Origin of the sequence: Marmoricola sp. RAF53 (assembly GCF_052114005.1) — a bacterium.
Lineage (GTDB): Bacteria > Actinomycetota > Actinomycetes > Propionibacteriales > Nocardioidaceae > Marmoricola.
In genome coordinates this window covers 1-54723 of sequence record NZ_JBFRDX010000022.1, presented here as the reverse complement: position 1 = coordinate 54723, position 54723 = coordinate 1, and the positions used below count along the sequence as shown (strand labels likewise).

The following is a 54723-nucleotide window of genomic DNA, read 5'->3' as shown; positions in this document are numbered from 1 at the left end:
CCGACGAGGTCGAGCCCGCCGTCTCGCTCGCCGCGCTGATGGCCCAGGGCGGCCCCCAGCTCGGGGCGCTGCGGGACCGGCTCGACCAGACGCTGGCCTCGTTGCTGCCGGCCGGGTCGCTCGGCGAGCTCTTCGACGCGCTGGAGCCGTCGCTGCGCCGTCCGGTCGAGATCTTCGGGCTCCTCCACCTCGCCGCCGGGCACGCCTGGGAGGCCGAGGAGACGGTCGAACCGTTCGCCGCCGTACGCCCCGACGGGAGCCGGCGCACCTTCGCCGTGGCCCGGACCCTGCTGCCCGACCCCGACCTGCGAGAGAGCGAGACCGGTTCATGAGCGTCGACATCCACCCTGAGGAAGACCTCGACGTGGAGATCGTGGACGACGGCTCGGTCTCGCTGTTCGAGGGCGACGAGGGCGGCCTGGAGTACGCCCAGCGGCACGCCCTGGTCACGCTCCTCAAGCAGCGTTTCATCAGTGCCCGCACGCACCCGCGCGACTGGCAGGTCCTGGTCGACCACGAGCGGCTGCTGCGCTCCCGCCTCAACGACCTCTTCCTCGACCTGGCCGTGGACCGTGACCGGGAGGTCGCCTGGAAGCGGCAGGCCACCTCGGAGACCGGGAGCCGGTTCCCGACGCTGCTGCACGACACCGCCTGGTCCCGCGAGGAGACGCTGGTGCTGGTGCACCTGCGCGACCGGCTCCGGGCCGGGCTCGCCGGCGGGGAGGCGCGGGTGTTCGTCGACCGCGAGGACGTCGTCGAGTACGTCGCCAGCTTCCGCCCGGCGCACGCCACCGACGAGGCCGGCGACGAGAAGCGCGCCCGCAACGCGGTGGTGAGCATCGTGAAGTCCGGGCTGCTCATCGGCGCGGTGGGCGACGACCGCTACGAGATCAGCGAGGCCGTCGAGCCGCTGATCCCGCTGGAGCTGCTCCGCGAGCTGCTCGAGGCGCTGCAGCGGGCCAACGAGTCCGGCGCCCCGGCCGAACCCGACGAGACCGATCTCTTCGACGACGCCGGCACCGACGCCGGGAAGGAATGACCATGTCCATCGACGAGATCGAGCAGATCAGCGGCGAGACCGGCGACGGCCTCTTCGAGCAGCAGGTGGTCGCGACCCCCGCCGACGACACCGTGCAGTGGCGCGCGGCGCTGCTGCAGCTGGTCAACTGGGGCGGGTTCGGCGGCCTGACCACGGTCGGCCTGCGCGGCGACTCGACGCTGATCTCCGGTGCGTCCGGTGTCGGCAAGAGCACCGTCCTGGACGCCTACACCGCGCTGATGATGCCCTCGGACACGAAGTTCAACGGGGCCTCGAACGACGCCGTCGCCGGCCGGGCCCGCGGGGTCGGCCAGCGCAACCTGCTCTCCTACCTGCGCGGTGCCGTCGACGTGGTCGACGACCCGCGCACCGGCCGGCCGGTGGAGAAGCTGCTGCGCGGCAAGGGCGCGGACACCTGGGGCGCCGTCGCGATGACCTTCGTCAACGACCGCGGCGACCGGTTCACCGCGCTGCGCACCTACTACGTCCCGCGGCGCGCGACCCGGTCCGGCGAGGTGCAGATGCAGCTCGTCACGCACGAGGGCGCGCTCCCGCTCGACACCCTCGAGGTCGCGGTCCCCGAGCGCTTCCACGCCAACACCCTCAAGAAGCTCTTCCCCGGCGTCCGGGTGCACCGCACGTACGCCGAGTTCTCGGCCGTGCTGCACGCCCGCCTCGGGATCGGCGCCAACGGCGACGGCGCCAAGGCGCTGCGGCTGCTGTCCCGGATCCAGGCCGGCAACCAGGTGCGCAGCGTCGACGAGCTCTACAAGGACATGGTGCTCGAGCGGCCGGCGACGTACGCCGCCGCGGACCGGGCGATCGAGCACTTCGACGACCTCGACACCGCGCACTCGGCGATGCGGACCGAGGAGCAGAAGCTCGAGCTCCTCGAGCCGATCACCGGCACCCACGAGCGGCGCGTCGCCGCGACCCGGCGGCTCGCCGAGCTCGACTCGTACGGCGTGACGCTGGGCGGGGAGACGCCGCTCCAGCTGTGGCTGCTGCGGACGCACCTCCGGCTGCTCTCCGAGGCGGTCGCCGGCAACCGGGACGCCCGGCAGGCGAACGCCGACGCGCTGGCCGTCTCGACGTCGGCCGAGGCGTCGCTGCTGGCCGACCTGGAGGCCGCGAAGGAGGCGCACCGCGCCGCCGGCGGCTCCACCCTGCAGTCGCTGGCGCTCTCCCTGGAGCAGGAGGCCGTCGTCCGCGAGGACCGGCTCGGCCGACGCACGCAGCTGCAGGAGCGGCTGCTCCCGCTGATCGACGCGACCACGTCCGGCACGGTCGACGTCGAGGGGGCGCTCGGCTCCGACACCGGCTTCGCGGTGCTGCAGCAGGAGGCGCGGCACTGGATGGACCGCTGGCCGGCCGAGCTCGCCCGGCTCACCGCCGAGCGCGACGCGGTCCGCGACTCCCGCTACCCGATCAACCAGCGGCAGAGCGAGCTGCGCCGCGAGCGGGCCTCGCTGGAGAGCCGGGCCGGCCGGATGCCGGCCCGGATGCACGAGCTGCGCGCCGAGGTGGCGCACGCCAGCGGGCTCGGCGTCGAGGAGCTGCCGTTCGTGGCCGAGCTGATCGACGTCGCCCCGGAGGAGGCGCGCTGGCGCACCGCGGTCGAGACCGTGCTCGGTGGATCGGCCCGGGTGATGCTGGTCCCAGCCGACCGGCTGGACCAGTTCTCGGCCGCCATCGACGGCCTGCAGCTGCGCGGCCGGCTGACCTTCGAGGGCGTCGAGCTGCACCTGCCCGACCGCGGTCCGGCGGACCCGGAGCGGATCGCCGGCAAGCTGCTCTTCCAGGAGTCGCCGTTCTCCGGCTGGGTGCAGGCCCACGTCGAGGAGCCCGCCCGCAACGCGCTCTGCGTCGAGACCACCGACGGCCTGGCGGGAGGTGGCTTCCGCGTCACCGTGGCCGGCCAGACCCGCAACGGTCGCCGCGGCACGCACGGGCGCAACGACACCCGGAACATCATCGGCTTCTCCAACGCCGACGCGCTCGCCGAGATCGACGGCGAGCTGGCCGCCCTCGACGCCGAGCTCGACGGGTTCGACGCCCGGATCGCCGAGCTCGACCGCGAGGTCCGGGTGCTCGAGCAGCTCCGGGTCGCCTACGACGCCGTCGCCGCGGCCCGCTTCGACGACCTGGACGTCGCCGCGAGCGACCGCAGGATCGGTGAGCTGGAGCAGCGCCGGGCCGACATCCTGGCGGCGGACAACGAGCTCCAGGTGCTGCAGACCCAGATCGACACGCTCGCCGAGCAGCTCGAGCAGGCGCGCCGGAAGCGGTTCGGCCTGGACCAGCAGCAGAAGGAGCTCAGCAGCCGGCACCTGGAGCTGATCGACTCCGAGGACCTGGTCAACGACCGGGTGGAGGCGATGCTCGCCTCCGGCAAGGTCGTCCTGAGCGAGGAGCAGGCGGCCGCGCTCACGGCCGAGCTCGCCGCGGCGGTCGCGCCCGCGGACCCGGACGACCTCGACCGGTTCCCCGAGCACTCCCAGCGCCTGGCCGAGCGGCTGCACGCCGCGGTGGCCGAGGCCGACGCGGAGATCAAGCGGGCCGACGACGAGCTCGCCGGCATCTTCCGGATGTACAAGGTCCACTGGGACTCGCCGAACCTGGGCGCGACCGCGGACTCCTACCCGGACTACGCACGCATCCTGGAGGACATCCGCGGCAAGGGCCTGGCCGAGCGCCGGGCGGAGTGGCGCCGCCGGCTCACCGAGTGGAGCGGCCAGGACCTGGTGCCGCTGGTCGGCGCGATGGCGGCCTCGGTCGAGGAGATCGAGGACCGGCTGGAGCCGATCAACGCGATCCTGCGGCGCCTGGAGTTCGGCGGCGCGGGCGACCGCCTCCGGATCCGGCTGCGACGGCTCGCGCCCGCCCACGTGCAGGTCTTCATGAAGGACCTCCGCAGGCTGGCCGCCGGGTCGACCACCGAGCTGGCGGAGGCCGACCTCGACAAGCGGTTCACCGAGCTCAGCAGGTTCATGCAGCAGCTCCGCAAGCCGTCCCAGGTGGGGGACCCCTCGGTCACCACGGACCGGGACCGGCTGCTCGACGTACGCCGTCACGTCGAGATCAGCGCCGAGCGCTACGACTCGCTGACCCACGAGCTCCGGGCGACGTACCGGACGCTGGGGGAGAAGAGCGGTGGCGAGAGCCAGGAGCTGGTCGCGTTCATCGTCGGCTCCGCGCTGCGCTTCCGCCTCGGCGACGAGATGCGGTCGCGGCCGAGGTTCGCGCCGGTCTTCCTCGACGAGGGCTTCGTCAAGGCGGACTCGGAGTTCGCCGGCCGGGCCGTGGAGGCCTGGAAGGGCCTCGGGTTCCAGCTGATCGTCGGTGTCCCGCTGGACAAGGTGACCGGTCTCGAGCCGCACATGGACGAGCTGCTGGCGATCACCAAGAACCCGGTGACCCACCAGTCCTGGATCGTCCCGATCACCGACGCGGTGCCGGTGCCGGAGCCGGAGCCGGCCTCGGCCTAGCGGCTCAGTACGTGCCCTTGATGACGAAGAACGAGCCGCGGATCGTCCCGGCCAGCTTCGACTTCTGACGCGCGAACTTGAACCGGTCGGCGAGCTCCTCGGGGACCTCCATGCCGTCGGAGAGCTTGAACCCGACGGCGCGCTTGCCGCCGTCGGCGACCGTGTACAGCACGTTGATCGCCAGGCCCGACTCGTAGAAGACGTAGGCCCACCGGATGCCGTCGACCTCGAACGCGGTCGCCTCCAGCGGGCGCGACGCGATCACCAGGTCGCGCTCCTCGGCGAGGATGCGGTGCACGTGGTCGACGACCTCGGCCGCCTCGTCCGCGGGCTCGACGGTGAAGACGAGACCGTACTTGTTCTTGAAGTAACGGGCTTCGTTGGCGCGCAGCCCGGCGAGCGTGTCCGGCACGGGCGACGTCTCCAGACCGACGGTGGAGACCTCTGCGAAGTCGACGACGTAGGACATGGGGCCACCGTAGCGGCACCGCTACCCCGGTCGCGGCAGGGTCAGCCGGACGTGGGTCCCGCTCGCGGCCGGGACCAGGACGATGTCGCCGCCCGCGCGACGGGCGAGCCCGCGGGCGATCGGCAGCCCGAGACCGGTGCCGGTTCCGGTGCCTGTCCCGCGCCGGCGGGCGGGGTCGGCCCGGTAGAAGCGCTCGAAGACCAGGCCGGCCTCCTCGTCGGGGATCCCGGGGCCGTCGTCGATGACGTCGACCCAGGACCACGCCTGGTCCTGGTCCACCCGCAGGACGACCCGGCCGCGCGCGTGCCGGACCGCGTTGTCGAGCAGGTTGCGCACGATCCGGCGTACGTCGCCCGGGTTGGCGAAGGCCGCGGCGGGGGACAGGTTCGCGGTGTCGAGGACCACACTGGTCGCGGCCCGGGACCGGGCCGCCTCCTCGTGGACGACGTGGTCGAGGTCGAGGGGTTCGGCGGCGGCCTCGACCCCCGCGTCGACCGCGGCCAGCTCCAGCAGGTCGGCGACCATGCTCTCCATCTCGGAGGTCGCCCCGAGGACCTCGTGGCGGAGGACGTCCGTGTCGACCCGGTCGGCGTGCTCGAGCGCGACCTCGACCGCCACCCGCTGGGCGGCCAGCGGGCTCTGCAGGTCGTGGGACACGTCGGCGACGAACGCGCGCTGGCGCTGGGCCGCGTCGTCGAGCCGCGCCAGCATCGCGTTCATCGTCGCCGCGAGCCGGCCGACCTCGTCGGCCACGCCGTCGTCGCGGACGCGGACGTGCAGGTTGGTGTCGGAGATCAGGTCGACCTCGGCCCGGATCCGGTCCAGCCTCCCGAGCGCGCGGCCGAGGAGGATCCAGATCAGCAGGCCCATCGCCGCTACGGCCAGCGGCACGGCCACCCAGAGCGCCCGCCTCAGCGTGGCGGACGCCTCGTGCGCGGACTCCAGCGAGTTGCCGACGTACGCCGTCACGGGACCGCGCGGGGTGCTCGCGGTGCGGTACCAGACCCGGTAGCGCTCCCGCTCCCGGTCGTCCGGCCCGGTCAGCGTCCGCATCGCCGGCGACGCGGAGGTACGCCGCGAGACCGCGGGTCGGCCGGTCACATTCGCGGAGGCGCCGAGGACCGCGCCGCGCGCGTCGACCACCTGGGCCATCCCGTTGTCGTCGATGTTGACCAGCACCGCCGGCACGTCGCCGCCGCCGGCCAGGTCGAGCAGGTCCTGCACCCGGCTGCGCGAGAGCTGGTCGGTGGAGGAGACCAGGTGGTTCTCCAGGGTCGTCACCAGCAGGAAGGCGCCGGCGACGAGCACCGCGGCGGAGACGGCGGTGCCGATCAGCGTCGCCTTCTGCCGCAGCGTGAGCGCGGCCCTCATCGGCTCGTGCCGTCCCGGTCGTCGACGATCCGGTACCCGACCAACCGGACCGTCTGGAGCGAGCAGCGGCCGAAGGGCTCGTCGATCTGCTGGCGCAGCTGCCGCACGTAGACCTCGACGATGTTGGGGCTGCCCTCGTAGGCGAAGTCCCAGACGTGCGCGAGGATCTTCGCCTTGGGGACCACCTCGTCGACGTGGCGCATCAGGAACTCCAGGATCGCGAACTGCCGCGGTGTCAGCGCGACCGGCTTCTCGCCGCGCCAGACCTGGTGCCGGGCCGGGTCGAGGCGCAGGTCGCCGACCTCGACCACGGTCGGACGCTCCCCGGGGGCCCGGCGCAGGAGCGCGCGGATCCGGGCGGTCAGGACCACGAAGGAGAACGGCTTGGCGAGGAAGTCGTCGGCGCCGGCGTCGAGGGCACGGGACTCCTGCTCCGGCCCGCTGCGCGCGGTCAGCATCAGGATCGGGGTCCAGTCGCCGGCCTCCCGGCGGTCGGCGCAGAGCTCGTCGCCGGCCAGGCCGGGGAGCATGACGTCGAGGAGGAGCAGGTCGTAGGCGTTCTCCTCGGCGAACCAGGCGCCGTCGGGCCCGGTCAGGGCGACGTCGACCGCGTACCCCTCGCCCTCGAGCCCGCGTCGCAGGGCCGATGCGAGGTGCTTGTCGTCCTCGACCACCAGGATCCGCACCCTCCGAGCGTCCCACCGCACGGCTGAAGCCGCACTGAACGCCGGCTGCACGACGTCGCGCGGAGCCGTGGTCCTTCAGGGTGTCCTTCAGGGAGTCCTTCAGGGCGTCCTTCAGGGTGGCTTCAGGCGTGGACGGGAAGGCTGGGGGCGAGCGGGAGGAGGTGATCAATGATGAAGAAGCGAGCCATGATCGCGATCGCAGGAGCGGTCGCCGTCGTCGGGATCGCCGCGGGCGGTGCCGCGGTCGCCACCAGCGGGAACGACGACGGCCCGGCCAGCCACGACTACACGCCGGCCCAGCAGCGGGCCGCCGAGGCGGCCGCGCTGAAGGCCACCGGTGGTGGTTCGGTCAACAGCATGGAGACCGACCACGAGAACGGCGCGACCTACGAGGTCGAGGTGAAGAAGCCGGACGGGTCCACCGTCGACGTCCGTCTCGACGCCAGCTACGGCGTGGTCGTCATCGAGTCCGACAGCGGCGGCTGACCTCCGCCCTCCTCGCGGTCGGCACCCCGCCCGTGGTCACCGGTGTTTCACCGAGACCAGCGTGAACGACTCGGTGCCGCCCGCGAGGTCGCGTTCGGTGACGATGCCGAGCCCGGGCGCGTAGACCTTCTCGGAGACGACGTCCGGCTCGAGCCGGCTCCACTCCAGCGTGCGCAGCGCCTGCCGCGCGGTGCGGCCGATGACGTGGACGCGGAAGCCGCGCTGGACGATCCAGGCCTGGTCCTCGGCGCTGCCGCGCTGGAACTCCTGCCGGTAGGCCTTCGTGGGGACGGGACTGCTCGGCATGATCAGGCCCGCGGTCGCGCCGTGGACGCCTGCCTGCCAGGAGCCCTCGCGGCTCTCCACGTGGCCGTCCTCGTCGTACGTCGCGGTGCGCTCGCCGAAGTACCAGACGTTCCCGCGGTCGTCGGCGGCGTACCAGTCCGAGGTGCTCTCGGCGAGGCTGCCGTCGGCACGGCGGAGCACGTCCCGCACGACCGTCGTCCGGACGCCCTGGACGACCTTCGTCCGGGACGTCACGACGACCTGCTCGTGGAAGTGGTCGCCGTCGTCGGTGCCGCGGTACCGGGAGACGGTGCCGGGCCGGAGCGGGAAGTAGGCGTTCTGCCGCGGGTGCAGGAAGTCTCCCGGCGGCGGTGCCGCCTGGCGGGACCTGGCTCCGGGCGCGCTGTCGTGGGTGTCGGCCGCGACGGAGCCGACGGCGCCCCCGGCGGCGAGGACGGCTGCGACAGCGACGGCGATCGTGTTCCTCATCGGGATCCCCTCCTCGGGTGACAGCGGTGCGCTGTCCTCCCGAGACTGGACCCCGTTCGCTGAAGTCACGCTGAAGGGACGGCGAATCAGGCCGCGCGCGCAGCCTCCGGTACCGGGGCGGGCCGCCCGTTCGCCTCGGCGGGCAGGTGCCGCTCGAGCACCTTCGCCACCACCGCGATCAGTCCGCAGCCGAGGACCATCATCACGATCAGCACGAGACCGGCGCCCTGCTCGAGCAGGACCCCGGAGACCACCGGGCCGGCCACGGTGGCGGCCTGGACGGCCCCGGCGTTGAGGGCGTTGTAGCGGCCGCGCAGGTAGTCCGCGGCCAGGTCGTTGTTGATCGCCGGCAGTGTCGGCTGCAGCAGGGTCTCGCCGAGCCCGAAGACGAGGCCGAACGCCATCATCCCGGCGATCGCGACGGTGCTGCTCGGCGCCAGCGCGCCGGCGCCGAGTGCCAGCCACGCGACCGCCCAGACGCCGGCCATCACCATCAGCACCCGGGTACGCCGCCGGCCCCGGATCCGGCCCATCACCGAGAACTGGAGGGCCACGATCACGAACGTGTTGAGGGCGAAGGCGACGCCGATCACCTCGGTGCTCAGCCCGGCGGACTGGCGTGCGAAGCCGGGCAGCCCGGCCTCGTACTGGCCGTAGCCGATGAAGGTCGCGACGAAGGTCAGCAGCGTGAGCCACCGGACCGGCCGACTGCGCACGATGGTGCGGTACCCGGGTGCCAGGCCGGCGTCGAGGTCGCGCGGCGGGTGCAGGACCCGGCCGTGGAGGTGGCGCAGCGGACCGAGGAGGAGGGCGAGCGGGATGAGCCCGCAGGCGGCGTCGACGAGGTAGATCCCGGTGAACGTCCCGGGCCGGTCGACGTCGGCGAACAAGCCGCCGACCACACCTCCGACGCCGAGGCCGAGGTTGGTCAGCGCGAAGTTCACACCGAAGTACTGCTGCCGGACCTCACCCTCGGTCACGGTCGCGATCAGCGAGCTGAACGCCGGCCAGGACGCGCCGAAGTTGATGCCGAGGAGGAGCAGCGCGACCGCGGCCGCGGCCGGCGTGGTCGCGAAGGCCAGCAGAACGGTGCCGAGCAGCATCGCGCACTGCCCGCCGAGCATCACGACGCGTGCGCCGTACCGGTCGGTGAGGGCGCCGCTCGGCCCGGTGACGACGAAGGCGGACGCGGCGATCAGCGCCATCAGGCCGCCGGAGAGGGCGAGCCCGAACCCGCGCACCTCGTGCAGGTAGATCAGGGTGAACGGCAGCACCAGCCCGCGGCCCAGGGTGGAGACGGCGACGGTGGACAGCAGCCACCGGCCCTCGGAGGGGAGTGCGGCCCAGAAGGACTTCAACGAGCTCATGGACGGACCGCGGGTTTCACGGTCGGAAACCCTACGGACGGGTCCCGGGCGCGGGGAAATCCTTTTGGGCGATATGCGATGAAATGTGGCCAACGCCACCCCGGGGCGGTCCGAGGTGCCTCCAGGGCCCCTACTTGCCGCCGTGGACCAGGGCGACGATCTTCGCCAGCCGGTCCTCGACCTGGGGCGTGCGGCCGAAGGACATCAGCGGGAGCGGCGGCCGGAACCGCTGCCGGACCACGGTGTGGGCGTAGCAGAACTCGCGGAGCCCGTCCTCGCCGTGGATCCGCCCGAAGCCGGAGTCGCCGACGCCGCCGAACGGGACCGACGGCACGACCGCGAAGCTGAACACCGAGTTCACCGCCACCATCCCGGACCGGATCCGGTCGGCGATCGCGGTGCCGTTGCTCCGGCTGAAGACCGAGGCGCCGAGGTGGTAGCGGGAGGCGTTGGTCAGGGCCACGGCCTCGTCCATGTCCTGCACCGCTCGCAGCACCAGCGTCGGCCCGAAGGTCTCCTCGGTCACCGCGCTGCAGTCGTCCGGTACGCCGACCAGCACGGCCGGCTGGACGGTCTGCCCGGTGATCTCGCCGGTCCCGGCCAGCAGCTGGGCGCCGCCGGCGATCGCGTCGTCGAGGTGGCGGCGGATGATCTCGACCTGGCCGGGCATCGTGATCGGGCCGACCGGGGCGCCGGCGTCCGACCCGGCGTCCGACCCGGCACGCAGGCCGCCGACGACCTCGCCGAGGATCCGGGCGAACTCGTCGTGGACCTTCGCGTGCACGTAGATCCGCTCGACGCCGATGCAGGACTGGCCGGCGTTCGCGATGCCACCCCAGGCCGCCGCCTCGGCGGCGGCGCGCAGGTCGGCGTCCTCGTCGACCAGGAGCGCGTCCTTGCCGCCGCACTCGGCGACGACGGGGGTCAGCGTTTCGGCACAGGTCGCCATCACCCGCTTGGCCGTGGCCGTGGAGCCGGTGAAGGCGATCTTGTCGACGCCCGCCCGGCAGAGCGCGGCGCCGGTGCTGCCGTCCCCGGTGACCAGTTGGAGCACCGGCTGCTCGGGGACGACCTGGGCGAACGCGTCGACCAGCCAGGCGCCGACCCCGGGCGTGAACTCGCTCGGCTTGAACACGATGGTGTTGCCGGCCGCGAGGGCGTAGACGATCGAGCCCATCGGCGTGAAGACGGGGTAGTTCCACGGGCCGATGACGCCGACGACGCCGAGCGCCTGGTACTCGACGGTGGCGCCGAGGTGGGCGTTCAGCAGGCCCGCGGGTGCACGCCGCTTGCCGAGCACCTTCTCGGCGTTCCGGCCGGCCCAGGCGAGGTGGTCGAGCACCAGGGCGACCTCGAGGTAGGCGTCGCCGTGCGGCTTGCCCATCTCCTCGCTGATCACCCCGGCGAGCTGGTTGATGCGGCGGGCGAGGACGCCGCGGAACCGGTCCAGGCGGCGGCGTCGTTCGTCGTACCCGAGGCCCTGCCACCAGTCGGCGGCGAGCCGGGCACGCTCGACGGCGGCGGCGACGTCCTCGGCGGTGTGCACCGAGTAGGTGCCGACGACGTCGCCGGTTCCGGGGTTGCGCACCTCGAAGGTGCCGGCCGGGGCCAGGGTGTCCTGCAGGGTCATCGGACCGTCTCCTTCGTGCGGGTGGGGGCGGCGAGCCCGGCGCGGGCCGGGGGCAGTGCGCGGCCGCGGAGCAGGTCCGCGGCCTTCTCGCCGATCATGATCGAGGGGGCGTTGGTGTTGCCGCGGGTGATCTTCGGCATCACCGAGGCGTCCGCGACGCGCAGGCCGTCGACACCGCGGACCCGGAGCTCGGGATCGACCACGGCTTCCTCGTGCGTGCCCATCGCGCAGGTGCCGACCGGGTGGTAGAGCGTCTGCGTCCACCGGGAGATGACGTCGTCGAGCGCGGCGTCGTCGTCGCCCGCCCGGAGGAACGGCTCGCCCAGGACCCGCGCCAGCGGCGCCTTCGCGGCGATGTCCATCGCCTGCCGGCACCCGGCCCGGACGGCGTCCAGGTCGGCCTGCTCGGCGAAGTAGGCGGGGTCGAGCTCGGGCTTCCAGCGCGGGTCGGCGCCGCGCAGCCGGAGCCGGCCGCGGCTGGCCACGTCGACCAGGACCACGCCGGTGGTGAACATCGCGCCGTCGGGCTCGCGCAGCCCGTTGTCGTAGAAGCCGGTCGGCGCGGCGATGTACTGGATGTCGGGACCCTCGAGGCCACCGCGGGTGGTGACGAAGCCGCCGGTCTCGCCGACGTTGGAGGAGAGCGGGCCGCGGCCGGTCGCCTGCCACTGCAGCAGCCGGGCCGGAGTCACGTGGTCGACGGCGACGTCCTTCTCGGTGGTCCGCCACATCATCGGCGTGACCGGGTGGTCGTGCAGGTTCGCGCCGACGCCGGGCAGGTCGACGGCGACCTCGATCCCGTGCTCGGCCAGGTGCTCGGCGGGGCCGATCCCGGACAGCATCAGCAGCTGCGGGGAGTTGATCGCGCCGCCGCTGAGCACCACCTCGGCCTCGGCCCAGGCGCACGAGGTCTGGCCGTCGGCCAGGTAGGCGACGCCGATCGCGCGGCCCGACTCGACCAGCACCCGGGTGGTCAGGGCGCCGGTCCGGACGGTCAGGTTCGGCCGCCGGGTCGCGTCGGCCCCGAGGAACGCGTCGGCGGTCGACCAGCGACGGCCGCGGTGGCAGGTGACCTGGTAGTGCCCCGCCCCGAGCTGGGTCGCGCCGTTGAAGTCGTCGTTCGCGGCCAGGCCGGCCTCGCGGGCCGCCTCGACCCAGGCCCGGGTGGTCGCGTKCGTGTAGCGGCGGTCCTCCACGTGCAGCGGCCCGCCGGCGCCGTGGAAGGCGCCGGTCCCGCGGGTGTTGTCCTCCGAGCGCAGGAAGTAGGGGAGCACGTCGTCGTAGGCCCAGCCCACGGCTCCGAAGTCGCGCTGCCAGCCGTCGAAGTCGGCGCGCGCGCCGCGCACGTACATCATCGCGTTCATCGAAGAGCAGCCGCCGAGCGCCTTCATCCGCGGCCAGAACGCCCGCTGGCCGCCGAGGCCCGGCTGCGGGGCCGTGGTGTAGTTCCAGTCCCGCCGGGTCCGGAAGAGGTTCGGGAAGGCCGCGGGCATCGAGATCTCGAGCGCGTCGCCGGCCGGGCCGGCCTCGAGGAGCAGCACCGAGACGGCGGGATCCTCGCTGAGCCGGCTGGCGACGACGGCGCCGGCGCTGCCGGCTCCGACGACGACGTAGTCGAAGGTGTCAGGACGGGTCACGGGGGACCTCCCAGGTGAGTCGGGTGGTGTGACCGCAGGCACATTCACCGCGGCGGTTCAGATCTCAGCACAAGAGGCCTTCCCCTCTCTTGGCTGGCTCTGTCAGACTCGCGCCCCAGAACTGGACTTTTGTCCAGTCCGGCGAAAGCAGGTGGAGCGTGGACCCGAGTGATCGGACGGCCCTCGTCGCGTGGGTGCAGGCGTACGTCGCCGAGGCCGGGCGGGACGAGAACGTGGACGCGTTCGTCGCCCAGGTGGACGCGGCGATCCTGGAGGTCCTGCCCGAGCTCGCCGGTGACCCGGTCCTCGTCGCGGACCTGCACGCCAGCACCCGGGCCCAGTTCCAGGTGTTCCTGAGCCTGCTCGAGCGCGAGAAGCAGGAGCTGCTGCTGCCTCCTCAGGCGGTGGACCTGGCGCTGTCGATCGCGCGCCGGCAGCTCGAGCTCGGGGTGCTGCTCAAGGTCTACCGGGTCGCCGGCGCAGCGGTGTGGGAGTACTTCACGGCGACGGTGGCCCAGGTGCCCGAGGACGGTCCCGACCGGACCGCGGTGCTGGTCTACCTGTGGGACCACGGCGGCACCTGGATCAACGAGGCGGTCGAGGCGCTGATCGGCGTGTTCTACGCCGAGCGCGAGGCGACCATGCACGGCGCGCTGGCGCGTCGGACCGAGACCGTGCACGCGCTGCTGCGCGGGGAGCCGCTGTCGGCCGACGAGGCGTCCGCCCTGCTGGACCACCCGGTGCGGATGTCGCAGACCTGTGTCGTGATCTGGTCCGAGCAGGAGACCGCCGCGGACGTGCAGGTGCGGCTCAACCAGACGGCCACGACGCTCGCGGCCGCACTGAACGCGCAGGTGCTGACGATCCCGGCCGGCCGCGGCGAGGTCTGGTGCTGGTGCGCCACCAGGACCAGCCCGGACCTGGCGTCCCTCGACGCGGCGCTCGACGCGGCGGCCACCGAGGGGCTCGGCACCGGCGACGTCCGGGTCGCCGTCGGCACGCCCGGGGCGGGCGTCGACGGGTTCCGCGCCGGCCACCGGGAGGCCGTCGACGCCCAGCGCTACCTCGTCGCGGTGCCGGCCCGCGGCCCGGTGGTGCGGTACGCCGACGTGGAGCTGGCGTGCCTGGTCTCCGCCAACGAGCCCGGCGCCCGGGCGCTGGTCGCCCGCGAGCTCGGCCGCCTGGCCGGTGCCGAGGACGGCCTGGCCCGGGTCCGCGAGACGGTGGCGACCTACCTCGACCTCGGCGCCAGCGTCGAGCAGACCGCGCAGGCGCTCTTCGTGCACAAGAACACGATCCGGTACCGGCTGGCCCAGGCCGAGGAGCTCATCGGGCACCCGCTGTCCGAGCGGCGTACCGAGATCGGGCTGGCGCTGCGCTGCGTGGAGCGGTTCGGCGTCGCCGGCTGATTTGGACGCCGGTCACAACCGCGCTGCCCAGGTTCGTGCAGATGTCCGTGGGCAGCCGGCTCCTGGCTTGGCAGTCTCCGGGTTCAGCACAGCGAGGTGACCCGGACCACACCTCGCCGAACCAGGAGGTGTGCCGTGGAGCTGCTCGACGTCGGGTTGCCGTTGCTCGCATTCATGCTCATCCCGGTGTGGATCCCGCTGATCGCGATCGCGGTCGGCGCGATCGGCGACCGGATCAGCCCGCCGCGGTCGTCGCCGGCGCAGGTCGCCGTCCGCGACGCCAAGGCGCAGAGCCTCGCGCTGCGCACCCGGGCGCACGCCCCGGCGCCGGCGTACGCCGAATCCCTGGCCGCCTGATCAGCGCCACCGGCCGGCGAGCGGGCAGTCGAAGGGATCGCGGGCGCGCAGCCCGACGTTGTTGAGGTAGCCGACCACCAGGGCGTAGGAGTGCACGAGCCCGACCTCGGTGTACGGGATCCCGGCTCGTTCGCAGTGCGCCCGCACCAGGGGCCGGGCCCGTTTCAGGTTCGGGCGCGGCATGTTCGGGAACAGGTGGTGCTCGATCTGGTAGTTCAGGCCGCCGAGGGCGAAGTCGACCAGCGGACTGCCGTGGACGTTGCGCGAGACCATCACCTGGCGGCGGAAGAAGTCCAGCTTCATCGTGGCGGGCACGATCGGCATCCCCTTGTGGGCCGGGGCGAAGGCCGCGCCGAGGCAGAACCCGAAGACGGCCATCTGGGTGGCGAGGAACGCCGCCGCGAGACCGAGCGGGAGGAACCACACCAGGACGGCGACGTACGCCGTCAGGCGGGTGACGACAAGGAACGCCTCCAGCCGCCGCCAGGGCTCGGTCGAGGACCGGTCGAGCGTCGCCCGCACGCTGGAGACGTGCAGGTTGGCGCCCTCGAGCGCCAGCAGCGGGAAGAAGAACCAGCCCTGCCGGTGGGCGAGCCACCCCGACAGCCCGGTCCGGGCCGCGATGACGTCCGGGGTGAAGCTGATGGCACCGGGCGCGATGTCGGGGTCGTACCCGGCCCGGTTCGGGCCCTGGTGGTGGCGGGAGTGCTTGGCCCGCCACCAGCTGAAGCTCAGGCCGGCGAAGACGCCCGCCAGGATCCGGGCGGTCCAGGCGTTCCAGGCTGCGGAGTCGAACATCTGGCGGTGAGCAGCGTCGTGTCCGAGGAAGCCGAACTGGGTCACGACGACCCCGAGCGCACCGGCCAGGAGCAGCTGGAACCAGGAGTCACCCAGGACGGCGAAGACCACCCAGATCCCGGCGAACGAGAGCACCGCGACGGTGATCTCGGTCCAGTAGTAGAGGTGTCGACGCCCGAGCAGTCCCGCCTCGCGGACGTCCTTCGCGAGGTCGGTGTACGCGCTGACGAACCCCTCGTGGGACGGTCTCTGACGGACTGGCACGGCAACGCTCCTGATCAGGAAGAGGCGTCACCCGGGAGTCCGGAGGTGATGGTGCGACGTGGTGGAGAACCACTTCTCCGAGTGAAGCACCGGACGCGCGCGCTGTCCATGCTCACCGCAGTGCGACCGCTGGGTGGGTGCTGGTCGGCAGCTCGACGAGCGCCTCGAGCTCGGTGACCACCTCGGCGGGGGTCTTGCCGCGAGGCCGGTGCAGGACGTCGAGCAGCGCGCTCGCCGACTCCGCGACGGTGAACCGGGTCGCCGCGACCCGGCGCTCGTGCTCGGTGACGCGGCCGCTGCCGATCGCCCGCTGCAGACCGGTCGCGAGCGCCTCCGCGTCGTCCGGTACGACGAGGGTGACAGCGCCGCAGTCGGTCTCCGGGAGGCCACCGTCGTCGGAGGCGACGACCCGGCACCCCGCGTGCTGCGCCTCGATCGAGACGATGCCGAAGGTCTCGTGCCAGTACTGGCTGTTGGACGGGATCAGCACGATGTCGTGGGCCGCCATCAGCGCCGCCATCGCGTCGGGGGTCTTGCGGGAGGAGACCACGTGGACGCCCGGGTGGGCGTCGAGGAGGAGCCGGATGATGGCGCCCTGGGGCTTGTCCTCCCCGGCCGTGGTGGCGGTGATGCTGATCCGCCGGTCCGCGGTGATCTGCTCGCTGTGCAGCATCGCGAGCAGGGTGTAGATCCCCTTCTCGGGGCTCAGCCGGCCGGCGTACAGGACCCGGACCTGCCCGGGATCGGCCGGCAGCCGCTGCTCGTCGCCGAAGCACGGTTCGGCGAACGGGTACACGACGTCGATCGTGGCGAGGTCGACGTCGAGGAAGTCCGACCAGAGCCGCGCCGCGAACCTGCTGGTCGCGATCAGCGCCCGGTTGCTCGTCTGGGCCCTGGCCTCGTGGTGCCGGCCGGCGTGCAGCGGCGGCGGCACGTGCAGGATCTGGTACGCCGGCTCGCGGGTCGCGACGTCGGGGAACTGGGTGACGAAGACGACCGTGCCGTCGAGCTCGCTCACCTCCGCGACGGACCCGAGCGCGTGGAACGGGACTCCCGCGAACTCGTCGCGCCCGTCGGCGGTGCCCAGGCCGATCGTGACCACCCGGGCCGGGACGCCGCGCCGGTTCAGCTCCCGGACGTGGCCGATCGTGTAGTTCTCCGAACCTCCGGTGCCCGCGGGCAGCGGAAGGCCGGCCTCCCACACGAACGAGATCACCCGGTGATATCAGGCTGCGACATCGACTCGCCTCCACCTTGGGTCGCTGCCCCGCCCGCGCTCGGCCGGCGGCGGCAGTCCTGACCCGACCGTAACGGGTGCGGGCAAGGCCGGTCAGGTGCCGACCAGGTACACCCGGGCCTCCCAGGGGGCCAGGCGGTCGGTCTCCCGCTCCCGGGCCGGCCGGTTCCCGAGCAGGACCTGGTCGAGCTCGAGGCCGTCGCGGCCGAAGGTGCCGTCGGCGGCGCTGAGGTTCGCGACGACCCGGATCTCCCGGCTGCCGAGCCGGCGCCGGAAGGCGTACACGTGCTCGTTGCCGACGTCGAGCAGGGCGAAGTCTCCGCGGGCGACCGCCGGCTCGGAGTGGCGGAGCCCGATCAGCTGCCGGTACAGGTGGTAGACCGAGCCGGGGTCGGACCGCTGGTCGGCCGCGTTGAGCCAGACGTGGTTGGGGTTCACCCGGATCCACGGTGTGCCCGCGGTGAAGCCTGCGCCCGGGCCGCTCGTCCACTGCATCGGGGTGCGCGCGTTGTCGCGGCTCTTCCGCCGCAGGACGGCGAGGGCCGCCGCCGGGTCGCCCTGGTTCCGGACGACGGTCTGCTCGTAGTAGTCGAGGGACTCGATGTCGCGGAAGTCGGTGACGTCGTCGAAGACGGCGTTGGTCATGCCGAGCTCCTCGCCCTGGTAGACGTACGGCGTCCCCCGGTGCAGGTGCAGCACGATGGCCAGCGCCGTCGCGGACCCGAACCAGCAGCCCTCGTCGTCGCCGAACCGCGACACCACCCGGGGCTGGTCGTGGTTGTTCCAGTAGAGGCTGTTCCAGCCCTCCTCGGCCAGCGCCTCCTGCCACCGGCCCAAGGTGTCGCGGAGGTCGTTGACGCTGACCGTCCGCTGGGTCCACTTGTCGCCGTCGTGGTCGAGGCTCACGTGCTCGAACTGGAACACCATGTCCAGCTGACCGCGCTTGGAGTCGGTGAACTCGCGGGCCTGCTGCGGGGTCACCCCGGGCATCTCGCCGACCGTCAGGTAGGTGCCCGGCCGCGGCTCGAACACCCGGCGCCGCATCTCGGCCAGGTAGGCGTGCACCCGCGGGCCGTAGGAGAAGTACGGCATCCCGTCGCCGTACCCGGTCGCGGTGACCTCGCCGTCCGGGAGCGCGGGGTCCTTGGAGATGAAGTTGATGACGTCCATCCGGAACCCGTCCACCCCGCGGTCGAGCCACCAGTTCATCATCGCGAACACGGCTTCGCGGACCTCGGCGTTCTCCCAGTTCAGGTCCGGCTGCTTCGCCGAGAACAGGTGCAGGTAGTACTGGTTCCGGTCCGGGCACCACTCCCAGGCGGAGCCGGCGAACGCGGCCCCCCAATTGTTCGGCTCCGCACCGGGCTCGCCGGGCACCGAGCCCGGACGGGCGTCGCGCCAGAAGTACCAGTCCGACTTCCCGCCGAGGTGACCGCGGCGCGACTCGACGAACCAGGGGTGCTCGTCGGAGGTGTGGTTCACCACCAGGTCCATGATCAGCCGCATCCCGCGCTCGTGGACGGCCTCGATCAGGGCGTCGAGATCCGCCAGGGTCCCGAAGAGCGGGTCGATGTCCTGGTAGTCGCTGATGTCGTAGCCGTTGTCGGCCTGCGGGGAGCGGCAGACCGGGGAGAGCCAGACGACGTCGATCCCCAGGCCGGCGATGTGGTCCAGGTGGGCGAGCACGCCGCGCAGGTCGCCGATCCCGTCGCCGTCGGAGTCGGCGAAGCTGCGCGGGTAGACCTGGTAGACCACTGCCGACTGCCACCAGAGCGCGTCCCGGCTCGCGGGTCGCGGCGAGGTGCCGTCGAGTACCACGCGGGCCTCCGTCCCGGGCCCGTACGACGAGCCCGCCCCCGCACGAGGCGGCTCCCGCGAGAGGGGTGCCCCGAACGCTACTCCTCGGGCCCGAGGACTCCCGGCGTACAGTGGGGGCAACTGACCGCATCGGTTCCTCCATCTTGGCGAACACCACCGGTCGAGAGGCGGACGTCATGTCTGCATCCACGGAAATCCCTCCTTTGCCCGAACCGCGCGGTGACCTGCGGCTCCGGATGGCCGACCACCCCGGCAAGAACAGTCTCGACGGCGGTTGGTGGCCCTACAGCCGCGACCTGGTCCTCGAGATGACGGACCTGGCGCGGAACTTCCCGGTCCTGCACGGGCGGATCACGCGCGCGCTCTACTCGCGCCCGGACTGGGACACCGCCCCGCACCGGGTCGATCTCGGCACCAGCCGGCTCAAGCTCGGGTCGTTCCCCGAGGACGACACCCACGTCCTGGTGGTGCAGACCGCGAACCGGGAGCGGCTCACCCTGCTGGTCGTCCCGCCGCGTTTCACCCAGGCCCAGGGGGAGGAAGCACTGCTGGCCGCGGCGACCCCGGGCAACGCGCACTCCGGCGGCGAGGTGCTCCACGAGGTCACCGACCATCCCGACGCCGATCCGGCCGATCGCTGGGGCCGCGCCGAGGACGGGACCCCGTACGCCGGCAGCCAGGCCTGACGGGCCTGCCGTGATCGGCAACGTGGAGACGGCCTTCGACGGAGTCCGCTGGTACAACCGGATCGTCGGCAGCAGCGTGGCCGCGAACTACCGTGACACCGCGCTGGAGGCCGAGCTCAAGGGACGCGAGATGGCGCGCGCCCGGCGCGTCGACCACATCGTGCTGGACGAGGACGGCGGCGTGGTCAGCCACACGCGGTACTGACCGAACGACGAACGGCCCCGCCGGGAGGGGCGGGGCCGTCAGTCGCTGGAGTCAGAGGGCCTTGTCGACCTTCTCCTGGACCTTGTCCTTGACGTCCTCGATCTTGTCCTTGATGCCGGCCTTCTTCTGGTCGGCCTCACCTTCGGCCTTGAGCGAGTCGTCACCAGTGATGGCGCCAGCGGCTTCCTTGCCGCGCCCGGCCAGATCCTCGGCCTTGTTGTGGAGCTTGTCGTCGGTTCCCATGGGAGTCCTTCCTCGGTTGCGGACCTGGTCCCTGTACCCGTCGCGGCCGGATGCACACGTGCGGGTGCCTCCGGGTGCCCCGTCCCGGGTGCCGCCGCGGCGCGATGCATGGCGCCGACCGGAGCGGGTACGCCCTCACCCATGACGACCGGGGCACGCTCGTACTGGGACCGCGCGGTGCCGGTGGCCGCCGAGGACCGTCGGAGCGAGGACTCCGACGTCGTCGTCGTCGGTGCCGGTCTGACCGGCCTGTGCACCGCTCTGCTCCTCGCCAGGGCCGGACTGGAGGTCGTCGTCGTGGAGGCGACGCGCGTGGGCGCGCTGGCGTCGGGGAAGAACACCGGCAAGGTCTCCGTGCTCCAGGGCACGAAGGTCTCCCAGATCTCCTCCACCCACTCCGCCGCCGTCGCGCGCGCCTACGCGGACGCGAACAGCGAAGGGGCCGCCTGGCTGCGCCGGTTCTGCGACGACCACGGCGTCGGGTACCAGCTGCGTGACGCCATCACCTTCGCTGCCGACGCGGCGGCGGTCCCGGCGGTCCAGGACGAGCTGAGCGCGCTGACGCGGCTCGGTCTCGACGCGCGCTGGCGTTCGTCGCTGGACGTCCCGTTCGACGTGCACGGGGCCGTGGTGCTCCCGGACCAGGTGCAGCTCGACCCGATGGCGGTCCTGGAGGCGCTGGTCCAGCAGCTCGAGGGCCACGGTGGGCGGGTCGTCGAGGGCGACCGGGTGGTCGCCGCCTCGTGGGGCCGCTCGCCGGCGGTCCGGACCGCCGCCGGACGACGGTTCCGGTGCCGGCACCTCGTGCTCGCCACGGGGGCACCGATCCTCGATCGCGGGCTGTACTTCGCGAAGCTGGAGGCGCGCCGCTCCTACCTGCTGGCCTTCACCGGCGCGCAGAAGCTCCCGGGCATGATGATCTCGGCGGGACCGGAGGTCCGGTCGCTCCGGGACGTCCCCGGGGATCCCGACGTGCTCCTCGTCGGCGGGGCGGGGCACGTCGTGGGCCGCGGCCGCGCGGAGGGCGCACGGGTCGAGGAGCTCAGGCGCTGGGTCGGCCGGCACTACCCGGACGCCGTCGAGACGCACGCCTGGTCGGCCCAGGACTACCGGAGCCACGACGGCATCCCGTACGTCGGCCGGCTGCCGCGAGGCCGGGGGTCCATCTGGCTCGCTGCCGGGTACGACAAGTGGGGCCTCGCGAACTCCGTGGCCGCGAGCCTGCGGATCACCGGCATGATCCTGGGCGACTCCCCGTCCTGGGCGGTTCCGCTGGAGCGCCGCGTCACCCGCCCGGCCGACGCGGCCACCCTGCTCGGGTACAACCTCCGTGCCGCCGGCACCGCGGCCGCGCGCCTGGTCGAGGCCGAGCGCCGTACGGTGTCACCCGACCACCCGCCCGTGGTGGGCCAGGTCGGGCGCGTCGGGGTCGATCCGCGTCCGGTCGGAGTGGTCGCGGAAGGATGCGCCGTCCGCGCGGTCTGCACCCACCTCGGCGGCACGCTGCGCTGGAACGACGCCGAGCAGAGCTGGGACTGCCCGCTGCACGGCTCGCGCTTCGCTCCCGGCGGGGAGGTCATCGAGGGGCCGGCCGTCACGCCGCTGACGCCCTGGGAGAACGGATGACGCGGTCAGGTGGTTCGCGACGGGCACCGCGACGCTCGGGTGGCGGGCCAGCCGTGACCGGCGAGGAGTACGCCGGCGCGCCGAAGGCCGAGTCGCCGAGCGACCTGACCGGCTCGTCCTGGCGCTACCTCGCCCGCAGGACGGCTCGCGAGTTCTCGACCGACCAGTGCACCGACATCGCCGCCGCGCTGACCTACTACGCGCTCCTCTCGGTGTTCCCGGCGGCGATCGCGATGCTCTCCGTCGTGGGCTTCGCCGGGCAGGGGGAGGAGACGGTCCGCACGCTGCTGCAGATCCTCCGCGACGTCGGTGCCACCGGGGCCGCGGACAACCTCGCGCCGGTGCTGCGCGAGCTGAGCCGGACGCAGAACGCCGGCCTCGGGCTGGTGCTCGGCCTGGCGGTCGCGCTCTGGTCGGCGTCGGGCTACGTCGGCGCGTTCGGACGTGGCATGAACCGGATCTACGGCGTCGACGAAGGACGCCCGCTGTGGAAGCTGCGGCCCACGGTGCTGGCCGTCACGGTCGTCACCGTCGTGCTCGCCACCCTGGTCGCGCTCGGGCTGGTCCTGACCGGTTCGGTGGCCCGCGCGGTCGGGGACGCGATCGGCCTCGGGTCGACCTCGGTCACGGTGTGGGACGTCGCCAAGTGGCCGGTCCTGATCGCGGCCGTGGTCCTGATCGTCGCCCTGCTGTACTACGCGACCCCGAACGTGAAGCAGCCGAAGTTCCGCTGGATCAGCCCGGGTGCCGTCGTCGCGATCGTGGTCTGGGCGGCGGCGTCGGCGCTCTTCGGCCTCTACGTCGCGAACTTCTCCAGCTACAACAAGACCTACGGGTCCCTGGCCGGGGTCGTGGTGTTCCTGCTCTGGCTCTGGATCACCAACCTGGCGCTGCTGTTCGGTGCCGAGCTGGATGCCGAGCTCGAACGGGCCCGCGAGCTGCAGGCCGGGCTCCCCGCCGAGGAGACCCTTCAGCTCCCGGTGCGGGACGACCGCGGCATCGTCGCGGCCGGGAAGAAGGACCGGGAGGACGTCCGGCGCGGACGCACGCTCCGCCTCACCCGCGGCCGGCACCAGAGCCTGGGGCACCGGGAGCCGGGGAGCGAGCAGCGGGAGGACGCCCACGATCCGCGCTGACGGTCGACCCTCACGTGTCGTCCGCGACCTGGTCCGGGTCGACGTCGGTCGCCGGGCCGGCCGGGGTCGCGCCGCCCTCGGTCGACCAGTCCTGACCGGGCTCGTCGGAACGGGCCGGATCGGAGACCGTGTCGGCGGTGGCACCACCGGTGTCCTGCCCCTCCCGGCCGTCGTCGGTCTTCTGCTGACTCTCGCTCATGGCGCTGCCTCCGTCTCGGGGTGTCGGTTCGGTCTGGTGCTTGAAGTACCCCGCGCGCGGTCGTTGACGCCCTCGTTTCGGTGGCCGGGCCGCCGGGTACCGGGTGCTCGTCGGCGCACTTCTGGCCGACTGCTCCGCCGGCGGCGGCGGAGACGCGGGCAGGAGGACCAGAGAAGTGGGGCGGCATCCAGGCAGTAGTCGTGCGGGTCGGCGCATCCGACCCGTCCTGCTGGTCGTCCTGGTCCTCGTCGTGGCGGTGACCGGCTGCTCGGTGCGCATCGGCGCGGCCGGGTCGTCGAGCGCCTGGGCCGAACAGGCGGACACCACCTTGGGTACGGCGGTGAGCAGCCTCGGCACCACGGAGCTGGTCCTGGAGAACCAGCGGGACTCGAACCTCACGCAGAACTTCGTGGTCGTCGCCGTGCGGGACTCGATCACCACCTTGGACAAGGAGACCGCGAGCTTCCTGACGACCCAGCCGCCCGGCGGGACCGAAGAGGCCAACCGCCGGGTCGTCGCCGCGCTGCTGCGGTCGCTGGAGGTGCTCAACACGGCCAGCAACGCGGCGACGGCCGGGGATGCCGCCGGCCGCCGGCGGGCCCTCGCCGCCGTCAAGCTCCAGTACCGCTCGGTCACGGCGCTGCAGGCGGACCTGCCGGGGATGATCCCGTGAAGCGCCTGCTGTCCCTGGCACTGGGCATCCTCACGGCCATCGGGGGCTTCGTCGACATCGGTGACCTGGTGGTCAACGCCCAGGTGGGCGCCAGGTTCGGGCTCTCGATGGGGCTGGTCGTCATCGTCGGCGTGCTCGGTATCTGCGTCTTCGCCGAGATGTCCGGCCGGGTCGCCGCGTGCAGCAACCGGGCCACCTTCGATCTGGTCCGCGAACGGCTCGGCCCCCGGATGGGCCTGCTGAACCTCGCGGCGTCCCTGGCCGTCACCGTGCTGACCTTCATCGCCGAGATCGGAGGTGTCGCGCTCGCGCTGTCGCTGGTCAGCTCCGTCAACGACCTGTTGGTGGTGCCGGTCGTCGGCCTGCTCGTCTGGCTGGTCCTCTGGCGGGCGAAGTTCTCGGTGATGGAGAACGTCCTCGGCCTGCTCGGTCTGGCCCTGGTGGTGTTCGCGGTGGCGCTGTGGAAGCTGGCGCCGGCGTGGGGGGACCTGGCGCACCAGCTCGTGACGGCCGACAAGCCGGCGGACGAGACGTGGACGACCTACGCCTACTACGCGGTGGCGCTGTTCGGTGCCGCGATGACGCCGTACGAGGTGTTCTTCTTCTCCTCGGGCGGGGTCGAGGAGGGGTGGACCGAGAAGGACCTGAGCACCATGCGGTCCAACGTGTTCGTCGGGTTCCCGCTCGGCGGCATGCTCTCCCTGGCGATCGCGGGCTGCGCCGCCGAGGTCTTCGGCCCGCTGTCGGTCGAGGTGTCGTCCCTGAGCCAGGTCGCCCTTCCGGTCGGGGTGGCGCTCGGCAAGATCGGGCTGGCCGTCGCGCTGCTCGGCTTCGTGGCCGCCACCTTCGGCGCCGCGTGCGAGACCGGGCTGTCCGCCGGCTACAGCCTCGCCCAGTACTTCGGGTGGCAGTGGGGCAAGTTCGTCAAGCCTCGCGACGCGACCCGCTTCCACCTGGTGCTCCTGCTCGCCACCCTGGCGGCGGTCGCCGTCCTGATGACCGGCGTCGACCCGATCATGGTCACCGAGGTCTCGGTGGTCGCCTCGGCGGTGGCGCTGCCGCTGACCTACTTCCCGATCCTCGTCGTCGCCAACGACAAGGACTACATGGGTGACCACACCAACGGCCGGGCCGCGAACGCCCTCGGGACCGTCTACCTCGTCCTGGTCTTCGTCGCCGCGGTCGCGGCGATCCCGTTGCTGGTGATCACCGGAATGGGGTCGTGATGGACAACCGGCTCGAGCGGGAGAGGTTCGACGCGGCGCTGCACCTGCTCGACCGGCAGGTCATCGACGTCGACGGCATGCACGTGTGCAAGGTCGACGACCTCGAGCTCAGCTTCCGTCCGGGCGCCGCACCGGCGATCACCCGGGTCCTGACCGGGCCCGCGGCTCTGGTGCCCCGGCTCTCGAGCAGGTCCGGTCACTGGCTGCGCGCGCGGTGGATCAGCCTCGGTGTCCAGTACGCCGACCGGGACGTGCCGCTCTCGTTCCCCCTGGACACGATCACGCACCTCGGCTCCGCCGTGGAGCTCTCGGCGCACCGCGACGGACTCCTCGACCGCCAGCCCCGGCCACCGAGCGGGACGACCCTGAAGCGGATGGGGGAGCTGATCGGGATGAAGGTGCTCAGCGACCACGACGAGCTCCGCGGGAAGGTCCTCGACGTCCGGGTCGACCCACGCGGCGACGGGCTGGTCCTCACCCACGTCGTCGTCGGGCCCGGGCGCCCCGGCTCGCTCCTCGGCTACGACCGCGGCGACTTCAACGGTCCCTGGCTGGTGAACCTGGTCGTGCAGTGGCTGCACCGTCACATCCGGATCGTGCCCTGGGACGCGGTGGAGGACATCGACTGGGACGACGCGGTCCTGCGGGTGCGACCCGACGCCGCGGTCGTGCACATCGCCGAGGATCGCGGCCGCCGGCGTCGGCGGGCCTGATCGATGCGGCTGCGCAGGGTCTCCCAGCACGACCGGGGGTGGCGTCGGGTCCGGCACGGGCGAGGCTTCCGGTACCTCGACGAGAACGGGGAGCCGCTCGCCCCGGAGGACGTCGAACGCGTCCGCGCGCTGGTGATCCCGCCCGCGTGGACCGAGGTCTGGATCTGTCCGCACCCGCGGGGCCACCTCCAGGCGGTCGGCACGGACGGTGCCGGACGACGCCAGTACCTCTACCACCCGCAGTGGCGGTCGCAGCGGGACCTGGAGAAGTTCGACCGCGTGATCGACCTCGGCGAGAAGCTCCCCGGACTGCGGCGCAGGCTCCGTCGGGAGCTGTCCGCCGAGGTCGGCGAGAACGGCACCGAGCGAACCCGGGTGCTGGCGCTGGCGGTCCGCCTGATCGACCTCGGCTGCTTCCGCCCCGGGTCCGAGCAGGCCACCGCGGAGAACGAGACCCACGGTCTGACCACGCTCGAGCGGCGACACGTCACCTGCAGGAACGGGACCGTCACCTTCCGGTTCGTCGGCAAGGCCGAGGTCGATCACGAGATCGTGATCGAGGACCCGGTCGTCGTCGAGGCCGTCACCCGGCTGCGCCGGACCCGGCGCTCGGATCCGCGCCTGCTGGCCACGAGGACCGGCCGGCGGTGGCACCCGGTCACGCCCGAGGAGGTCAACGAGCACATCCGGCAGCTGACCGGCCTGGACGTCACCGCGAAGGACTTCCGGACCTGGCACGCCACCGTCACCGTCGCGGCCGAGCTCGCCAGACCTCCGGCGCCGGAGTCGGCACGCGCCCGCAAGCGCAGGGTCAACGAGGCGCTCGCGGAAGCAGCGGACCTGCTGGGCAACACCCCGACCGTCGCGCGGTCCTCCTACGTGGACCCGCGGGTCCTCGACCTCTTCGAGTCCGGGACGGTGCTCGCACCGCTTCCCGAAGGCCCCGACGCCCTGGACCGGGCGGTGGCACGCCTCCTGCGGGCCGAGTCGGGCTGACGGGGCGGGCCGGTCCGGCTGCGGTCCGTCAGAACGCGGTGCTGGTGCGCGCGGTCAGGTCGCGCAGCAGGCCCGCCATCCCGTGCTCGCGATGGAACCGGCGCTGCCGGTCGTACTCCGGCTCGGCGTACAGGAGTCGCTCGAGGGCCGACAGCGGGCCGTCGAGACCGTCCGCGGCGAGCACTGACCGCGCATCGCTGATCGCCTGGACGGCGAGCTCCCGGACCGGGCGCATCGTGCCGTGGAGGTCGACGATGCGCGCGTCGAGACCGTCGCGGGCCACGCGGAAGTCGTTCTCCGCGAGAACGGCGGAGGGGACGTCGACCTGCCGGGGACGCTCCACGGCGGCCCTCGCCAGCCCCTGGACGAGGCTGACCATCCCGGCGACGACGGCGAGGGACGGCTGCGCATCCAGGACGCGCACCTCGAGCGTGCCGAGCCGTGGACGCGGCCGCAGGTCCCACCAGATCCAGCTGTCGTCGGGCACCTCGGCCGCGGCGGCGAGCGCGTCGGCGAGGACCAGGTACTCCTCCCAGCACCGGAACACGGGCGGGACGCCGCTCCGCGGGTAGGACCCCACGACCGCCCACCGCGCCGACGCCAGGCCCGAGTCCCGGCCGTGCCAGTACGGCGAGCCGCAGGCCAGCGCCCGGAAGAGCGCCAGCTGGTGGCGCAGGCCGCGCATCGCGACGAAGGCCGACTCGGCATCGGGCATCCCCACGTGCACCTGGAGCGCGGCGGTCGGGGTCCGCAGCAGTCCTGCCAGGCTCGAACCGATCGCGTCGTAGCGCGCCGATCTCGTGACCGCGACGTCGCCGAGCTCTCCGGCCGGGTGCACCCCGACGGCCATCGCCCGGCCGCCCGCCGCCCGCAACGCCGAGCGCAGGTCGCGCAGGCAGCTGCCGACCTCTTCCCCGCTCCGCGCCACGGGGGTGGCGAATTCGATCTCGGCCCCGAAGAGCTCCGGCGTGACCGTGCTGCCGGAGCGGCCGGCCAGGGCCGCCACCAACCCGTCCCGCGGAGTCGCCAGCAGGCGGTTCCGGTCGTCGACGAGCAGCAGCTCCTCCTCGGCGCCCACCGTGAAATCGCCGCCGACGGCGAACGCCGCATGGCTCGGGACCGCCTGCTCCTGCTGCCGGAGGAGGTCGTCAACCGGTTCCGGGATCGGCAGCTCGATGCTCGAAGGACTCACCCTTGCGCCTTTCCGTGCTCGGCATCGCCCTGGGTCGCGTTGCCTGCCGTGTGACGGTCCAGTACCCGGGATCGGTTCCGGCGAACGTCGGGGAGGTCGGGACGGCCTCCGGGTTCAGGCGTGGACCGGCTCGCTCGGGTCGAGCTCGTTCTCGACCCCGGGGTCGCCGGCATCGGCGTGGAAGTCCTGCGGCCGGGTCCGGTCGACACCCTCGTCGACCCCCAGCGCCCGGAGGACGACCGTCAGCACCACGGCGACGAGCAGGTTGGCGGCGAAGGCGATCAGCGCGATGTAGAACTTGGTCTCGGTGCCCGGGAAGTTCACGAGAGGGCCACCGAAGTGGTCCTGCACCGGCGACTTCACGCCGTACGCCAGCCAGGTGCCGTAGGCCATGCCGACCGCCCACCCCGCGAACAGCGCCCACCGGTGCATCCACCGGGTGTAGAGGCCGATCACGATGGCCGGCAGCGTCTGCAGGATCCACACCCCGCCGAGCAGCTGCAGGTTGATCGCGAAGTCCTTGGACAGCGCGAGCACGAAGACCAGCGCCCCGAACTTCACCAGCAGCGAGACGACCTTGCTCTGCGTGGCCTCCTGGGCGTGGGTGGCGCCGGGGTTGATGAAGGCGCGGTAGATGTTGCGGGTCCAGAGGTTGGCGGCCGCGATCGACATGATCGCGGCCGGCACGAGAGCGCCGATGACGATCGCCGCGAACGCCACGCCCGCGAACCACGGGCTGAACTGGTCCTCGAAGAGCTGCGGCACCGACTGCTGGGGGTTGTCGACCTTGACGCCGGCCGCGATGGCGACGAAGCCGAGGAGGGCGAGCAGCCCGAGCAAGAACGAGTACGCCGGCAGCAGGGCCGCGTTGCGGCGGATCACCGACCTGCTTCGCGTCGAGAGCACCCCGGTCACCGAGTGCGGGTACATGAACAGCGCCAGCGCGGATCCGAGCGCCAGGGAGGCGTACGCCCACTGCAGCGGTGGCGGCGGCATCGTCGCCTTCGGGGACGCCTGCCCGGCGGCGATCGCGTCGGCGTTCGCCTTGTTGAAGTCGGCGAAGCCGGCCGACACCGAGGAGAAGATGTGGTCCCACCCGCCGACCTGCGACGGGATGTAGACCACCGCGACGATGATCACGAGGTAGATCAGCGTGTCCTTGACGAAGGCGATCAGGGCCGGCGCACGCAGGCCGCTGGAGTAGGTGTAGGCGGCGAGCACGACGAACGCGATGAACAGCGGCAGGTCCTGGGCGAACCAGCCGCTGCCGGTGCCGATCCCCATCACCTCGAGCACCACCTGCATGCCCACCAGCTGCAGGGCGATGTAGGGCATCGTCGCCAGGATGCCGGTGAGTGCGACCACCAGCGCCAGGCTGCGGCTGTCGTACCGGCCCTGCACGAAGTCCGCCGGCGTGACGTAGCCGTGCCGGTGGCTGACCGACCACAGCCGCGGCAGGAACAGGAAGATCAGCGGGTAGACCACGATCGTGTACGGGACGGCGAAGAAGCCGACCGCGCTGCCGGCGTACAGGGTCGCGGGCACCGCGATGAAGGTGTACGCGGTGTAGATGTCGCCCCCGATGAGGAACCAGGCGATGAAGGTGCCGAAGCCGCGCCCACCCAGGCCCCACTCGTCGAGACTGTCCAGCGACTTCGCGCGGCGCCAGCGTGCGGCGGCGAAGCCGAGCACCGTCACGACCAGGAACAAGAAGATGAAGACGCCGAAAGCGACGCCGTCGACGTTGTCGATCACGGTCGGTCACCGGCCTTCCGGTCCGAGCCCGTCCCGTCGGGAACCTCCGGGAGCCCGTGGCGGAGCCGGTCGGCACGATCGGCGCGGAGCGCGATGAGGTACGCGGGGAGCGTGAGCGCGACCGCGATCAGGATCAGTGCGAACTGGAACCAGTAGAAGAACGGGAACCCGAAGAGCGTCGGGTCCTCCCGGTCGTAGAGGGCCACCCACAGCGGCAGGACGATCGCCGGGGTGAGCAGCAGTCCGATCAACGCCCAGTGCCTGGCCGGGCTGCGGTCCTGAGAATTCGGTTCCACGACACACCCTCCTCGCCCGGGGCCTCGCCCGGGGGCTCGTCCGGCGCCGGGAGGCCGCCGTCGGTGGTTCCCCGCGCACCTGCGGTACCCCGCGGTGGTCGATGCATGCCCGGCTTGAACAGCCTGGCGCTGGGTACGGGGTGCTTCACACCGTCGGCCCGCCCGCGAGAGGCAGTTGCATGAAATCGAACGTCGTTGACCTGATCATGTCCGACCACCGCGAGCTGGAGCGGCTCTTCGTCCAGCTGCAGACGGAGCCGGAGAAGCGGCCGTTGCTGACGCCGGTCATGGTGGCGCTCCTGACCGCGCACAGTCGCGCCGAGGAGGCCGAGGTCTACCCCGCCGCGGCATCGGCCGGCATCGCCGAGGACGTCGAGCACAGCCAGAAGGAGCACCTCGAGGCCGACCAGCTCGCCGCCGCGGTCGCTGCGGCCGATCCGGGCGGAGCCGGCTTCGACGCGAAGCTGGAGAAGCTGATCCACGCGGTGACCCACCACATCCAGGAGGAGGAGTCCTCGGTGCTTCCCGGCATGCGGACCAACCTGGACGCGGACACGCTCGACAAGCTGGGGGAGTCGTTCCTGGCCAGCCGCGGCGAGCACCTCGGCGAGATGCCCGAGGACATCACCAAGGCCGACCTCGAGCAGCAGGCCGCGAACGCGAACGTGACCGGAGCGTCCTCCCTGTCCAAGCAGGCGCTGGCCGAGAAGCTGAAGGCGACCGCCGAGGAGTGCTCGCACCTCGCTGAGGCTGTGCCCCGGAGCCGCGCGCGCCTAGGGTGAGGAAACAGTCCTTCGAGAGGCGGTCACGACCATGGGACTTCTGCGTGGACGGCGCGACGGCGCCGGGGACCCGCAACGGTTCCGGATGAAGGAGAAGCTGGCCTCGATCGGCGACGACTTCTGGATCGAGGACGAGCAGGGCCAGCGCGCCTACCGGGTGGACGGGAAGGCGATGCGGCTCCGGGACACGTTCCTCCTCGAGAACGCCTCCGGGCAGGAGGTCGCGAAGATCCAGGAGAAGAAGCTCAGCGTCCGCGACAAGGTCGCGATCGAGCGGGACGGCCACACCGTGGCGACCGTCAAGAAGGCGATGGTCGGGATCCGGGACCGCTTCGCCATCGACGTCGAGGACGGTCCCGACCTCAAGGCGAAGGGCAACATCGTCGACCACGAGTACGAGATCGAGCGCGACGGTGACACCGTGGCGAACATCTCCAAGCGCTGGTTCCGGGTCCGGGACACCTACGGCGTCGAGGTGACCGAGGGCGAGGACGTCGGACTCGTGCTCGCCATGGTCGTCGCGCTGGAGTCGCTGACCGACTGACTCGCCCGGTCGCCCGGGGTCAGACCGTCAGCGACGCCGGCGGTTCGACCTCGAGCGCGCGCAGCGCCTCGGCGTACGTCGCCACGTTGCGCAGCTTGACCGTCTCGTAGCCGCGGACCAGGTCCGGCAGCTCCGCGATCCGCACGGCGCGCTCGTAGCCCTCGACGGTCAGGTCGCCGGCGAGGTCGAGCACGAGAGCGCGGTAGTGGTCGCGCAGGTCGCGCTCGATCTTGCGGAGGTGGGCGTAGCCGAACACGTCGGCGCGGGTGCCGCGCAGCGCCTTCATCCGGGCCAGCGCGCGCAGCGAACCGTGCGAGCGGGGCTTGAAGCTGATCTTCTTGGTCCGGCCGAGCGCGCGCAGCACCGGCGGGTGCAGCTGGAAGGCGACCTCGCCGCCGGGATAGGACCCGCCGACCGACTCCAGGAACTCCGGGTCGGTGAGCAGCCGGGCCACCTCGTACTCGTCCTTGTACGCCGTCAGCTTGAACAGCTGCCGGGCCACCGCCTCGCTGAACCGGGTGTCGGTGGTGAGGGCGCGTTCGGCGGCCGCGACCCGGACGACGGCGTCGACGTAGGCGTCGGCGAGCCGCTCGTCCTGGTAGCCGACCAGGTCGGTGGCCCGCTGCTCGACGATCCGGCGGAGCTCGCCGGTGAGCCCGGAGCCCGTGACGGAGGCCGGGACCTGCCGGGTGACGACCGGTGCGGTGCGCTGGTTCACGGCCCGGAACGCCGCCGGGTCGGCCACGGCCACCCGGCCCCAGCGGAAGGCGGCGACGTTCGCCGCGACCGCGGTGCCGTTGATGCCGATCGCTTCCTCGATGGCCGCGGCGGGGAGCCGCAGGGCCCCGCTCTGGTACGCGGCGCCGACGAGCAGGAAGTTCGCGGCGGTGGTGCTGCCGAAGATCCGCTCGGCGGTCTCGAGGGCGTCGAAGTCGACGAGGTCGCTCGTCGCGGAGGTGACCCGCGCGAGCAGGTCGGTCTCGTCGGGGTGCTGGACCGAGGGGTCGTGGACCATGGCGCCGGTGGGGGTCCGGCTGGTCGAGACGACGGCCCGGGTGCGTCCGGCATCGCCGAAGAGCAGGTTGCGGTCCTCGGCGAGGGTGAGCAGGTCGAACCCGAGGAAGCAGTCGGCCGAGCCGGGGGTGAGGCGGTTGGCCGGCTCGAGGTCGCCGTCGGCGAAGCGCAGGTGGCCGACGACCGGCCCGGCCTTCTGGCTGAGTCCGGTCTGGTCGAGCGACTCCACGGAGTAGCCGGCCCGCATCGCGGCGGTGGCCAGCACCTGGTTGACCGTCACGATGCCGGTGCCGCCGATGCCGACCATGAAAACGTTCTGCGTGGAGCCGACGCGCGCTTCGGCCAGGCTGGGAGCGACCTCGGGCGGGGTCGGGACCGACCGCTTCCGGGAGGTCGACCGCGTCTTCCGCCGCGGCCGGCGGCGCGTCTTCGGGGCGGTCTCGACGGTCACGAACGAGGGGCAGTCGCCGTCCAGGCAGCTGTAGTCGGTGTTGCAGGAGGTCTGGTCGATGCGGGTCTTGCGGCCGTACTCGGTCTCGACCGGCTGCACCGAGAGGCAGTTGCTCTTCTGGCCGCAGTCGCCGCAGCCCTCGCAGACGGCTTCGTTGATCACGACCCGCTTGGTGCGCGCCGGCAGCCCGCCGCGCTTGCGCTGGCGGCGCGCGTCGGCGGCGCAGTGCTGGTCGTAGATCAGCACCGTGACCCCCGGGACCTCGCGGAGCATCCGCTGGGCCTCGTCGAGCCGGTCGCGGTCCCAGAGCAGCGTGCCGGGGGCGAGGTCGCGTCGCCGGTGGCGGGAGGGGTCCTCGGCGCAGACGACGATCTTCGCGACGCCCTCGGTGTGCAGCTTGCGGGTGAGCTGCGGGACGGTGAGCGCGCCCTCGGCGTCCTGGGCGCCGGTCATCGCGACGACCTCGTTGAAGAGGAGCTTGTACGTGATGTTCACCCCGGCGGCGATGCAGGCCTGCACGGCGAGCTGGGCCGAGTGGAAGAAGGTGCCGTCGCCGACGTTCTGGAAGATGTGCTCGGCGTCGGTGAACCAGGCCTGGCCGATCCACTGCGCGCCCTCGCCACCCATCTGGGTCACGCCGGTGACGGTGCTCTCCGGACGGTCGGAGATGGTCACCATCGCGTGGCAGCCGATCCCGCCGCCGCCCATCGAGCCGTCGGGGAGCACGGTGGAGCGGTTGTGCGGACAGCCCGAGCAGAAGTACGCCGAGCGGTTGACCGGCAGCAGCGGCAGCGCCTTGCGCGTCACCGGGGGAGGAGTCACCGTCAGCCAACCCTCGAGCGCGTGCCGGAGCGGGGCCAGGAGACGACCCGCGGTGAGCTCGCCGTCGGCCGGGATCAGCTGTCGCCCGGCGGCGTCCTTCTTCCCGAGCACCTTCGGCGCCCGCTCGGTGCCGTAGAGGAGGTCGCGGATCTGCATCTCGATGAACGAGGTCTTGTCCTCGACGACGAGGATCTCGTCGAGGCCGTGCGCGAGGCGCCGGACCGCTTCGGGCTCGACGGGGCTCATCAGGCCCATCCGCATCAGGCGCACGCCGGCGGCCACCAGCGCCTCATCGGTCACGCCGAGGTCGGTGAGCGCCTGGCGCAGGGAGTCGAAGCAGCTGCCCGAGGCGACGAGACCGAGCCGCGCCGCCGGCGCGTCGACCTCGACGACGTTGAGGCCGTTGCGCGCCGAGTACTCGTGGACCAGCGCCGTGCGCGGGCCCACGAGCTCGGCCTCGGCGCCGACGATCATCGCCGGCCGCAGCACGATCGGGCTCTGCGTGTAGGCGTAGGGGTGGCCGTTCCAGTCGATGGCCGGCGTCACGGGCGTGACGTGGAGGTCGGCCCCGTCGACCATCCAGGCACCGTCGGCGACGTCGGCGACGATCTTGAGCGCGACGACGCAGCCTGATGCCCGCGACATCTCGATCGCGTGCAGGCCGAGGGTGACGATCTCGGTGGCGTTGCGCGGGAACAGCACCGGAATCCCGAGGGCTGCCAGGGACCGCTCGCTGACCGCCGGCACGGTCGAGGACTTCGACGCCGGGTCGTCGCCGACCAGCAGGACCGCGCCGCCGCGCCGGTTGACGCCGTACATGTTGGCGTGGCGCAGGGCATCGGTGGCCCGGTCCACTCCCGGACCCTTGCCGTACCAGAACCCGGTCACGCCGTCGTGGGTGCCGGTGCCGAGCGGCAGGTCGACCTGGCTGCCCCACACGGCGGTGGCGGCGAGCTCCTCGTTGAGCCCCGGGACGAAGCGGATGTCGTTCTCGTCGAGGACGTCCTGCATGCCGGCGAGCAGCCGGTCGAGGCCACCCAGCGGGCTGCCCTGGTAGCCGGAGACGAAGGAGGCGGTGCGCAGGCCGCGGCGGCGGTCGAGGGCCCGGTGCTCGACGAGGAGCCGGGCGATCGCCTGCACGCCGGTGAGCAGCACCGGGGGAGCGTCCGTGCGGAACCGGTCGTCGAGGTCGTAACCGGTGTCGGTCTGCGCCGGCAGGCCGACGGCGCGCTCGTCGACGAGGTCGGCGGTGTAGGTGCTGGCGGCCATCGGCACTCCTGGATCGGCAGGCGGGGGTCGCACGAGGATCCGTGAGAAGTGGGCCCGGTCACAACTCGGACAACCCACTTTGGCGACGATCCGCAACTCCTGCCGAGTGATCGTGCCTCTGCGCGCAACGAACCAGCATCAGAGGTTACGCTTTCTTGCGTGAGCGAACTGGCTGTCATCGACGACATCGACCGGACGATCCTGGACCTGCTCCGCGAGAACGCGCGCCGGTCGCTGCGCGACATCGCCGCCCTCGTCGGACTGACCGTGGCGCCGGTGCAGCGCCGGATCGCCCGGCTGGAGAAGCTGGGCGTGATCGAGCGCTACACGGTGCAGGTCAACCACGGCCGGATCGCCACCGGCATCGAGGCGATGACCGAGCTCACCTTCTCCGACGACCTCGACCTCGCCCAGGTGCTCGAGTTCGTCGCGCAGATCCCGGAGGTCGCCGGCGTCCTCACCCTCGCGGGTGACCCCGACGCGCTGGTCCGGATCAGGGTCGAGGGCGTCGAGGACCTGCGCCGGGTGGTCGGCCAGCTCCGCGCCGGGGCCGGCGTCGCCAGCACGAAGACCCTCGTGGTGCTGGAGGAGTGGACCCGGCTGAGCTGACGTTTCCTGGAAGGTGTGGCGTGGATCTCCTCGTCCGGGGCGCCCAGTTAACGTGCCGGAAACATTTCGGAGACAACCGAGGTCATCGGGCGGCCTACCTTCGGCGGAGCGTTCTCACCTGACGCGGTCCGACTAGGAGATTAGGGTCCTTCCCTTGAGCGGAAACAACGTTCGTCTGCAGGCCATCAAGGACGTCGAGGCCTACGTGCCGCCGACCGCGAGCTTCGACATCGGCGAGGCGCCGGGCGAGATCTTCGGCGAGAACGTCTTCAGCGTCTCGGTGATGCAACGCCGGCTGCCGAAGTCGGTCTTCAAGTCCGTGGTCGCGACCATCGAGCGCTCCGAGCCGCTCGACCCGCTGGTCGCCGACGCCGTCGCGTCGGCGATGAAGGACTGGGCGATGGAGAAGGGCGCGACCCACTACGCGCACGTCTTCTACCCGCTGACCGGGATGACGGCCGAGAAGCACGACAGCTTCCTCGAGCCCGCCGGTGACGGCTCCGCACTCGCCGAGTTCTCCGGCAAGACCCTGATCCAGGGCGAGCCGGACGCGTCCAGCTTCCCGAACGGCGGCCTGCGCAACACCTTCGAGGCACGCGGCTACACCGGCTGGGACGTGATGAGCCCGGCGTACGTGCTGGAGAACCCGAACGGGAACACCCTCTGCATCCCGACCGTCTTCGTCTCGATGACGGGCGAGGCGCTGGACCACAAGACCCCGCTGCTCCGCTCGCAGCAGGCCATGGCCACGCAGGCCGAGCGGATCCTCCGGCTGTTCGGGCACACCCCGGACCGGGTCGTCTCCTACTGCGGGCCCGAGCAGGAGTACTTCCTGGTCGACCGGCACTTCTTCCTGGCGCGGCCGGACCTGCTCAACGCGGGCCGGACGCTCTTCGGCCACAAGCCGCCCAAGGGCCAGGAGTTCGACGACCACTACTTCGGCGCCATCCCCGAGCGCGTCCTCGGCTTCATGATGGACACCGAGCGGGAGCTCTTCAAGCTCGGGATCCCGGCCAAGACCCGGCACAACGAGGTCGCCCCCGGGCAGTTCGAGGTCGCCCCGATGTTCGAGCGCGCCAACGTCGCCTCGGACCACCAGCAGCTGCTGATGACGATCTTCAAGTCGGTCGCCCAGAAGCACGGCATGGAGTGCCTCTTCCACGAGAAGCCGTTCTCCGGGGTCAACGGTTCCGGCAAGCACGTCAACTTCTCGTTCGGCAACACCGCGCAGGGCAACCTCCTGCTGCCGGGGGACACCCCGCACGACAACGCCCAGTTCCTGGTCTTCTGCGCCGCCGTGATCCGCGCCGTGCACCTGCACGGCGGACTGCTGCGCTCCTCGGTCGCCTCGGCCAGCAACGACCACCGCCTCGGCGCGAACGAGGCCCCGCCGGCGATCATCTCGATCTTCCTCGGCGAGCAGCTCGCCGACGTCTTCGACCAGATCGCGAAGGGCGGTGCCACCCGCTCGAAGGAGAAGGGCACCCTGCTCGTCGGCGTCGACACGCTGCCGCCGCTGGGCCAGGACCCGGGTGACCGGAACCGGACCAGCCCGTTCGCGTTCACCGGCAACCGGTTCGAGTTCCGCGCGCCGGGCTCGATGCAGACCGTCGCCGCCCCGATGGTCGTGATCAACACGATCATGGCCGAGGCGATGGACTACATCGCGACCTTCCTCGACGCGAAGCTCGCCGCCGGCACCGAGTTCAACGAGGCCGTGCAGGACGTCCTCACCGAGATCGTCACCAACCACGGCGCGGTCATCTTCAACGGCAACGGCTACTCCGAGGAGTGGCAGGTCGAGGCCGAGCAGCGCGGGCTGAAGAACCTGCGCACGACGGTCGACGCGCTTCCCGAGCTGGTCACCCCGGAGGCGGTCGAGCTGTTCTCGACCTACAAGGTCTTCAACGAGGCCGAGATGCACTCGCGCTACGAGATCGGTCTCGAGCAGTACGTGAACAGCGTCGGCGTCGAGGCACGCTCGACCCTCGAGCTCGGCAGCACGGTGATCCTGCCGGCCGCCGTCCGCTACCAGACCGAGGTCGCCACCAACCTCGCTGCTCTCAAGGCCGTCGGGGTCGAGGCCGACCTGGCTCCGCTCGAGGCCGTCTCGGTGCCGCTGGCCGAGCTGCGCGCCGCGCTCGCGGCCCTCGGTGCGGCGCTGGCCGCGGAGACCCCGCACGACGCGCTCGCCGAGGCGGCGTACACCCGGGACACCGTCATCCCCGCGATGAACGCCGTGCGGACCGCGGCGGACACGCTCGAGGGCCTGGTGGCCGACGACCTGTGGCCGCTGCCGACCTACCAGGAGATGCTCTACATCCTCTGATCGTCCGGTACGACGGCGTCCTGGCTCCGGCCCGGGCGCCGTCGTCGTCGTTCCTCGGTCCACCCGGGGGACAGGCCCTACGCTGACGGAAACGCGTAGATCGGGGAACGATGGCCAAGCTCTCGATGCACGAGACCCTCCCGTTCGACGAGGAGACCTCCCCGCCGCCCATCTCGACCGGCGAGCTCCCCGACGCCGGTCACCTGCGCGACATCGTCACCGAGGCGTACGAGCGCTACCGGACCAACCGCGAGGGCAGCGTCGCCGACTACATCCCCGTGCTCGGGAAGGCCTCTCCCGACCTGTTCGGCATCTGCGTCGTCGGCGCCCGCGGCCGGTCGTTCGGGATCGGTGACACCGAGACCGGGTTCTCGATCCAGAGCGTCTCCAAGCCGTTCGTGTTCGCCCTGGCCTGCGACCAGATCGGCTACGAAGCAGCCCGGCGCCAGCTGGGGGTCAACGGCACGGGTCTGCCGTTCGACTCCGTCATGGCCGTCGAGCTGAACGCCGCGCGCACGGTGAACCCGCTGGTGAACGCCGGCGCGATCGCCACGACCAGCCTGATCGCCGGGGACGACGCCGAGGCGAAGTGGGCGGCCGTGCGAGACGGTCTGTCCCGGTTCGCCGGCCGCGAGCTGACCATGAGCACCGAGGTCTACGAGTCGGAGTCGGCGACCAACATGCGCAACCGCGGCATCGCACGGCTCCTGGAGAGCTACGGCCGGCTCTACTTCGACCCCGAGGAGGCCACCGACGTCTACACCCGGCAGTGCTCCCTGGAGGTGACCGTGCACGACCTCGCCGTGATGGCGTCCACCCTGTCCAACGGAGGGGTCAACCCGATGACGGGCGTCCGGGTGATCGGGCCGGGCGTGTGCCGCCGCGTGCTGGCCGTCATGGCGATCGCCGGCCTCTACGAGCTGTCGGGGGACTGGCTCTACGAGGTCGGGATGCCGGGCAAGAGCGGCGTCAGCGGCGGCATCGTCACGATCTCACCGGGTAAGGGCGGCCTGGCGACGTACTCGCCCCCGCTGGATCCCGCCGGGAACAGCGTGCGCGGCCAGCTCGCGACGAAGTACCTGGCCGAGCGGCTCGGTCTCAACCTGTTCGCCTCCGAGCCGGCCGAGGCGCCCCCCGACCCGAGGTGACCGCGGCGACTGCCGGTCGCCTCCTCACCCGGCTGTCCGGACGACTCCGTCGGGCAGGCCCGCGACCTCGGCGCGGGTCGGGTCCACGGACAGCGTGACCCGAGACGCTCCGAGGGGGATGTTCTGCACGCGCAGCTCGGCGATGGAGTCCGGCAGCGCGGGTGTCAGGCCGAGCAGCCCCGACGGCAGGTCGGGGTCGAACCGGAGCAGCGCCCGGATCACCTGGACGGGCGCGGCCGAGGCCCACGCCTGCGGCCGGCACGACGACGGGTAGCCGATCGGGCGGGGGAATTGGTCGCGATCGATCCCGGCGAACAGCTCGGGCAGCTGCGCGTCGAAGCACTCGGCCGCCGCCAGCACGCCCTCGGCGACACGCTGTGCGTGCTCGACGTAGCCGTACCTCATGAGTCCGGAGACGATCAACGCGTTGTCGTGCGGCCACACCGAGCCGTTGTGGTAGCTGAGCGGGTTGTAGGCGCCCATGTGGTCGGCGAGCGTGCGCACCCCCCATCCGCTGAACATGTGCTCGGAGAGCAGGTGGTCGGCGACCGGTCCCGCCTTGTCGTCGTCCACGATCCCGCTCCACAGGCAGTGACCGATGTTCGAGGCGAGAGCGTCGATCGGCCTCTTGTCGCGGTCGAGCCCGACAGCGAACCAGCCCTGCTCCGGGAGCCAGAAGCGGTCGTTGAAGGCGGACTTCAACGACGCTGCCCGCTCCTCGCAGCGACGGGCGACGGGGTCCTCGCCGAGCTGCCGCGCGAGCGCGGCGCGCGCGCGGTAGGCGGCGTAGGCGTAGCCCTGCACCTCGCAGAGGGCGATCGGCGGCTCGGCGATGCGTCCGTCGGCGAAGTTGATCCCGTCCCAGGAGTCCTTCCAGCCCTTGTTGCGCAGCCCGCGGTCGGTCGACCGCTGGTACTCCACGAACCCGTCCCCGTCGAGGTCGCCGAATTCCTCCAGCCAGGAGATCGCCCGGTCCGCGTGCGGCACCAGGTGGCGCAGGTCGCTCTCCGCCGCACCCCACCGGGCGAGCTCGCCGAGGAGCACGACGAACAGGGGCGTCGCGTCGACGGTGCCGTAGTAGACGTTGCCGCCGCCGAGGACGAGGGAGGCTTCTTCGCCGAACCGCATCTCGTGCAGGATGCGCCCGGGCTGCTCCTCCGACAGCGGGTTCACCTCGGTGCCCTGGTAGCGCGCCAGGGTGTGCAGCGTGCCGAGGGCGAGGTCCTGGTCGATCGGCAGAGCCATGTACGCCGTCAGCAGCGAGTCCCTGCCGAACAGCGCCATGAACCAGGGGGCTCCTGCCGCGACCGCCGCGCGCGAGGGGTCCTCGGGGTCGAAGATCCGCAGCGACCCGAGGTCCTGCGCGCTGCGGCTCAGGGTCTTCTCGAGCGCGGCTCCGGCGCTCCAGGCGACCGGGATCCGGTCTGCCCACTCGCGCAGGCGGCGGGACGGCGCGGCGTGCTCGATCGGCTGGTCCACCGGGTAGTGCGACCTCGCCTCCCTGCCCTCGACGCTGGCCAGCACCTCGACGGTGGCGCTCCACTCGCCCCGCGCCGGGACGACCACCTGGAACCGGAGCCGGCCGGGCAAGGCCTCAGCGCCGTCGGCCCGGATCCGGACCCCTCGCGCGGATCCTGCGTCCGGGGTGACGAGCTCGAGGACGCCCGCGCGCGTGTTCTCGATCCGGACCTCCCGCGACCGGGCACGGCCCTCCTTGACGGCGAAGAGGTCGGCGAAGTCGGTGTCGGCGAGGATCTCGAGGGTGATGCCGGCGGCCTCGGGCGAGGCGTTGCTGACGATCAGGTCCTCGCGCAGACCGGCGCCGACGTAGCGCTCGCGCCGGACCAGCAGCGTGCTCTCGAGCCCCTCGCGGCGCGGCCTTCCCCGACCGAGGAAGGTCGCGTGGTGCGGCTCCCGGACGAACGCGTCCAGCGGCTCGAGCTCGCTGCCGTCCAGGACCAGGGACCACGACGAGAGGATGCGGGTGTCCAGGTAGAAGAGCCCCTGGGCCGCGCTGCTCACGATCCTGCCGGCCGAGTCGCTGACGCAGAAGGACGACCCTTCCACCAGGGTCACGTTGTCGGTGGCGGCCGTCGCCGCGCCGGAGTAGTCCCATCCCGAGGTCATCGTCGGTTCCTTCCGGCCGGCCCTGTCGTCCTGGGACCTCCGCACGAGTCGGTCGCGCCGAAGTGGGTACCGACGCGGATGTGGGGTCGACTGGGGGAGGGACGATGCGCATCGGTTTGATCTCGCCACCGTGGGTCCCGGTGCCACCACCGGCGTACGGCGGCCTCGAGGCAGTCGTCGACCGGATGGCGCGCGGGTTCGTGCGGGACGGTCACGAGGTGCTGCTCGCGGCACCGGCGAACAGCAGCTGTCCGGTCCCGCTCGTCCCCGGGACCGCCGCGGTGGAGCGCGACGCGCCGATCGCGGGAGACGCCGTCACCGAGCTCGACCACGTCGCCCGGGCGTACGCCGCCCTGGCCGACGTGGACGTCATCCACGACCACACGCGGAGCGGCCCGCTCTACCGCCACCGGCCACCGGGCATCCCGGTGGTCACGACCAGTCACGGCCCGTTCACTCCCGACCTGCGTCATCTCTTCTCCCACATGCAGTGCGACACCTCCATCGTGGCCATCTCCCACCACCAGGCGTCAACCGCTGCGCGGATCGAGATCTCGCGCGTCATCCACCACGGCCTCGACCTGGACCGGGTGCCGGCGGGGCAAGGACGTGGCGGCTACGCGGCGTTCCTCGGCCGGATGAATCCCGAGAAGGGCATCCACGAGGCCATCCTCGTCGCGCGTGTCGCCGGCGTTCCGCTCAAGATCGCGGCCAAGATGCGCGAGCCCGAGGAACGCGAGTACTTCGAGGCCAAGGTCGCGCCCCTGCTGAGCGAGGACATCGAGTACCTCGGCGAGGTCGACGAGTCCGGGAAGTACGAGCTGCTCGGGGGTGCGGTGGCGCTGCTCAACCCGATCCAGTGGCCGGAACCCTTCGGGCTGGTGATGATCGAGGCCCTCGCCTGCGGAACGCCGGTCGTCACCACCGCCCGGGGTGCCGCGCCCGAGATCGTGGACGACGGACGGACCGGCTACCTGCGCGCGGACCTTCCGTCGCTGGCGTCGTTGCTGCCGTGCGCCGCCGCGCTCGACAGGGCGGCGTGCCGCCGCGAGGTCGAAGCCCGCTTCTCCACCGGTCGGATGGTGCGTGACCACGGCGAGCTGTACGCCGAGCTGGTCGCGACCACCCGCCCCGGGGTYGGCGTCCGGCCCGCCGGCCCGGGCGCGTGGGCCCCGCAGCCGGTGGCGGGATGCGCCGGCCCGCGCCAGGGTCGCCCGACCCTCGACGACCGATCCGATCCCTGGGAGCACAGATGAGCGCGAACCGTCCGATCACGATCGACCGCGAGGTCGAGGCTCCGGCCGCAGCGGTCTGGGAGGTCCTCGCCGACGGCTGGTTGTACCCGCTGTGGGTCGTCGGCGCCGCCAGGATGCGGGACGTCGACGACGACTGGCCGGCGGTCGGCACCCGGTTGCACCACTCGGTGGGCAACTGGCCCGTGCTGCTCGACGACCGCACCGAGGTCCTCGAGGTCCTGCCGCTGCGCGCGCTGCGCTTGAAGGCGCACGCCTGGCCGGGCGGCGCTGCCGAGGTCGAGATCGCGATCGAGGACCTCGGCGCACGGTCCCGGGTCAGCATCCGGGAGGACGCCGTCGAGGGTCCCGGCGTCCTGCTCCCGAAGCCGTTGCGGCAGCTGGTGATCGGACCTCGCAACCGGGAGGGGCTGCGCCGGCTCGCCTTCCTGGCCGAGGGGCGCGGCTCACCGCGACGGCCGCGCCGAGGATGAGAGGTCCGCGCGGGGGTAGTGGGTCAGGAGACACAGACACGGTCGGCATCTCAACCTGGTCACGGGAGGTCTGATGGACGTCGGGAGACGGGTTTCGCGCGGCGAGCCGGGTACGACGGTGATCCGGGAGGTGGCAGATCTCGCCGCCGGATCCGGACTCCGGGTGGGGGTGGCCGAGTCGCTGACCGCGGGCCGGGTCGCCTCGGCCCTCGGCTCGGGGCCGGACGCCTCGTCGTGGTTCTCCGGTGGCGTGGTGGCGTACCGACCGGAGGTGAAGTTCCAGGTGCTGGGGGTGACACCCGGACCGGTGAACTGTGCCTCGTGCGCCGTGCAGATGGCCGACGGGGCGCTGCGTCTCCTCGAAGCGGACGTCGCGGTGGCCGCGACCGGCGTCGGCGGGCCCGGTCCGGACGAGGGTGTGCCGGCCGGGACGGTCTTCGTCGCGGTGGCCCGACGCGGGCAGTCCGCGGCGGTCGAGGAGCTGCACCTGGCCGGGTCTCCCGGCGAGGTGCTCGACGGCACCGTGGACGCCTGCCTGCGGAGCCTGGTCCGGGCGCTCACGACCGGCGTGCGCCCGGCCGTCAGGAGTCAGTGAGGCTGACCGCCGTTGGCATCCGCCTGGTGCTCCACGGTGGGCCCGACGCGCTCGTCCGGCAGGGCCTCTTCCGGGTCGGCGGGCAGCTCGGTGTCCTGGCTCGGCGCGCTGTCGTCGGCCTTCATGGCGCTGTCGTGAGCGTCGCTGTCCTTCGGGTCGTTCATGGCTTGTCTCCTTCGGACCGTGCGGGGTTCAGGGACGGAAGACGACCTTGACGGTGCCTTCGGCCTTGTTCTGGAAGTCCGCGTAGGCGCTGGGGGCGTCCTCGAGGGCCAGGTGGTGGGTGGCGAAGGTCTCGGTACGCAGGACGTCCTCGTCGAGCACCAGCGGCAGCAGGTCGTCGACCCACCGCCGGACGTTGGCCTGGCCCATCCGCAGCGTCACCTGCTTGTCGAAGAGCGTCATCATCGGCAGCGGGTCGGTCTGGCCGCCGTAGACGCCGGCGAGCGAGATGGTCCCGCCCCGGCGGACGGCGTCGATCGCGGTGTTCAGCGCGGCCATCCGGTCGATGCCGCCGCGTTGCATCAGCGGCGCGGCCAGTCCGCGCGGCAGCAGGCCGGTCGCGCGCTGCAGGAGCGCGGCGAGCGGCGAACCGTGCGCCTCCATCCCGACCGCGTCGACCACGGCGTCCGTGCCGCGCCCCGCGGTGCGGCTGCGCACCTCCTCCGCGACGTCGTCGACCTCCCGGAGGTCGATGGTGTCGACGCCGTTGGCCCGGGCCCGCGCCAGTCGTTCGTCGACGAGGTCGACGGCGATCACCCGGTAGCCCCGGTGCACGGCGACACGGGTGGCCATGTCGCCGATCGGGCCGAGTCCGAGCACGAGCAGGCTGCCGCCGTCGGGTACCGCGGCGTACTCCACCGCCTGCCACGCGGTGGGCATGACGTCGGAGAGGAACAGGAACCGGTCGTCCGGCGGGCCCTCCGGGACCTTGATCGGTCCGAAGTTGGCGTGCGGGACGCGGAGGTACTCGGCCTGCGCGCCGGGGACCTGACCGTAGAGCTTGCTGTAGCCGAAGAGTGCGGCGCCGGATCCGTGCTCCCGGACCTGGGTGGTCTCGCACTGGGTGGGCAGCCCCCGGTCGCACATGAAGCAGTGCCCGCAGGCGATCTGGAACGGTACGACGACGCGGTCGCCGACCTTCAGCTCGGTCACCTCGGCCCCGATCTCCTCGACGATGCCCATCGGCTCGTGGCCGACGACGTCGCCCGGGGTCATGAAGGGCCCGAGGGTTTCGTACAGGTGCAGGTCGGACCCGCACAGTCCCGACGAGGTGACCCGGATGACGACGTCGTCGGGCTCCTTGCAGAACGGGTCGGGCACGTCCTCGACCCGGACATCACGTGTTCCTTGCCAGGTGACAGCTCTCATGGGGTCAGCGGTACCCCTCGGTCGGGGTTCGAATCAGTTCTCCCGGGTAGTACTCGGGAGCGCACCGGCGAAAGGGGAGTGATCGTGACCGATGAGCGGCGGTGGGCCGCCTCCGAGGGAGACCCCCAGCCCGGCTTCCGGCTCGAGATCGTTCCCGGTGGCCCGGTCCTGGCACGCGGGCTCGAGGAGGTCGAGACCGCGGACGGTCGCCGGGTCACGCCGTCGCGCCCGGTCGTGGCGATCTGCGTGTGCGGGTTCTCGCAGCGCGCTCCGTGGTGCGACGGCACGCACAAGGTGGCCCGGCGAGGGTCAGCGCCGGACGAGCCGGAGCACGACCCCGCGCCCCGCAGCGGTGCGCAGCTCGGCCGCGACCAGGTCGGTCAGGCGTAGCGAGGCGTCGAGCCGGTCGACCTGATCCTCGGACCCGAGCTGGAGCAGTGCGGTGCCGCGTGGTGTCAGGTGTGCGTCGATGACCTGCAGGCATCGCCGGGCCAGGCGCAGACCGTCCGGACCGCCGTCGATCGCGCCGACGGGATCGTCGGGGAAGGTGCCGACCTCGGAGTGCCGGACCCACGGGGGATCGGCGACGATCAGCGGGAAGAGCTCCTCGGCTCCGAGGGCGACCGCCATGTCCGCCGCCCGCACGTCGACGTCGATCCCGTTCCGGTCGGCGTTGGAGCGGGTCCAGGCGGACGCCGCCGGATCGGAGTCGACCGCGACCAGCATCCGGTCGTGCCCGTGGACGGTGAGCAGGCCGATGTGGCCGGCCCCGCTGCACAGCTCCAGGACCGGACCCGGGGGCAGGCCCGCCAGCAGCTCGGATCCCCAGGTCGCCTGCATCTCGGTCCACGCGCGCGGTTCCAGGACGGTGGCGTCGTACTCGATCGTGAGGGGGCCGAACTGCAGGCTGCGGGCAGACGTCCCGGCGGATGCGCTCGTCGACATGGACCGCCTCTACCCGGTTCGGGGTGCGGTCAGTCGTGCCGGGACGTCCTGATCCTCCTGCCGACCCCGAATGACCACCGGAGCGCGGGGTACTCCCACAGTCCCGAGAGAGAGGGCAGAGGATCCGTGAAACTTCCGCAGCCGCGCGGCGAGCTCAGCGAAGACGTCTTCGCCGCCCTGCTCCGCGACCGAGCAGTGCCGTCCTTCCACGCTCCGACCGACGAGGAAGACCGGCAGATCGTGCTGTGGGCGGCGTACGAGCTGCACTACCGGGGCTTCGACGACGTGGATCCGGCCCGGGAGTGGGATCCGTGCCTGCTCGACATCAGGGCCGAGCTCGAGGGCCCGTTCGAGGCCGAGCTCCGCGACCTCACCCAGGGCCTGGTCGACGACGCGTCGGGCTGCCCGACGCTGGTCGCCGGGCTCGAGCGGATCACCGAGCCCGAGGGCCCGTCGGTGGCGCGTTTCCTGCAGCGCCACGCGACCCTGGAGCAGTTCCTGGAGTTCCTCGCGCTGCGGAGCGTCTACCACCTCAAGGAGACCGACGCGCACACCTGGCTGCTGCCCCGGATCTCAGGCCCTGCGAAGGTCGCCCTGGCCGAGCTCTGCTACGACGAATTCGGTGCCGGGCGTCCGGAAGCGTCCCACCAGCGCCTCTACGCCGACGCCCTGCAGGAGGTCGGCCTCGCTGCGGAGTACGGGTACTACGTCGACCAGGCTCCCGCCGACGTCCTCGCCGTGAACAACGCGATGTCCCTGTTCGGGCTGCACCGCCGGCTGCGCGGCGCCTGCGCCGGTCACCTGGCCGCGTTCGAGATGACCAGCTCGCTCCCGTGCCGCCGCATCGTGGGCGGCGCCGAGCGCCTCGGGCTGGGCCCGGCCGTGGTCCGCTACTTCGACGAGCACGTCGAGGCCGACGCGGTCCACGAGCAGATCGCCGCCCGTTCCCTGTGCGGGTCGCTGGCCCGGACCGAGCCGGCCCTCCAGCGAGACATCCTCTTCGGCGCTGCCGCGTGCGTCGCGCTCGACGAGGTCTCCGGCTCGCGCCTGCTCGAGGCCTGGGAGAGCGGGACCCGGGCCGCGCGGACCCCTCCCCGCGAACCGGCGGCCTGACCAGAGGAAGGCCCGGACAGAGGAGGGCCCTCCGCACGCCGTGACGTGATCAGCCGAATGATTCCCCGTGGAAGGAAACCGATGGCGAACCGCAAGGACCCCGGCAAGGCGTTGAAGAAGGCGGCCAGCAGCGCCGTCACCCGCGCGAGCGAAGCGGCCCGCGCGACGACGGTCCGTGAGGGCGGTCCGCCGTCGGCGATCCCCGGCGCACCGGCACCGCGGCCGCCGAGCCTGGCGGAACCGACCAAGCCGGTCACCCCGCTGCGGCCCAAGCCCGACCAGGCGGGACCGGAACGACGCACCGCGACCGGGGAGAGCACCGACGTCGCCCCGGCGCGGGTCGCCCAGCAGGGCCGGTTCCTGACGACCACCCAGGGTGCGCGGCTCCGCGACACCGATCACTCCCTGAAAGCCGGGGCCCGGGGTCCGACCCTGCTGCAGGACCACCACCTGCGCGAGAAGATCACCCACTTCGACCACGAGCGGATCCCGGAGCGGGTCGTGCACGCGCGCGGCGCTGGTGCCCACGGCGTGTTCGTCGGCTACGGGAACGCCAAGCCGGTCTGTGACGCCGCCTTCCTCGGCCGCGACGTCGAGACTCCGGTGTTCGTGCGGTTCTCCACCGTCCTCGGGTCACGTGGCTCCGCCGACACCGTGCGGGACACCCGCGGCTTCGCGACCAAGTTCTACACCTCCGAGGGAACCTTCGACCTGGTCGGCAACAACATCCCGGTCTTCTTCATCCAGGACGGCATCAAGTTCCCCGACATCATCCACGCCGGCAAACCGCACCCGGACCGGGAGATCCCGCAGGCGCAGAGCGCGCACGACACGTTCTGGGACTTCGTGTCGCTGCACACCGAGGCGCAGCACCACACGCTGTGGAACATGTCCGACCGAGGCGTCCCGCGGTCCTACCGGATGATGGAGGGCTTCGGCGTGCACACCTTCCGGGTCGTCAACGCCGCCGGGGAGACGGCGCTGGTGAAGTTCCACTGGAAACCCCGGCTCGGCGTGCACTCGCTGACCTGGGAGGAGGCGCAGCTCCTCGGCGGCGTCGACCCGGACTTCCACCGTCGCGACCTCGCCGACGCCATCGAGTCCGGTGCCTACCCGCAGTGGGAGCTCGGTCTCCAGGTCTTCGAGGACGACGAGGACGAGACGTTCGAGGGCATCGACCTGCTCGACCCCACCAAGTTCGTTCCCGAGGAGATCGCTCCGGTGCGAGCCGTGGGGCTGCTCACCCTGACCGCCAACCCGACCAACTACTTCGCCGAGACCGAGCAGGTCGCCTTCCATCCCGGCAACCTGGTCCCCGGCATCGACGTCACCAACGACGCCCTCCTCCAGGCGCGCCTCTTCTCCTACGTCGACACCCAGCTCACCCGGCTGGGCGGACCGAACTTCTCCCAGATCCCGGTCAACCGGCCGCATGCACCGGTCAACGACCTGCTCCGCGACGGGTTCCACCAGGACGCCGTCCACGCGGGGACGGCGCCCTACCGGCCGAACTCGCTGGACGCGGGCTGTCCGTTCCTGGCCACCGGTGCCCGGGACCGGGCGTTCCTCGACGTCCCGGTCCGCGTGCCCGACTCGGTCAAGGAGCGGACCAAGCCCGCCTCGTTCGAGGACCACTACAGCCAACCTCGTCAGTTCTGGCTCAGCATGAGCGACCTCGAGCGCCAGCACATCGTGGCGGCGTACACCTTCGAGCTCGCCAAGTGCTACGAGCAGACGATCAAGGAACGTCAGCTCCTGGCGCTGGCCGAGATCGACGCCGAGCTGTGCGCGGCGGTGGCGAGCGGCCTCGGGCTGGAGGCGCCCGCGCCGAGCGCGCCGCCCGCCGACGCGCGGCCGAGCCCGGCGCTGTCGCAGGTGGGCGGGACCTGGCCCGTCGACGGCCGCGTGGTCGGGGTCGTCGTCGGTGATGCCGAGGCGTCGAAGGCCGACCTGGCCGGAGTGCGGTCGGCCGTCCGGGCGGTCCGGGACGCAGGCATGCTTCCCCTGGTCGTCGCGGCGCGCGGCGGAAAGCTGGCGGACGGCACCTCGGTGCAGCGCACCTTCGCGGCGAGCAGGTCGGTGGAGTTCGACGCTCTCCTCCTGGCCGGGTCGCCGCCGCCGGCGCCCGACGCGCGCTCGGGGCGAGACGTCAAGGCCGGTGCGGCCGCGACGGCGGCTGTCGACCCACGCGTGCTGCTCCTGGTCGAGGAGTGCTACCGGCACTCCAAGGCCCTCGGAGCCTGGGCAGACGGCGTCGAGGTGCTCGCTGCCGCGGACATCGCAGGATCCGATCCCGGCGTCACGGCGGACGGCGACCCCGTCGAGGTGGTCGCCGCCGTCCGCGACCTGCTCGGTGCCCACCGGGTCTGGGAGCGCTTCGTAGCGCCGCGAACGGGGAGGGAGCCGCGATGACACGGATCGGTTACACCCTGATGGGCGAGCAGTCCGGTCCCGCGGACCTGGTGAGGTACGCCGAGCGGGCCGAGGAGGCCGGGTTCGACTTCGAGGTGATCAGCGACCACTACTTCCCGTGGTTGGAGAGCCAGGGGCACTCGCCGTACGCCTGGAGCGTGCTGGGGGCGGTCTCCGCGGTGACCCGCCGGGTGGAGCTGATGACCTACGTGACCTGCCCGACGCGCCGCTACCACCCCGCTGTGGTGGCGCAGAAGGCGGCGACCGTCTCACTGCTCAGCAACGGCCGCTTCACCCTCGGACTGGGTGCCGGCGAGAACCTCAACGAGCACGTCGTCGGACCCTGGCCGGCCGTGAACGTCCGGCACGAGATGCTCACCGAGGCGCTCGTGATCATCGCCGAGCTGCTCAACGGCGGCTACGTGAACTTCCCGGGCAAGCACTTCGCGGTCGACTCCGCGCGTCTCTGGGACCTTCCCGACCGGCCGGTACCGATTGCCGTGGCTGTCTCGGGCGAGACCGGGATCGAGAGGTTCGCCGACCTCGCGGACGACCTGATCGCCGTCGAGCCGGACGCCGAGCTGGTCTCGGTCTGGGACGGGTTCCGGGGGAAACGGCACTCGCGCAAGATCGGCCAGGTCCCGGTCTGCTGGGCGCCGAGCCGGGACGAAGCGATCCGGATCGCTCACGAGCAGTTCCGCTGGTTCGGCTCGGGGTGGAAGGTCAACGCCGAGCTGCCCGGGCCGGCGGCGTTCGAGGGTGCCAGCCGGTTCGTGCGGCCGGAGGACGTCGCCGACGCGATTCCGTGCGGACCCGACCTGGACGGCATCGTCGCCGCCGTCCGCGCGTACGTCGACGCGGGGTTCACCGACGTGGCGCTGGTCCAGGTCGGGAACGGGTACCAGGACGACTTCCTGGACGTCGCGAGCAAGGAGCTGATCGCGAAGCTGCGTGCCGACCTGCGACCGGCGAACGGTCCGGCGTGAGATTCGTACCTGAGGAGGGAGCACGACGATGAGGCCGGAACGGAAGTCCAGCAAGACCGCGAAGATCCTCTACCGACCCTGGGGCCTGCTCGCCAGCCTGCTCGGCGGGCTGGTCGCCGGCCAGGTCTTCCAGCAGGTCTGGAAGCGGCTCGACCCCGAGGCCTCCGACGACCCGCCCAAGCCGTTGCAGTCGGAGTACCGGCTCCGCAAGGTGCTGGCCGCGGCGTTCATCCAGGGCGCGATCTTCGCCGTGGTCCGGGCGATGATCGACCGCGGCGGCGCCCGGGCCTTCGAGCGCTGGACCGGTGAGTGGCCGGGGGACTGAGGTGCCCAGGGAGATGCCCGGCACCACGGGCCCGGAGCCCGCGCGCCCCTTCGACCGGCTGATCGCGGGCACCGACCCGGCGATGGTGGTCGTCACCACCGTCGCCGACGGCGAGCGGGCGGGATGCCTGGTCGGCTTCCACGGCCAGGCGGGCATCGGGCCGGAGCACTACGCCGTGTGGATCTCCCGCGCGAACCGGACGAGCACGGTGGCGCAGCGGGCCGCCGTCCTCGCGGTGCACTTCCTCACGGAGGAGGACCACGCCCTCGCCGCGCACTTCGGCAGCGAGACCGGGGAGGTGGTCGACAAGTTCAGCGGGGTGACCTGGTCGCCCGGACGTCACCACGTCCCGCTCCTGGGTGACTGTCCGCACCACCTCGTGCTCGAGCGCGTCGCGCTCGTCGACGTCGACGCCGTCGATCACTCGTGCTGGCTGGGAAGGGTCGTCGAAGCACGCGGTGGCCGGGCGTTCGTGCCGCTCCGGCTGAGCCAGGTCCAGGACCTCGATTCGGGGCACCCGGCCGAGGAAGGCGGGCGTGGATGAGGCGCGTCCTGGCTGCCGAGCCGGGTAGCTAGAGCGACACCACCAGCTCGGCCAGCCGCGTGCGGATGATCCAGGCAAGGCGCGTCATGGTCAGAAGATGGACACGCCGCCGGGGCCGACGAGCAGGCCCAGGACGACCAGGGCGATGCCGACCAGCAGGTCCCCGCGGAATGCGCGGACGAGGCCGGTGACGACGAGGACGACGGCGATGAGCCAGAGCAGGAAATAGAGCACCTGAGGAGTCCCTTCTGCATGTCCCGGCGCGCGTGAGGATCCACGCCGAGTGGTGAGTGACGCTGACGGCCGCCGTTCGTGGCGGCACAGCCGCTGTTGGCGGGGTCGAAGATTCCCGAGTGCCCGCGGGCTCAAACCGCGACCCGGTGTGACCCCGGTCGCAGCCCTTCACCCCGGGAGCAGTGCGGGTCCGCGGTGTCCGGTCAGCCGACGTCGGGCTTCGGCGGTTCGGCCCTCCTGCGCCGACGACATCGGTTAGGTTTCGCCTGCGTCACACAGTCGGCGCACAGCAACTCATGGCGGGAACCAACGTGTACGACGTTGCCATCACCCACACCACGCACGACGGGACCGAGGTCCTCGCCGTCTGCGGTGAGCTCGACCTCGCGAACCACACCCGGCTGCGCGACAGCATCCAGGAGCTCCTCATGGCCGGGCCGGCGGACATCCTCGTCGACCTCACCGAGACGACCTTCATCGACTCGACGGCCCTGGGCACCCTGGTCGGCGCGCGGCGTCGCGCGCACGGCCTGCAGGGCGGACTCGCCATCGTCCTCGGCAACCGGCAGGTCACGAGAGTCTTCGAGCAGACCGGCCTGACCAAGGTGTTCACGACCTATCCGTCACTCGCGGACTGGCGAGCGACGCTCGGGTCGGAGCATGCCGGCAACCCCTAGTCAGCGCCCCCGCATCCGGAGGAGGCTCGCGCGCAGGCCGGCGACCTCGGCCTCGAGCTCGAGCACGCGCTGGACACCGGCGAGGTTCAGCCCGGCGTCGAGCAGCTCGCGGATGTGCAGGAGCAGAGCGACGTCGTCGCCGCTGTAGCGACGCGTGCCGCCGTCGGTCCGCACGGGGCTCAGGAGCCCCTGGCGCTCGTACGCGCGGAGGTTCGGAATCGTCGTTCCGGCGAGCTCGGCCGCGACCGAAATCGCGTAGACCGGTGTGGAGCTGGCGGTCATCGACGCACCTCGTGATCTCGATCGGACGGCCGTGCGCAAAAAATCTACATCAGCCAGGACAGGTCTGGCCTCGGTGTGTCCACGAGCCGGCAGATCGCGGTTCCCGGTGCCGTCCCTAGCTCCGTCGCCGGGCGAGACGGTTGCGACGCTCCTCCTCGCGCTTGGAGTACGCCGCCGCGCGGATCGCCTCGTCGGACTCCAGGCCGCTGCCGAGGCCCCCGCCGACGGTCGCCGCGGACGCCACGAACCAGGCCAGCACGAACAGATCGCCGTAGCCGCGGGGAGCGTGGAGGTAGCCGCCCATCACGGCGGGATCGAGGACGAACAGCGCCCAGACCAGGTTCACGACGTAGAGCGCGAGGTAGCAGATGAGCACTCCGACGGTGAGGGTGACCAGGGTCGAGATGTTGTAGAGGCGCGACCTCTCCCGAGCCTCCGCGGAGTCGTCGTCGGGGCGGTCCCACAGCTCGCCGTCGATCACGAGCCAGCCGACGACGAGGGCGACGGAGGCGAACATCGCAACCACCAGGCGCCACCAGGACAAGGAGCCTGCCAGCAGCCAGACCGTGGAGTTGATCGTGGCGACGGCTCCGGTGGCCAGGGCCGCGACGAGCGCCGACTTGAGCCCGGGCACCAGGAGCCAGGGCCGGTTCGCGAGCACCATCCCCGCGAGCAGCCGCGCGCGTCCGCCGAGGCGGGGGAGTGGCACGCGGTGCTCGTCCCCGGAGGCGGGGTCGGCCATGCCACCGACGAGCGTGCGCACCGCGCGGCGGGTGCGCGCGTGCACGCGTAGTCCGCCGAGCGCGGGCATCGAGACCACGGCGGTCCGTTGTTCCGGGTCGGCCTCGATGAGGAGGTAGCGGCCGTCGTCGTCGCGCAGGGGAAGCTCGGTCAGGCCGATGACGAGGTCCCACTCGTGCTGGTCAGCCTGGTCGCCCAGGCGCGCCAATGCGGTGTCGACGTCCTCGCAGCCGGTGGTGAACGGCTCGCTGAGGACCTCGATGTCCCAGTCGCCGTGGTGCTCGCCCTTCGGTGGGCCGAGGTCCTGGAGCCGGTGCGCCAGCTGGGTGGGCGAGGCGGGATCGGCCACGAGTCCGACCTGGAGGGACTTCATGGTGCCCCCGTACCCACGACGGTCCCGGGGAATCAGGCCTGGGCGCTGGTCTCGCTGGTGTCGATGAGCGCGTGCTCGCCGACGTCCGTCTCGGCGGGGGCGAGGGGCATGTCGGACCAGGCCGCGGACAGTGCGCGTGGAGTCAGCTCCTGGCGGTCGCCGGGACGGAGCTCGCCCAGACCGAGCGCGTTCCAGAATCTGAGGTGGGCCTCGCCGTGGAGCACCGCGGTGATCCGGCCACGCACCGGTGCTCGTCGGTGGTCGGCGGTGACCTGGAGGTAGCGGTGTCCCGAGTCGCGGGCTCGCCAGGCGACGATGTCCGGGCGGGCCAGGACGTTGGACCAGGCGACGATCTCCGAGGGGTTGTCGACGGTGGCGCTGATGTCGCCGACGATGTCGAGCTCGCGGCTGATCCGCAACAGGATGGCGAGCTCGCGGGCATCCTTCGAGGGGTACATGACGTCTCCTCAACGGAGTCGGTCGGGTGTCGGACGGGAGGGCTGCCTGCTGGGAGCACGGGCTTCCGGCCCCCAGCAGGCCGGCCCTGGTCGGACGAGGTCAGGACGTGAGGGCGGCCCGGCTCTCGCCTTCGGTGCGGACCTCGATCTTGCGCGGCTTGGCCCTCTCGGCGACCGGGATGGTCAGGCGCAGGACGCCGTCGGCGTACGCGGCGTCGATGCGCTCCAGGTCCAGGTTGTCGCCGAGGACGAGCTGCCGGCTGAACAGGCCGCGGGTGCGTTCGGTGGCCAACGTCTCCCAGTCGCCGTTGGGAGCCAGTCGCTCCGCGCGCACGGTCAGGACGTTGCGCTCCACGTCGAGGTCGATGGTCTCCCGCGCGACACCGGGAAGGTCGAACTCGAGCACGAACGCGTCGCCTTCGCGCCACGCGTCCATCGGCATGACCGCAGGACGATTGGTCGTCCCGGCGAGCTGTTGGGTCAGGCGTTCGAACTCTCGGAACGGGTCTGCGGTACGCAGCAACATGACGAATCCTCCTTTGCTCGTGGGGGAGCCATATCTGTTATGGCTGCCATAGGTTTTATCTAGCACGTGCGGTACATCGGATCAAGGGGCGACGTGAGCTGTCACCTGAGGTACGCGATGCCGAGTTCCGGCGCCAGTGCGTCTGCAACGAGCATGCCGCGCTGCTCCGTGCCCGGCGGACGGTGGACCGACTCGAGGTCGGCGGGCTCACCTTCGGCGAGTTCACCTCGCACGGACACCGTCGGGATCCGCCGGTCTGATCGGGGAGACCACGCGGCACGGCGAGGGCAGGATCGTGGCAACCCACCTGCCCCCGCCGGCCTTGCGCGCGCGGCGAGCCGCCTCCTAGGGGATCAGGCGGCGTCGAGCTCGCGCGCCACCTGTTCCTCGGTGCGGTCGACCTTGGTCACGGTCAGGAACGTGACCAGGGCGAGGATCGCGGCGAGGAAGAGGAAGCTGGTGACGGTCGTCCCCAGGCCGAGGCCGCCGTCGGCCTTGGGCTGGGACAGGTAGTCGCCGATCGACGCGCCCAGCGGGCGGGTCA

At 72.0% G+C, this 54723-nt stretch carries 54 protein-coding genes and 1 pseudogene (1 of these 55 only partly in view); 29 read left to right on the top strand and 26 right to left on the bottom strand.

Annotated elements, in window-relative coordinates:
• The 3 genes in view from AB4Y76_RS17130 to AB4Y76_RS17120 are tightly spaced (at most 2 nt apart) and all read left to right on the top strand, a layout consistent with a single transcriptional unit that may run on beyond the window.
• On the top strand, positions 1–332 hold the final stretch of the coding sequence (locus tag AB4Y76_RS17130) for a DUF3375 domain-containing protein (protein ID WP_441927451.1). 1156 nt of this gene lie to the left of the window's left edge; only the last 332 of its 1488 coding nucleotides appear in the window; the start codon falls outside the window, past its left edge; its stop codon occupies positions 330–332.
• Positions 329–1039 carry a DUF4194 domain-containing protein gene (locus AB4Y76_RS17125; protein WP_441927450.1) on the top strand — a complete coding sequence of 237 codons (711 nt, stop codon included), beginning with the start codon at positions 329–331 and terminating at the stop codon, positions 1037–1039. The genes AB4Y76_RS17130 and AB4Y76_RS17125 overlap by 4 nt, the downstream gene beginning before the upstream one ends.
• 2 nt (positions 1040–1041) lie before the next feature.
• A complete protein-coding gene (locus tag AB4Y76_RS17120) occupies positions 1042–4527 on the top strand; it encodes an ATP-binding protein (protein WP_441927448.1) in 3486 nt (1161 codons plus the stop codon).
• A 4-nt stretch (positions 4528–4531) separates the two neighbouring features.
• Here AB4Y76_RS17120 and AB4Y76_RS17115 read toward each other — a convergent pair whose 3' ends face one another.
• Genes AB4Y76_RS17115 through AB4Y76_RS17105 form a run of 3 tightly spaced genes read right to left on the bottom strand, consistent with a single transcriptional unit; the run spans position 4532 to position 7053 of the window.
• Positions 4532–4996 (bottom strand): phage tail protein, encoded by a 465-nt coding sequence (locus AB4Y76_RS17115; protein ID WP_441927446.1) that lies wholly within the window; start codon positions 4994–4996, stop codon positions 4532–4534.
• 21 nt (positions 4997–5017) lie between these two features.
• A complete protein-coding gene (locus tag AB4Y76_RS17110; protein WP_441927444.1) occupies positions 5018–6367 on the bottom strand; it encodes an ATP-binding protein in 1350 nt (449 codons plus the stop codon).
• The gene (locus AB4Y76_RS17105; protein WP_441927442.1) at positions 6364–7053 is read right to left on the bottom strand and encodes a response regulator transcription factor; all 690 of its coding nucleotides are present in this window, start codon (positions 7051–7053) and stop codon (positions 6364–6366) included. The genes AB4Y76_RS17110 and AB4Y76_RS17105 overlap by 4 nt, the downstream gene beginning before the upstream one ends.
• 171 nt (positions 7054–7224) lie before the next feature.
• On the opposite strand from AB4Y76_RS17105, the gene AB4Y76_RS17100 reads away from it, so the two are divergent.
• A complete protein-coding gene (locus tag AB4Y76_RS17100) occupies positions 7225–7539 on the top strand; it encodes a PepSY domain-containing protein (protein WP_441927440.1) in 315 nt (104 codons plus the stop codon).
• A gap of 36 nt (positions 7540–7575) precedes the next feature.
• On the opposite strand, the gene AB4Y76_RS17095 is transcribed toward AB4Y76_RS17100, so the two are convergent.
• From AB4Y76_RS17095 to AB4Y76_RS17080, 4 genes are all read right to left on the bottom strand, one after another.
• On the bottom strand, positions 7576–8313 hold the full coding sequence (locus tag AB4Y76_RS17095; RefSeq protein ID WP_441927438.1) for a hypothetical protein: 738 nt from the start codon (positions 8311–8313) through the stop codon (positions 7576–7578).
• 86 nt (positions 8314–8399) lie between these two features.
• Positions 8400–9680: an MFS transporter gene (locus tag AB4Y76_RS17090; protein ID WP_441927436.1), complete on the bottom strand. Its 1281-nt coding sequence runs from the start codon at positions 9678–9680 to the stop codon at positions 8400–8402.
• Between the two features lie 130 nt (positions 9681–9810).
• Entirely contained in the window at positions 9811–11310 is a 1500-nt protein-coding gene (locus AB4Y76_RS17085) for an aldehyde dehydrogenase family protein (RefSeq protein WP_441927434.1), read from the bottom strand.
• The gene (locus AB4Y76_RS17080) at positions 11307–12947 is read right to left on the bottom strand and encodes a GMC family oxidoreductase (protein WP_441927432.1); all 1641 of its coding nucleotides are present in this window, start codon (positions 12945–12947) and stop codon (positions 11307–11309) included. The genes AB4Y76_RS17085 and AB4Y76_RS17080 overlap by 4 nt, the downstream gene beginning before the upstream one ends.
• Positions 12948–13105: 158 nt before the next feature.
• Here AB4Y76_RS17080 and AB4Y76_RS17075 point away from each other — a divergent pair, with 158 nt between their 5' ends.
• Both AB4Y76_RS17075 and AB4Y76_RS17070 read left to right on the top strand, forming a co-directional pair.
• Complete coding sequence (locus AB4Y76_RS17075) at positions 13106–14356, top strand: PucR family transcriptional regulator (RefSeq protein WP_441927430.1); 1251 nt, start codon at positions 13106–13108, stop codon at positions 14354–14356.
• Positions 14357–14491: 135 nt separating this feature from the next.
• The gene (locus tag AB4Y76_RS17070; protein ID WP_441927428.1) at positions 14492–14713 is read left to right on the top strand and encodes a hypothetical protein; all 222 of its coding nucleotides are present in this window, start codon (positions 14492–14494) and stop codon (positions 14711–14713) included.
• Here the strand turns inward: AB4Y76_RS17070 and AB4Y76_RS17065 are convergent, their stop codons facing one another.
• From AB4Y76_RS17065 to AB4Y76_RS17055, 3 genes are all read right to left on the bottom strand, one after another.
• Entirely contained in the window at positions 14714–15775 is a 1062-nt protein-coding gene (locus tag AB4Y76_RS17065) for a fatty acid desaturase family protein (protein WP_441927426.1), read from the bottom strand.
• A 112-nt stretch (positions 15776–15887) separates the two neighbouring features.
• Positions 15888–16991, bottom strand: a complete 1104-nt coding sequence (locus AB4Y76_RS17060) for a glycosyltransferase family 4 protein (protein WP_441927424.1) — start codon at positions 16989–16991, stop codon at positions 15888–15890.
• 114 nt (positions 16992–17105) lie between these two features.
• On the bottom strand, positions 17106–18830 hold the full coding sequence (locus AB4Y76_RS17055) for an alpha-glucosidase (protein WP_441927422.1): 1725 nt from the start codon (positions 18828–18830) through the stop codon (positions 17106–17108).
• Positions 18831–19066: 236 nt separating this feature from the next.
• Here AB4Y76_RS17055 and AB4Y76_RS17050 point away from each other — a divergent pair, with 236 nt between their 5' ends.
• Together AB4Y76_RS17050 and AB4Y76_RS17045 are read left to right on the top strand one after the other, a co-directional pair.
• The gene (locus AB4Y76_RS17050) at positions 19067–19516 is read left to right on the top strand and encodes a DUF5994 family protein (protein ID WP_441927420.1); all 450 of its coding nucleotides are present in this window, start codon (positions 19067–19069) and stop codon (positions 19514–19516) included.
• A 10-nt stretch (positions 19517–19526) separates the two neighbouring features.
• Entirely contained in the window at positions 19527–19721 is a 195-nt protein-coding gene (locus tag AB4Y76_RS17045; protein ID WP_441927418.1) for a hypothetical protein, read from the top strand.
• A gap of 51 nt (positions 19722–19772) precedes the next feature.
• Here AB4Y76_RS17045 and AB4Y76_RS17040 read toward each other — a convergent pair whose 3' ends face one another.
• Entirely contained in the window at positions 19773–19964 is a 192-nt protein-coding gene (locus tag AB4Y76_RS17040; RefSeq protein WP_441927416.1) for a CsbD family protein, read from the bottom strand.
• A 141-nt stretch (positions 19965–20105) separates the two neighbouring features.
• Here AB4Y76_RS17040 and AB4Y76_RS17035 point away from each other — a divergent pair, with 141 nt between their 5' ends.
• Complete coding sequence (locus AB4Y76_RS17035; protein ID WP_441927414.1) at positions 20106–21590, top strand: FAD-dependent oxidoreductase; 1485 nt, start codon at positions 20106–20108, stop codon at positions 21588–21590.
• A 53-nt stretch (positions 21591–21643) separates the two neighbouring features.
• Complete coding sequence (locus tag AB4Y76_RS17030; RefSeq protein ID WP_441927412.1) at positions 21644–22726, top strand: YihY/virulence factor BrkB family protein; 1083 nt, start codon at positions 21644–21646, stop codon at positions 22724–22726.
• Positions 22727–22736: 10 nt separating this feature from the next.
• Here the strand turns inward: AB4Y76_RS17030 and AB4Y76_RS17025 are convergent, their stop codons facing one another.
• Positions 22737–22925: a hypothetical protein gene (locus AB4Y76_RS17025; RefSeq protein ID WP_441927410.1), complete on the bottom strand. Its 189-nt coding sequence runs from the start codon at positions 22923–22925 to the stop codon at positions 22737–22739.
• Positions 22926–23175: 250 nt separating this feature from the next.
• Here AB4Y76_RS17025 and AB4Y76_RS17020 point away from each other — a divergent pair, with 250 nt between their 5' ends.
• Genes AB4Y76_RS17020 through AB4Y76_RS17005 form a run of 4 tightly spaced genes read left to right on the top strand, consistent with a single transcriptional unit; the run spans position 23176 to position 26533 of the window.
• Positions 23176–23598 (top strand): hypothetical protein, encoded by a 423-nt coding sequence (locus tag AB4Y76_RS17020; RefSeq protein ID WP_441927408.1) that lies wholly within the window; start codon positions 23176–23178, stop codon positions 23596–23598.
• Positions 23595–24824, top strand: a complete 1230-nt coding sequence (locus AB4Y76_RS17015; protein WP_441927406.1) for an NRAMP family divalent metal transporter — start codon at positions 23595–23597, stop codon at positions 24822–24824. The genes AB4Y76_RS17020 and AB4Y76_RS17015 overlap by 4 nt, the downstream gene beginning before the upstream one ends.
• Positions 24824–25537 (top strand): PRC-barrel domain-containing protein, encoded by a 714-nt coding sequence (locus AB4Y76_RS17010; RefSeq protein WP_441927404.1) that lies wholly within the window; start codon positions 24824–24826, stop codon positions 25535–25537. The genes AB4Y76_RS17015 and AB4Y76_RS17010 overlap by 1 nt, the downstream gene beginning before the upstream one ends.
• Positions 25538–25540: 3 nt before the next feature.
• A complete protein-coding gene (locus AB4Y76_RS17005; protein ID WP_441927402.1) occupies positions 25541–26533 on the top strand; it encodes a DNA topoisomerase IB in 993 nt (330 codons plus the stop codon).
• 28 nt (positions 26534–26561) lie between these two features.
• Here the strand turns inward: AB4Y76_RS17005 and AB4Y76_RS17000 are convergent, their stop codons facing one another.
• The 3 genes from AB4Y76_RS17000 to AB4Y76_RS16990 all read right to left on the bottom strand — a co-directional run bounded on the left by AB4Y76_RS17000 (position 26562) and on the right by AB4Y76_RS16990 (position 29776).
• Positions 26562–27725, bottom strand: a complete 1164-nt coding sequence (locus AB4Y76_RS17000; RefSeq protein WP_441927400.1) for a carboxylate-amine ligase — start codon at positions 27723–27725, stop codon at positions 26562–26564.
• Between the two features lie 114 nt (positions 27726–27839).
• Entirely contained in the window at positions 27840–29480 is a 1641-nt protein-coding gene (mctP, locus tag AB4Y76_RS16995) for a monocarboxylate uptake permease MctP (RefSeq protein WP_441927398.1), read from the bottom strand.
• Entirely contained in the window at positions 29477–29776 is a 300-nt protein-coding gene (locus tag AB4Y76_RS16990; RefSeq protein WP_441927396.1) for a DUF3311 domain-containing protein, read from the bottom strand. The genes mctP and AB4Y76_RS16990 overlap by 4 nt, the downstream gene beginning before the upstream one ends.
• 179 nt (positions 29777–29955) lie before the next feature.
• Here AB4Y76_RS16990 and AB4Y76_RS16985 point away from each other — a divergent pair, with 179 nt between their 5' ends.
• Both AB4Y76_RS16985 and AB4Y76_RS16980 read left to right on the top strand, forming a co-directional pair.
• On the top strand, positions 29956–30558 hold the full coding sequence (locus tag AB4Y76_RS16985) for a hemerythrin domain-containing protein (RefSeq protein WP_441927394.1): 603 nt from the start codon (positions 29956–29958) through the stop codon (positions 30556–30558).
• A 31-nt stretch (positions 30559–30589) separates the two neighbouring features.
• Entirely contained in the window at positions 30590–31102 is a 513-nt protein-coding gene (locus tag AB4Y76_RS16980) for an LURP-one-related/scramblase family protein (RefSeq protein ID WP_441927392.1), read from the top strand.
• A gap of 19 nt (positions 31103–31121) precedes the next feature.
• On the opposite strand, the gene AB4Y76_RS16975 is transcribed toward AB4Y76_RS16980, so the two are convergent.
• Complete coding sequence (locus tag AB4Y76_RS16975; RefSeq protein WP_441927390.1) at positions 31122–34658, bottom strand: indolepyruvate ferredoxin oxidoreductase family protein; 3537 nt, start codon at positions 34656–34658, stop codon at positions 31122–31124.
• A gap of 159 nt (positions 34659–34817) precedes the next feature.
• Between AB4Y76_RS16975 and AB4Y76_RS16970 the strand changes: the two genes are divergently transcribed.
• From AB4Y76_RS16970 to glsA, 3 genes are all read left to right on the top strand, one after another.
• Positions 34818–35267, top strand: coding sequence for an Lrp/AsnC family transcriptional regulator (locus tag AB4Y76_RS16970; protein ID WP_441927388.1), 450 nt, complete (start codon positions 34818–34820; stop codon positions 35265–35267).
• Positions 35268–35421: 154 nt separating this feature from the next.
• Entirely contained in the window at positions 35422–37596 is a 2175-nt protein-coding gene (locus AB4Y76_RS16965; protein WP_441927386.1) for a glutamine synthetase III family protein, read from the top strand.
• A 110-nt stretch (positions 37597–37706) separates the two neighbouring features.
• Positions 37707–38744: a glutaminase A gene (gene glsA / locus AB4Y76_RS16960; protein WP_441927384.1), complete on the top strand. Its 1038-nt coding sequence runs from the start codon at positions 37707–37709 to the stop codon at positions 38742–38744.
• A 24-nt stretch (positions 38745–38768) separates the two neighbouring features.
• On the opposite strand, the gene AB4Y76_RS16955 is transcribed toward glsA, so the two are convergent.
• Positions 38769–40871 carry an amylo-alpha-1,6-glucosidase gene (locus AB4Y76_RS16955; protein WP_441927382.1) on the bottom strand — a complete coding sequence of 701 codons (2103 nt, stop codon included), beginning with the start codon at positions 40869–40871 and terminating at the stop codon, positions 38769–38771.
• A gap of 104 nt (positions 40872–40975) precedes the next feature.
• Here AB4Y76_RS16955 and AB4Y76_RS16950 point away from each other — a divergent pair, with 104 nt between their 5' ends.
• The 3 genes from AB4Y76_RS16950 (at position 40976) to AB4Y76_RS16940 (ending at position 43192) form a co-directional block, all read left to right on the top strand.
• On the top strand, positions 40976–42127 hold the full coding sequence (locus AB4Y76_RS16950) for a glycosyltransferase family 4 protein (protein ID WP_441927380.1): 1152 nt from the start codon (positions 40976–40978) through the stop codon (positions 42125–42127).
• Positions 42124–42597 carry an SRPBCC family protein gene (locus AB4Y76_RS16945; protein WP_441927378.1) on the top strand — a complete coding sequence of 158 codons (474 nt, stop codon included), beginning with the start codon at positions 42124–42126 and terminating at the stop codon, positions 42595–42597. The genes AB4Y76_RS16950 and AB4Y76_RS16945 overlap by 4 nt, the downstream gene beginning before the upstream one ends.
• Before the next feature lie 73 nt (positions 42598–42670).
• Positions 42671–43192: a CinA family protein gene (locus AB4Y76_RS16940; protein ID WP_441927376.1), complete on the top strand. Its 522-nt coding sequence runs from the start codon at positions 42671–42673 to the stop codon at positions 43190–43192.
• Here AB4Y76_RS16940 and AB4Y76_RS16935 read toward each other — a convergent pair.
• Together AB4Y76_RS16935 and AB4Y76_RS16930 are read right to left on the bottom strand one after the other, a co-directional pair.
• Positions 43186–43356, bottom strand: a complete 171-nt coding sequence (locus AB4Y76_RS16935; RefSeq protein WP_441927374.1) for a hypothetical protein — start codon at positions 43354–43356, stop codon at positions 43186–43188. The genes AB4Y76_RS16940 and AB4Y76_RS16935 overlap by 7 nt on opposite strands.
• Before the next feature lie 28 nt (positions 43357–43384).
• Positions 43385–44563: an alcohol dehydrogenase catalytic domain-containing protein gene (locus tag AB4Y76_RS16930; RefSeq protein WP_441927372.1), complete on the bottom strand. Its 1179-nt coding sequence runs from the start codon at positions 44561–44563 to the stop codon at positions 43385–43387.
• Between the two features lie 84 nt (positions 44564–44647).
• Here AB4Y76_RS16930 and AB4Y76_RS16925 point away from each other — a divergent pair, with 84 nt between their 5' ends.
• A complete protein-coding gene (locus AB4Y76_RS16925) occupies positions 44648–44953 on the top strand; it encodes a CDGSH iron-sulfur domain-containing protein (RefSeq protein ID WP_441927370.1) in 306 nt (101 codons plus the stop codon).
• On the opposite strand, the gene AB4Y76_RS16920 is transcribed toward AB4Y76_RS16925, so the two are convergent.
• Positions 44873–45508, bottom strand: a complete 636-nt coding sequence (locus AB4Y76_RS16920) for a methyltransferase (protein ID WP_441927368.1) — start codon at positions 45506–45508, stop codon at positions 44873–44875. The genes AB4Y76_RS16925 and AB4Y76_RS16920 overlap by 81 nt on opposite strands.
• Positions 45509–45634: 126 nt before the next feature.
• Between AB4Y76_RS16920 and AB4Y76_RS16915 the strand changes: the two genes are divergently transcribed.
• The 5 genes from AB4Y76_RS16915 to AB4Y76_RS16895 all read left to right on the top strand — a co-directional run bounded on the left by AB4Y76_RS16915 (position 45635) and on the right by AB4Y76_RS16895 (position 50888).
• Positions 45635–46621 carry an iron-containing redox enzyme family protein gene (locus AB4Y76_RS16915; protein WP_441927366.1) on the top strand — a complete coding sequence of 329 codons (987 nt, stop codon included), beginning with the start codon at positions 45635–45637 and terminating at the stop codon, positions 46619–46621.
• A gap of 81 nt (positions 46622–46702) precedes the next feature.
• Positions 46703–49033, top strand: a complete 2331-nt coding sequence (locus AB4Y76_RS16910) for a catalase (protein WP_441927364.1) — start codon at positions 46703–46705, stop codon at positions 49031–49033.
• Positions 49030–50019 carry a TIGR03557 family F420-dependent LLM class oxidoreductase gene (locus AB4Y76_RS16905; protein ID WP_441927362.1) on the top strand — a complete coding sequence of 330 codons (990 nt, stop codon included), beginning with the start codon at positions 49030–49032 and terminating at the stop codon, positions 50017–50019. The genes AB4Y76_RS16910 and AB4Y76_RS16905 overlap by 4 nt, the downstream gene beginning before the upstream one ends.
• A 28-nt stretch (positions 50020–50047) precedes the next feature.
• Complete coding sequence (locus AB4Y76_RS16900) at positions 50048–50344, top strand: DUF4235 domain-containing protein (protein WP_441927360.1); 297 nt, start codon at positions 50048–50050, stop codon at positions 50342–50344.
• Positions 50345–50357: 13 nt separating this feature from the next.
• A complete protein-coding gene (locus AB4Y76_RS16895; protein ID WP_441927358.1) occupies positions 50358–50888 on the top strand; it encodes a flavin reductase family protein in 531 nt (176 codons plus the stop codon).
• Positions 50889–50978: 90 nt separating this feature from the next.
• Here the strand turns inward: AB4Y76_RS16895 and AB4Y76_RS16890 are convergent, their stop codons facing one another.
• Positions 50979–51122, bottom strand: a complete 144-nt coding sequence (locus AB4Y76_RS16890) for a GPGG-motif small membrane protein (RefSeq protein ID WP_441927356.1) — start codon at positions 51120–51122, stop codon at positions 50979–50981.
• 311 nt (positions 51123–51433) lie between these two features.
• Here AB4Y76_RS16890 and AB4Y76_RS16885 point away from each other — a divergent pair, with 311 nt between their 5' ends.
• Complete coding sequence (locus AB4Y76_RS16885; protein WP_441927354.1) at positions 51434–51799, top strand: STAS domain-containing protein; 366 nt, start codon at positions 51434–51436, stop codon at positions 51797–51799.
• On the opposite strand, the gene AB4Y76_RS16880 is transcribed toward AB4Y76_RS16885, so the two are convergent.
• From AB4Y76_RS16880 to AB4Y76_RS16860, 5 genes and pseudogenes are all read right to left on the bottom strand, one after another.
• Complete coding sequence (locus AB4Y76_RS16880) at positions 51800–52081, bottom strand: MerR family transcriptional regulator (RefSeq protein WP_441927352.1); 282 nt, start codon at positions 52079–52081, stop codon at positions 51800–51802. It abuts the gene before it with no gap.
• A 115-nt stretch (positions 52082–52196) separates the two neighbouring features.
• A complete protein-coding gene (locus AB4Y76_RS16875) occupies positions 52197–53195 on the bottom strand; it encodes a hypothetical protein (protein WP_441927350.1) in 999 nt (332 codons plus the stop codon).
• Positions 53196–53227: 32 nt separating this feature from the next.
• Positions 53228–53653 (bottom strand): hypothetical protein, encoded by a 426-nt coding sequence (locus AB4Y76_RS16870; RefSeq protein WP_441927348.1) that lies wholly within the window; start codon positions 53651–53653, stop codon positions 53228–53230.
• A gap of 100 nt (positions 53654–53753) precedes the next feature.
• Positions 53754–54179, bottom strand: a complete 426-nt coding sequence (locus AB4Y76_RS16865; protein ID WP_441927346.1) for an Hsp20/alpha crystallin family protein — start codon at positions 54177–54179, stop codon at positions 53754–53756.
• A gap of 353 nt (positions 54180–54532) precedes the next feature.
• Positions 54533–54723, bottom strand: a pseudogene (locus AB4Y76_RS16860) (hypothetical protein); the annotation flags it as partial.

What these genes read in the sequence shown, in the direction of transcription:
- AB4Y76_RS17125 (WP_441927450.1), top strand. Translation starts at nt 329, where the DNA reads ATGAGCGTCGACATCCACCCTGAGGAAGACCTCGACGTGGAGATCGTG.
- AB4Y76_RS17120 (WP_441927448.1), top strand. Translation starts at nt 1,042, where the DNA reads ATGTCCATCGACGAGATCGAGCAGATCAGCGGCGAGACCGGCGACGGC.
- AB4Y76_RS17115 (WP_441927446.1), bottom strand. Translation starts at nt 4,996, where the DNA reads ATGTCCTACGTCGTCGACTTCGCAGAGGTCTCCACCGTCGGTCTGGAG.
- AB4Y76_RS17110 (WP_441927444.1), bottom strand. Translation starts at nt 6,367, where the DNA reads ATGAGGGCCGCGCTCACGCTGCGGCAGAAGGCGACGCTGATCGGCACC.
- AB4Y76_RS17100 (WP_441927440.1), top strand. Translation starts at nt 7,225, where the DNA reads ATGAAGAAGCGAGCCATGATCGCGATCGCAGGAGCGGTCGCCGTCGTC.
- AB4Y76_RS17095 (WP_441927438.1), bottom strand. Translation starts at nt 8,313, where the DNA reads ATGAGGAACACGATCGCCGTCGCTGTCGCAGCCGTCCTCGCCGCCGGG.
- AB4Y76_RS17090 (WP_441927436.1), bottom strand. Translation starts at nt 9,680, where the DNA reads ATGAGCTCGTTGAAGTCCTTCTGGGCCGCACTCCCCTCCGAGGGCCGG.
- AB4Y76_RS17085 (WP_441927434.1), bottom strand. Translation starts at nt 11,310, where the DNA reads ATGACCCTGCAGGACACCCTGGCCCCGGCCGGCACCTTCGAGGTGCGC.
- AB4Y76_RS17050 (WP_441927420.1), top strand. Translation starts at nt 19,067, where the DNA reads ATGGCCGACCACCCCGGCAAGAACAGTCTCGACGGCGGTTGGTGGCCC.
- AB4Y76_RS17040 (WP_441927416.1), bottom strand. Translation starts at nt 19,964, where the DNA reads ATGGGAACCGACGACAAGCTCCACAACAAGGCCGAGGATCTGGCCGGG.
- AB4Y76_RS17035 (WP_441927414.1), top strand. Translation starts at nt 20,106, where the DNA reads ATGACGACCGGGGCACGCTCGTACTGGGACCGCGCGGTGCCGGTGGCC.
- AB4Y76_RS17025 (WP_441927410.1), bottom strand. Translation starts at nt 22,925, where the DNA reads ATGAGCGAGAGTCAGCAGAAGACCGACGACGGCCGGGAGGGGCAGGAC.
- AB4Y76_RS17010 (WP_441927404.1), top strand. Translation starts at nt 24,824, where the DNA reads ATGGACAACCGGCTCGAGCGGGAGAGGTTCGACGCGGCGCTGCACCTG.
- AB4Y76_RS17005 (WP_441927402.1), top strand. Translation starts at nt 25,541, where the DNA reads ATGCGGCTGCGCAGGGTCTCCCAGCACGACCGGGGGTGGCGTCGGGTC.
- AB4Y76_RS16985 (WP_441927394.1), top strand. Translation starts at nt 29,956, where the DNA reads ATGAAATCGAACGTCGTTGACCTGATCATGTCCGACCACCGCGAGCTG.
- AB4Y76_RS16980 (WP_441927392.1), top strand. Translation starts at nt 30,590, where the DNA reads ATGGGACTTCTGCGTGGACGGCGCGACGGCGCCGGGGACCCGCAACGG.
- AB4Y76_RS16975 (WP_441927390.1), bottom strand. Translation starts at nt 34,658, where the DNA reads ATGGCCGCCAGCACCTACACCGCCGACCTCGTCGACGAGCGCGCCGTC.
- glsA (WP_441927384.1), top strand. Translation starts at nt 37,707, where the DNA reads ATGGCCAAGCTCTCGATGCACGAGACCCTCCCGTTCGACGAGGAGACC.
- AB4Y76_RS16955 (WP_441927382.1), bottom strand. Translation starts at nt 40,871, where the DNA reads ATGACCTCGGGATGGGACTACTCCGGCGCGGCGACGGCCGCCACCGAC.
- AB4Y76_RS16945 (WP_441927378.1), top strand. Translation starts at nt 42,124, where the DNA reads ATGAGCGCGAACCGTCCGATCACGATCGACCGCGAGGTCGAGGCTCCG.
- AB4Y76_RS16940 (WP_441927376.1), top strand. Translation starts at nt 42,671, where the DNA reads ATGGACGTCGGGAGACGGGTTTCGCGCGGCGAGCCGGGTACGACGGTG.
- AB4Y76_RS16935 (WP_441927374.1), bottom strand. Translation starts at nt 43,356, where the DNA reads ATGAACGACCCGAAGGACAGCGACGCTCACGACAGCGCCATGAAGGCC.
- AB4Y76_RS16930 (WP_441927372.1), bottom strand. Translation starts at nt 44,563, where the DNA reads ATGAGAGCTGTCACCTGGCAAGGAACACGTGATGTCCGGGTCGAGGAC.
- AB4Y76_RS16920 (WP_441927368.1), bottom strand. Translation starts at nt 45,508, where the DNA reads ATGTCGACGAGCGCATCCGCCGGGACGTCTGCCCGCAGCCTGCAGTTC.
- AB4Y76_RS16910 (WP_441927364.1), top strand. Translation starts at nt 46,703, where the DNA reads ATGGCGAACCGCAAGGACCCCGGCAAGGCGTTGAAGAAGGCGGCCAGC.
- AB4Y76_RS16905 (WP_441927362.1), top strand. Translation starts at nt 49,030, where the DNA reads ATGACACGGATCGGTTACACCCTGATGGGCGAGCAGTCCGGTCCCGCG.
- AB4Y76_RS16900 (WP_441927360.1), top strand. Translation starts at nt 50,048, where the DNA reads ATGAGGCCGGAACGGAAGTCCAGCAAGACCGCGAAGATCCTCTACCGA.
- AB4Y76_RS16895 (WP_441927358.1), top strand. Translation starts at nt 50,358, where the DNA reads ATGCCCGGCACCACGGGCCCGGAGCCCGCGCGCCCCTTCGACCGGCTG.
- AB4Y76_RS16880 (WP_441927352.1), bottom strand. Translation starts at nt 52,081, where the DNA reads ATGACCGCCAGCTCCACACCGGTCTACGCGATTTCGGTCGCGGCCGAG.
- AB4Y76_RS16875 (WP_441927350.1), bottom strand. Translation starts at nt 53,195, where the DNA reads ATGAAGTCCCTCCAGGTCGGACTCGTGGCCGATCCCGCCTCGCCCACC.
- AB4Y76_RS16870 (WP_441927348.1), bottom strand. Translation starts at nt 53,653, where the DNA reads ATGTACCCCTCGAAGGATGCCCGCGAGCTCGCCATCCTGTTGCGGATC.
- AB4Y76_RS16865 (WP_441927346.1), bottom strand. Translation starts at nt 54,179, where the DNA reads ATGTTGCTGCGTACCGCAGACCCGTTCCGAGAGTTCGAACGCCTGACC.